53 protein-coding genes (1 of these 53 running past the window's edge) are annotated in these 57,671 nt (G+C 61.1%); 28 read left to right on the forward strand and 25 right to left on the reverse strand.

Annotation, left to right across the window (positions count from 1 at the left end):
* The first annotated feature begins 337 nt into the window (after positions 1-337).
* The 4 genes from A6U98_RS08755 to A6U98_RS08770 all read left to right on the forward strand — a co-directional run bounded on the left by A6U98_RS08755 (position 338) and on the right by A6U98_RS08770 (position 5,745).
* Complete coding sequence (locus A6U98_RS08755) at positions 338-1,285, forward strand: ornithine cyclodeaminase family protein (protein ID WP_064649281.1); 948 nt, start codon at positions 338-340, stop codon at positions 1,283-1,285.
* Positions 1,282-3,747: an ATP-dependent helicase HrpB gene (gene hrpB / locus A6U98_RS08760; protein ID WP_064649283.1), complete on the forward strand. Its 2,466-nt coding sequence runs from the start codon at positions 1,282-1,284 to the stop codon at positions 3,745-3,747. The genes A6U98_RS08755 and hrpB overlap by 4 nt, the downstream gene beginning before the upstream one ends.
* Before the next feature lie 22 nt (positions 3,748-3,769).
* Entirely contained in the window at positions 3,770-5,098 is a 1,329-nt protein-coding gene (locus A6U98_RS08765) for an ActS/PrrB/RegB family redox-sensitive histidine kinase (RefSeq protein WP_064649285.1), read from the forward strand.
* Between the two features lie 68 nt (positions 5,099-5,166).
* A complete protein-coding gene (locus A6U98_RS08770; protein ID WP_064649767.1) occupies positions 5,167-5,745 on the forward strand; it encodes an ActR/PrrA/RegA family redox response regulator transcription factor in 579 nt (192 codons plus the stop codon).
* Positions 5,746-5,763: 18 nt separating this feature from the next.
* Here A6U98_RS08770 and A6U98_RS08775 read toward each other — a convergent pair whose 3' ends face one another.
* Positions 5,764-6,258 carry an MmcB family DNA repair protein gene (locus A6U98_RS08775; protein WP_064649287.1) on the reverse strand — a complete coding sequence of 165 codons (495 nt, stop codon included), beginning with the start codon at positions 6,256-6,258 and terminating at the stop codon, positions 5,764-5,766.
* 179 nt (positions 6,259-6,437) lie between these two features.
* On the opposite strand from A6U98_RS08775, the gene A6U98_RS08780 reads away from it, so the two are divergent.
* On the forward strand, positions 6,438-7,121 hold the full coding sequence (locus tag A6U98_RS08780; RefSeq protein ID WP_011649879.1) for a L,D-transpeptidase: 684 nt from the start codon (positions 6,438-6,440) through the stop codon (positions 7,119-7,121).
* Positions 7,122-7,191: 70 nt separating this feature from the next.
* Here the strand turns inward: A6U98_RS08780 and A6U98_RS08785 are convergent, their stop codons facing one another.
* The 6 genes from A6U98_RS08785 to hslV form a co-directional block, all read right to left on the reverse strand.
* On the reverse strand, positions 7,192-9,363 hold the full coding sequence (locus A6U98_RS08785) for a malate synthase G (protein WP_064649288.1): 2,172 nt from the start codon (positions 9,361-9,363) through the stop codon (positions 7,192-7,194).
* Positions 9,364-9,449: 86 nt separating this feature from the next.
* A complete protein-coding gene (locus A6U98_RS08790) occupies positions 9,450-10,862 on the reverse strand; it encodes a cytochrome P450 (RefSeq protein WP_064649290.1) in 1,413 nt (470 codons plus the stop codon).
* Positions 10,863-10,910: 48 nt separating this feature from the next.
* The gene (locus A6U98_RS08795) at positions 10,911-11,858 is read right to left on the reverse strand and encodes a DUF1402 family protein (RefSeq protein ID WP_064649292.1); all 948 of its coding nucleotides are present in this window, start codon (positions 11,856-11,858) and stop codon (positions 10,911-10,913) included.
* 189 nt (positions 11,859-12,047) lie between these two features.
* Positions 12,048-13,355 carry an ATP-dependent protease ATPase subunit HslU gene (gene hslU, locus A6U98_RS08800; RefSeq protein WP_011649875.1) on the reverse strand — a complete coding sequence of 436 codons (1,308 nt, stop codon included), beginning with the start codon at positions 13,353-13,355 and terminating at the stop codon, positions 12,048-12,050.
* A complete protein-coding gene (locus A6U98_RS08805; protein WP_064649294.1) occupies positions 13,352-13,864 on the reverse strand; it encodes a GNAT family N-acetyltransferase in 513 nt (170 codons plus the stop codon). The genes hslU and A6U98_RS08805 overlap by 4 nt, the downstream gene beginning before the upstream one ends.
* Positions 13,851-14,378 carry an ATP-dependent protease subunit HslV gene (gene hslV / locus A6U98_RS08810; protein ID WP_012759582.1) on the reverse strand — a complete coding sequence of 176 codons (528 nt, stop codon included), beginning with the start codon at positions 14,376-14,378 and terminating at the stop codon, positions 13,851-13,853. The genes A6U98_RS08805 and hslV overlap by 14 nt, the downstream gene beginning before the upstream one ends.
* Before the next feature lie 156 nt (positions 14,379-14,534).
* On the opposite strand from hslV, the gene hisB reads away from it, so the two are divergent.
* From hisB to coaA, 9 genes are all read left to right on the forward strand, one after another.
* Positions 14,535-15,143 carry an imidazoleglycerol-phosphate dehydratase HisB gene (gene hisB / locus A6U98_RS08815; RefSeq protein WP_003544176.1) on the forward strand — a complete coding sequence of 203 codons (609 nt, stop codon included), beginning with the start codon at positions 14,535-14,537 and terminating at the stop codon, positions 15,141-15,143.
* A 22-nt stretch (positions 15,144-15,165) separates the two neighbouring features.
* On the forward strand, positions 15,166-15,651 hold the full coding sequence (locus A6U98_RS08820) for a DUF2628 domain-containing protein (protein ID WP_064649296.1): 486 nt from the start codon (positions 15,166-15,168) through the stop codon (positions 15,649-15,651).
* Between the two features lie 2 nt (positions 15,652-15,653).
* On the forward strand, positions 15,654-16,304 hold the full coding sequence (gene hisH, locus A6U98_RS08825) for an imidazole glycerol phosphate synthase subunit HisH (RefSeq protein WP_064649298.1): 651 nt from the start codon (positions 15,654-15,656) through the stop codon (positions 16,302-16,304).
* Between the two features lie 121 nt (positions 16,305-16,425).
* Positions 16,426-16,608, forward strand: coding sequence for a hypothetical protein (locus tag A6U98_RS08830; RefSeq protein WP_029768237.1), 183 nt, complete (start codon positions 16,426-16,428; stop codon positions 16,606-16,608).
* A complete protein-coding gene (locus tag A6U98_RS08835) occupies positions 16,605-17,162 on the forward strand; it encodes a hypothetical protein (protein WP_064649301.1) in 558 nt (185 codons plus the stop codon). Before A6U98_RS08830 ends, A6U98_RS08835 begins: the two co-directional genes overlap by 4 nt.
* A 6-nt stretch (positions 17,163-17,168) precedes the next feature.
* A complete protein-coding gene (gene hisA / locus A6U98_RS08840) occupies positions 17,169-17,915 on the forward strand; it encodes a 1-(5-phosphoribosyl)-5-[(5-phosphoribosylamino)methylideneamino]imidazole-4-carboxamide isomerase (protein ID WP_064649303.1) in 747 nt (248 codons plus the stop codon).
* Complete coding sequence (hisF, locus tag A6U98_RS08845; protein WP_011649867.1) at positions 17,916-18,704, forward strand: imidazole glycerol phosphate synthase subunit HisF; 789 nt, start codon at positions 17,916-17,918, stop codon at positions 18,702-18,704.
* Between the two features lie 17 nt (positions 18,705-18,721).
* A complete protein-coding gene (locus tag A6U98_RS08850) occupies positions 18,722-19,045 on the forward strand; it encodes a phosphoribosyl-ATP diphosphatase (protein ID WP_064649305.1) in 324 nt (107 codons plus the stop codon).
* Positions 19,042-20,037, forward strand: coding sequence for a type I pantothenate kinase (gene coaA, locus A6U98_RS08855; RefSeq protein WP_064649307.1), 996 nt, complete (start codon positions 19,042-19,044; stop codon positions 20,035-20,037). The genes A6U98_RS08850 and coaA overlap by 4 nt, the downstream gene beginning before the upstream one ends.
* A gap of 13 nt (positions 20,038-20,050) precedes the next feature.
* On the opposite strand, the gene A6U98_RS08860 is transcribed toward coaA, so the two are convergent.
* The 3 genes from A6U98_RS08860 to A6U98_RS08870 form a co-directional block, all read right to left on the reverse strand.
* Complete coding sequence (locus tag A6U98_RS08860) at positions 20,051-20,662, reverse strand: alpha-ketoglutarate-dependent dioxygenase AlkB (RefSeq protein ID WP_064649309.1); 612 nt, start codon at positions 20,660-20,662, stop codon at positions 20,051-20,053.
* A gap of 1 nt (position 20,663) precedes the next feature.
* Positions 20,664-21,104 carry an alternative ribosome rescue aminoacyl-tRNA hydrolase ArfB gene (gene arfB / locus A6U98_RS08865; RefSeq protein WP_064649311.1) on the reverse strand — a complete coding sequence of 147 codons (441 nt, stop codon included), beginning with the start codon at positions 21,102-21,104 and terminating at the stop codon, positions 20,664-20,666.
* Between the two features lie 204 nt (positions 21,105-21,308).
* On the reverse strand, positions 21,309-22,919 hold the full coding sequence (locus tag A6U98_RS08870; RefSeq protein WP_064649313.1) for a phosphoenolpyruvate carboxykinase: 1,611 nt from the start codon (positions 22,917-22,919) through the stop codon (positions 21,309-21,311).
* 337 nt (positions 22,920-23,256) lie between these two features.
* Between A6U98_RS08870 and A6U98_RS08875 the strand changes: the two genes are divergently transcribed.
* The 12 genes from A6U98_RS08875 to trxA all read left to right on the forward strand — a co-directional run bounded on the left by A6U98_RS08875 (position 23,257) and on the right by trxA (position 40,991).
* Complete coding sequence (locus A6U98_RS08875; RefSeq protein WP_011649862.1) at positions 23,257-23,991, forward strand: response regulator transcription factor; 735 nt, start codon at positions 23,257-23,259, stop codon at positions 23,989-23,991.
* Positions 23,992-24,176: 185 nt separating this feature from the next.
* Positions 24,177-25,967, forward strand: a complete 1,791-nt coding sequence (locus tag A6U98_RS08880; protein ID WP_064649315.1) for a sensor histidine kinase — start codon at positions 24,177-24,179, stop codon at positions 25,965-25,967.
* Positions 25,964-26,416: a serine/threonine protein kinase gene (locus tag A6U98_RS08885; RefSeq protein ID WP_064649317.1), complete on the forward strand. Its 453-nt coding sequence runs from the start codon at positions 25,964-25,966 to the stop codon at positions 26,414-26,416. The genes A6U98_RS08880 and A6U98_RS08885 overlap by 4 nt, the downstream gene beginning before the upstream one ends.
* Before the next feature lie 148 nt (positions 26,417-26,564).
* Complete coding sequence (locus A6U98_RS08890) at positions 26,565-26,966, forward strand: PTS sugar transporter subunit IIA (RefSeq protein WP_003544139.1); 402 nt, start codon at positions 26,565-26,567, stop codon at positions 26,964-26,966.
* A gap of 9 nt (positions 26,967-26,975) precedes the next feature.
* Positions 26,976-27,251 carry an HPr family phosphocarrier protein gene (locus A6U98_RS08895; RefSeq protein ID WP_064649319.1) on the forward strand — a complete coding sequence of 92 codons (276 nt, stop codon included), beginning with the start codon at positions 26,976-26,978 and terminating at the stop codon, positions 27,249-27,251.
* A gap of 157 nt (positions 27,252-27,408) precedes the next feature.
* Positions 27,409-28,809 (forward strand): adenosylhomocysteinase, encoded by a 1,401-nt coding sequence (gene ahcY / locus A6U98_RS08900; RefSeq protein ID WP_064649321.1) that lies wholly within the window; start codon positions 27,409-27,411, stop codon positions 28,807-28,809.
* Positions 28,810-29,012: 203 nt separating this feature from the next.
* A complete protein-coding gene (locus A6U98_RS08905) occupies positions 29,013-31,598 on the forward strand; it encodes a PAS domain-containing sensor histidine kinase (protein ID WP_064649324.1) in 2,586 nt (861 codons plus the stop codon).
* Positions 31,595-33,112 carry a tRNA (adenosine(37)-N6)-threonylcarbamoyltransferase complex ATPase subunit type 1 TsaE gene (gene tsaE / locus A6U98_RS08910; RefSeq protein WP_064649326.1) on the forward strand — a complete coding sequence of 506 codons (1,518 nt, stop codon included), beginning with the start codon at positions 31,595-31,597 and terminating at the stop codon, positions 33,110-33,112. Before A6U98_RS08905 ends, tsaE begins: the two co-directional genes overlap by 4 nt.
* Before the next feature lie 13 nt (positions 33,113-33,125).
* Entirely contained in the window at positions 33,126-33,857 is a 732-nt protein-coding gene (locus tag A6U98_RS08915) for a nucleotidyltransferase family protein (RefSeq protein ID WP_064649328.1), read from the forward strand.
* Positions 33,858-33,859: 2 nt separating this feature from the next.
* Positions 33,860-37,051, forward strand: coding sequence for a double-strand break repair protein AddB (gene addB, locus A6U98_RS08920; RefSeq protein ID WP_064649330.1), 3,192 nt, complete (start codon positions 33,860-33,862; stop codon positions 37,049-37,051).
* A complete protein-coding gene (gene addA, locus A6U98_RS08925; RefSeq protein WP_064649332.1) occupies positions 37,044-40,595 on the forward strand; it encodes a double-strand break repair helicase AddA in 3,552 nt (1,183 codons plus the stop codon). The genes addB and addA overlap by 8 nt, the downstream gene beginning before the upstream one ends.
* 75 nt (positions 40,596-40,670) lie before the next feature.
* Positions 40,671-40,991: a thioredoxin gene (gene trxA / locus A6U98_RS08930; protein WP_003544118.1), complete on the forward strand. Its 321-nt coding sequence runs from the start codon at positions 40,671-40,673 to the stop codon at positions 40,989-40,991.
* A 67-nt stretch (positions 40,992-41,058) separates the two neighbouring features.
* Here the strand turns inward: trxA and A6U98_RS08935 are convergent, their stop codons facing one another.
* The 10 genes from A6U98_RS08935 to A6U98_RS08980 form a co-directional block, all read right to left on the reverse strand.
* Positions 41,059-42,411, reverse strand: coding sequence for a folylpolyglutamate synthase/dihydrofolate synthase family protein (locus tag A6U98_RS08935; RefSeq protein ID WP_197496363.1), 1,353 nt, complete (start codon positions 42,409-42,411; stop codon positions 41,059-41,061).
* Positions 42,412-42,438: 27 nt separating this feature from the next.
* Positions 42,439-43,344: an acetyl-CoA carboxylase, carboxyltransferase subunit beta gene (gene accD / locus A6U98_RS08940; protein WP_064649336.1), complete on the reverse strand. Its 906-nt coding sequence runs from the start codon at positions 43,342-43,344 to the stop codon at positions 42,439-42,441.
* A gap of 39 nt (positions 43,345-43,383) precedes the next feature.
* Positions 43,384-44,223: a tryptophan synthase subunit alpha gene (gene trpA / locus A6U98_RS08945; RefSeq protein ID WP_012759560.1), complete on the reverse strand. Its 840-nt coding sequence runs from the start codon at positions 44,221-44,223 to the stop codon at positions 43,384-43,386.
* A 3-nt stretch (positions 44,224-44,226) separates the two neighbouring features.
* A complete protein-coding gene (gene trpB, locus A6U98_RS08950; RefSeq protein ID WP_003544114.1) occupies positions 44,227-45,447 on the reverse strand; it encodes a tryptophan synthase subunit beta in 1,221 nt (406 codons plus the stop codon).
* Positions 45,448-45,449: 2 nt separating this feature from the next.
* The gene (locus A6U98_RS08955) at positions 45,450-46,118 is read right to left on the reverse strand and encodes a phosphoribosylanthranilate isomerase (protein WP_064649338.1); all 669 of its coding nucleotides are present in this window, start codon (positions 46,116-46,118) and stop codon (positions 45,450-45,452) included.
* A 177-nt stretch (positions 46,119-46,295) separates the two neighbouring features.
* Positions 46,296-47,054 carry a SprT family zinc-dependent metalloprotease gene (locus A6U98_RS08960; protein ID WP_064649339.1) on the reverse strand — a complete coding sequence of 253 codons (759 nt, stop codon included), beginning with the start codon at positions 47,052-47,054 and terminating at the stop codon, positions 46,296-46,298.
* Between the two features lie 106 nt (positions 47,055-47,160).
* Complete coding sequence (locus A6U98_RS08965; protein ID WP_017962639.1) at positions 47,161-47,595, reverse strand: DUF2852 domain-containing protein; 435 nt, start codon at positions 47,593-47,595, stop codon at positions 47,161-47,163.
* Between the two features lie 145 nt (positions 47,596-47,740).
* Entirely contained in the window at positions 47,741-49,018 is a 1,278-nt protein-coding gene (phaZ, locus tag A6U98_RS08970) for a polyhydroxyalkanoate depolymerase (protein ID WP_064649342.1), read from the reverse strand.
* 204 nt (positions 49,019-49,222) lie between these two features.
* Positions 49,223-50,065 (reverse strand): fumarylacetoacetate hydrolase family protein, encoded by an 843-nt coding sequence (locus A6U98_RS08975; protein WP_064649344.1) that lies wholly within the window; start codon positions 50,063-50,065, stop codon positions 49,223-49,225.
* 150 nt (positions 50,066-50,215) lie between these two features.
* On the reverse strand, positions 50,216-51,169 hold the full coding sequence (locus A6U98_RS08980; protein WP_082933856.1) for a glutathione S-transferase family protein: 954 nt from the start codon (positions 51,167-51,169) through the stop codon (positions 50,216-50,218).
* Between the two features lie 172 nt (positions 51,170-51,341).
* On the opposite strand from A6U98_RS08980, the gene A6U98_RS08985 reads away from it, so the two are divergent.
* Entirely contained in the window at positions 51,342-51,626 is a 285-nt protein-coding gene (locus tag A6U98_RS08985) for a DUF2218 domain-containing protein (protein ID WP_064649768.1), read from the forward strand.
* Between the two features lie 46 nt (positions 51,627-51,672).
* A complete protein-coding gene (locus A6U98_RS08990; protein ID WP_064649348.1) occupies positions 51,673-52,272 on the forward strand; it encodes a nitroreductase family protein in 600 nt (199 codons plus the stop codon).
* An 86-nt stretch (positions 52,273-52,358) separates the two neighbouring features.
* Here A6U98_RS08990 and gyrB read toward each other — a convergent pair whose 3' ends face one another.
* The 5 genes from gyrB to A6U98_RS09015 form a co-directional block, all read right to left on the reverse strand.
* Positions 52,359-54,794 carry a DNA topoisomerase (ATP-hydrolyzing) subunit B gene (gene gyrB, locus A6U98_RS08995; RefSeq protein ID WP_064649769.1) on the reverse strand — a complete coding sequence of 812 codons (2,436 nt, stop codon included), beginning with the start codon at positions 54,792-54,794 and terminating at the stop codon, positions 52,359-52,361.
* Positions 54,795-54,929: 135 nt separating this feature from the next.
* Positions 54,930-55,307, reverse strand: a complete 378-nt coding sequence (locus A6U98_RS09000) for a helix-turn-helix transcriptional regulator (RefSeq protein ID WP_003544097.1) — start codon at positions 55,305-55,307, stop codon at positions 54,930-54,932.
* Positions 55,304-55,870, reverse strand: coding sequence for a Smr/MutS family protein (locus A6U98_RS09005; RefSeq protein WP_064649351.1), 567 nt, complete (start codon positions 55,868-55,870; stop codon positions 55,304-55,306). Before A6U98_RS09005 ends, A6U98_RS09000 begins: the two co-directional genes overlap by 4 nt.
* Positions 55,870-56,988 carry a murein transglycosylase A gene (locus tag A6U98_RS09010; RefSeq protein WP_064649353.1) on the reverse strand — a complete coding sequence of 373 codons (1,119 nt, stop codon included), beginning with the start codon at positions 56,986-56,988 and terminating at the stop codon, positions 55,870-55,872. Before A6U98_RS09010 ends, A6U98_RS09005 begins: the two co-directional genes overlap by 1 nt.
* Positions 56,981-57,671, reverse strand: partial view of a Tim44/TimA family putative adaptor protein gene (locus A6U98_RS09015; protein ID WP_003544090.1) — the 3' portion only. 14 nt of this gene lie beyond the right edge of the window; only the last 691 of its 705 coding nucleotides appear in the window; its start codon lies beyond the right edge, outside the window — the gene reads right to left on this strand; it ends in the stop codon at positions 56,981-56,983. The genes A6U98_RS09010 and A6U98_RS09015 overlap by 8 nt, the downstream gene beginning before the upstream one ends.

Here is a 57,671-nt window from a genome sequence, read left to right on the forward strand (position 1 = left end):
CGAAAGACTTCGTCGCCAGCAGCGCCGCCGCCCTCGTTCAGTGAGTGGGCTTATAGAACTAACCCATTAGAACAGTCAACACACCCAACCAAAGTTTTTTGACATTTTTGTAACAGGTTGAAAATGAAGGGCTTTTATCGCCTGCCTCCAAAAACGAGCAAATCCACCACCCGATCGGATGGTTTTTGAGATTCGTTTTTGCCGAATCCTCAAGGATAGGCTTCGGCGAGGGAGATGAGGCTTATATGGGGTGCCTGACGCGGAATTCCAGGGTGCTTGCCTATGCCACGCCTCACTCGCTAGTTTGGCGAGGAAGAAAGATCCGACGGAGTGAAGAATGCTTGTCCTCGATGAAGAACAGACGCGCGCGGCCTTGCCCTGGCCGGAACTGATCGAGGCGATCGCCCGCATGTTCCAGAGCGAATGCGTAATGCCAGTGCGTCATCACCATGAGATGGAGGTGCCGGATGAGGAGAGCGCCACGTTGCTCTTGATGCCGGCCTGGGTTCCCGGACGCTATGCCGGGGTAAAGACGGTCTCGGTCTTTCCAGGCAATGTGCTGCGGGGCCTGCCGGCGATCTTCGGAACCTATCTTCTTTCTTCCGGCGCTACCGGGGAAATGCTTGCCGCGATCGACGGCGGCGAGTTGACGGCGCGGCGGACGGCGGCAGCATCGGCGCTGGCGGCCCGACATCTCGCCCGCCCCGACGCGGAAGAGTTGCTCGTCTGCGGAACCGGGCGGCTGTCGCTCAACCTGATGTTTGCCCACGGCACGACCCGGCCGATCAGGAGGTACCGGGTCTGGGGCCGCAACGGCCAAGCGGCGGAAAAGATCGCAGCCGAAGCCCGGGCGCTCGGACTGAATGCCGAGGCGGTCGCGGATGCTGAAGCCGCAGCGCGGACAGCCGATATCATTTCCTGCGCCACGCTTTCCAGCGCACCGCTGATATCAGGCGAATGGCTGAAGCCCGGCGCCCATCTCGATCTCGTCGGCGCTTTCAAGCCGAGCATGCGCGAAAGCGACGACGAGGCCATCCGCCGTGCCTCCGTTTATGTCGACACCCGCGCCGGCGCCATCGCCGAGGCAGGCGACATCGTCCAGCCGCTGAAAAGCGGCGTGCTGAAGGAAGGCGACATCAGGGCTGAGCTTAAGGAACTCGTCAGCGGCGCCCATGGCGGACGAAGCCATGACGCAGAAATCACGCTGTTCAAGTCGGTCGGTGCGGCGTTGGAGGATCTCGCCGGCGCCATCCTTGCCTATGAGACAGTGACGGGCCAAAAGTGACAATCAGTGCATCCTTGCCGGAGCTTCCGGTTTCACATGTTCTGCCGGCCGTCGCTGCCGCGCTGGAAAAGCAAAAACGCGCCGTTCTTTCCGCCCCGCCCGGCGCCGGCAAGACGACGCTGGTACCGCTTTACCTGCTCGACAAGACCTGGCGCGGAGACGGCAAGATCATCCTGCTGGAGCCACGGCGGCTGGCGGCGCGGGCAGCGGCAAGCCGGATGGCATCGCTCATCGGCGAACAGGTCGGCGGGACGGTCGGCTACCGCATGCGCCTCGACAACAGGATTTCGGCAGCGACACGGATCGAGGTGGTGACCGAAGGGGTTTTCGCCCGGATGATCCTCGACGATCCGGAACTGAACGGTGTCTCGGTCGTGATCTTCGACGAGTTCCACGAGCGTTCGCTGGATGCAGACTTCGGACTCGCTCTGGCGCTCGACGTCCAGTCGGCGCTGCGCGAGGATCTGCGCATCCTGGTGATGTCGGCGACCCTCGATGTCGAACGCGTGGCCGGCTTGCTCGACCATCCACCTGTGATCGAAAGCCTGGGGCGCAGCTTTCCGATCGATATCCGTTACCAGGATCGGCCGGGCGGCGAGCGTATCGAGGATGCGGTGACGCGGGCGATACTCGATGCCCATGCCAACGAGGCCGGCTCGATCCTCGCCTTCCTACCCGGCCAGGCGGAAATCACCCGGACCGTCGAACGCCTGCAGGGACGATTCGGAGCCGAAACGCTGATTGCGCCCCTTTACGGCAATCTCAGCCAGAAGGAGCAGGATGCGGCGATCCGACCGGCATCCCAGGGGACACGCAAGATCGTGCTTGCGACATCGATCGCCGAAACATCGATCACCATCGACGGCGTCAGGATCGTGATCGACAGCGGGCTGCAGCGCCTACCGGTGTTCGAGGCGTCGACCGGGATCACGCGGCTGGAGACGGTGCGCGTGTCGCGGGCTTCCGCCGATCAGCGTGCCGGTCGTGCCGGACGAACGGAGCCGGGCATCGCCGTCAGGCTGTGGCACCAGGGACAAACGGCGGCACTGCCGGCCTTCACCCCGCCGCAGATCCTTTCCAGCGATCTCTCAGGGCTGGTGCTCGACCTCGCACATTGGGGCGTTCAAGATCCGGCATCGCTTGCCTTCGTCGATCAGCCACCGGAAACGACGCTGAGGGAAGCGCGTGTGCTGCTTGGCCAGCTTGGCGCACTCGACAAGGACGGAGCGCTGACAGCGCGCGGCAAGGTGATGCGCGATCTCGCTTTGCCGCCGCGGCTTGCCGCCATGGTCGTCTCGGCGGGAGAAGCGGGACACGCCCGGGATGCGGCGATGATCGCCGTGCTTCTCACCGAACAGGGGCTTGGCGGAACGAGTGTCGATATCGAGGAGCGGCTGCGACGCTTCAAGGCCGAGCGGGGCGAGAGAGCGGAGGCTTCAAGGCGGCTGGCGGGACGCCTGGCGAGCGGCCTCGACAGGGTTTCCTCAGCGGCGCCGGCGCTTGCAGGTCAGCTGCTTTTGCATGCGTTCCCGGATCGAATCGCGCTTCAGCGCGGCGGGCGCGGCCGGTTCGTGATGGCGAACGGGCGCGGAGCAGAGCTGCCGGAAACCGAGAGGCTGGCCGGCAGCCAGATGCTGGTGATTGCCGACCTGACCGGACGGGCGGCGCGGGCGCGGGTTCTGGCGGCAGCCGAGGTGACACGGGGCGACATCGAAGCCGAGTTGCCTGGTGAGATCAAAACCGGCGACCAGATATTCTTCGACCGCCAGAGCCGGCAAATCCGGGCGCGGCGGGCAACCCGGCTCGGCGCGATCGTCTTCGAAGAGACGCCCTTGCCGCGCCCTTCCGGGGCAGCAGTCACCCAGGCGCTGGTGGAAGGGGTGCGCGAGCTGGGCCTCGATCAGCTTGCCTTCTCCAAGGAGGCCGTGCAACTGCGCGAGCGGATCGGATTCTTGCATAGGACGATCGGCGAGCCTTGGCCCGATGTCAGCGATGATGCCCTGCTTTCCCGGCTGGAAGACTGGTTCGCACCCTTTCAGACGGAGGCCCGCGGCCTTTCGGAGATTTCCGCAACCGGGCTTTCGAACGGACTGATGTCGCTGGTACCGCACGACTTGCAGCGCGACCTTAGCAGGCTTGCGCCGACCCATTTCGAAGCGCCGACCGGCCAAAGGCATCCGATCCAATATGAGGGCGAGGAACCGGTTCTGACGATCCGCGTGCAGGAGCTGTTTGGACTGAAGCAGCATCCGGCCATTGCCGGCGGCCGCCTGCCGCTGCTGCTCGAGCTGACCTCGCCGGCGCACCGGCCGATTCAGACGACACGCGACCTGCCGGGCTTCTGGGCCGGCTCTTGGAAGGATGTACGTGCCGACATGCGCGGGCGCTATCCCCGGCATCCCTGGCCGGAGCGGCCGGAGGATGCGTTGCCGACGACACGAGCAAAACCGCGTGGTACATGAGGGCCATCAAGGAGCCCCCGGCATGATCGAGAAGCCTAGCATAATCGACAAGACGGAAGGCTATACGCTGGAGGACCGGCACAACAGCCGCAGGCTGCGCCTGCAGACACTGGTGCGGCTGCGCTGGCTTGCCGTCGGCGGACAGGCGCTGACGGTTTTCATCGTTGCCTTCTGGCTGAAATTTCCCTTACCGCTGGTTGCCAGTTCTTCGCTGATCGCCGCCCTTGCCTGGGTGAATTTCTACCTGACGATCCGTTATCCGCCGACGCATCGGCTGGAACCGCCTGCTGCCTTTGCGCTGCTCGGCTTCGACCTTTTGCAGCTCTGCGCGCTGCTCTTCATCACCGGCGGCCTTGCCAATCCCTTCGCAGCGCTCGTCTGTGTGCCGGTCATCATCTCCTTTGCCTCGCAGCCGATTCGCTACAGCACCGCGCTGATCGGCGTTGCGATGGTCTGCATCACGGTGCTTGCCTTTTCGCCCTTTCCGCTGCCCTGGTTCGACGGGGTCGAGATCAACGTGCACAACGTCATGCAGTTCGGTGTCTGGTGCTCGATCGCCTCGACCATGGCATTCGCTGCTTTCTATGCCTATCGGGTCTCGATGGAAGCGAGCCAGCTTGCCGATGCGCTGGCTGCAACCGAACTGGTGCTGCAGCGGGAAAAGCATCTGTCGCAGCTCGACGGGCTGGCGGCGGCGGCCGCCCATGAGCTCGGCACGCCGCTTGCGACGATCAGCGTCGTCGCCAAGGAAATGGAGCGGGAGCTTAAGAATGACGATCGTTTCCGCGAGGACGTCATGCTGCTGCGCAGCCAGAGCGAACGCTGCCGCGACATCCTGCGGCGGCTGACGACGCTTTCCTCCGAAGGCGAGGCGCACATGCGCCGGCTGCCGCTTTCGTCGATGATCGAGGAGATCGTCGCGCCGCACCGGGAATTCGGCATTGGATTAGAGCTCATCGAAAAGAGCCCGCGCAAGGGCGAGCCGGTCACCGACCGCAATGCCGGCATCATGTACGGGCTCGGCAATCTGATCGAAAATGCCGTCGATTATGCGCGAGAGAAAGTGACCGTTACCGTCGAGCACGATCACGACAAAGTGCTTATCGTTATCGAGGACGACGGGAACGGTTATGCGCCCGATATTCTGACGCGGATCGGCGAGCCCTATGTAACGAAGCGGCAGAAAGAGGATACGGCGGGTGGCCTTGGGCTCGGGCTTTTCATCGCCAAGACGCTGCTGGAGCGCTCCGGCGCATCGCTGATTTTCGAGAACCGCGATCCGGAAAGTGCGGGCGCGCGTATCCGGATCGAATGGCCGCGCATGCTGATCGACGCAAATTCGACAAAATGACTTTGTCGGCATAAACAGGATATAAGCGGTTGACGCAGATCGGGCGTTCAACCGTCGGGACCGAGACGATGACAGAACAGAATCATGACAATTTCGCCGCGTCGGATGAGGACCATATCGGTCCCGACGCCAGCCTGCTGATCGTCGACGACGACGGGCCGTTTCTGCGCCGCCTGGCACGGGCGATGGAGACACGCGGCTTCCAGGTGGAGACGGCCGAATCAGTGGCGGAGGGCGTTGCGAAATCGAAAGGCCGGCCGCCGAAATATGCGGTGGTCGACCTTCGGCTCGGCGACGGCAATGGGCTCGATGTCATCGAGGCGATCCGCCAGCGGCGTGACGACACGCGGATCATCGTTTTGACCGGTTATGGCAATATCGCAACGGCAGTGACTGCCGTGAAGCTTGGCGCCGTCGACTATCTGGCAAAGCCTGCGGATGCCGACGACGTTTTCGCGGCGCTGACGCAGCGGCCGGGCGAAAAGGCGGAGCTTCCCGAAAATCCGATGTCGGCCGATCGGGTGCGCTGGGAGCACATCCAGCGGGTCTATGAAATGTGCGAGCGCAATGTTTCCGAAACGGCGCGCCGGCTCAACATGCACCGCCGCACGCTGCAGCGTATCCTTGCCAAACGCGCGCCGAAATAGACGCGCACGTCGCGTCCATTAAACATCATCCACAGTGAACGGTTTTCCGTTCGCCCATTCTGCCATCATCAGCCTTTGCGCGGCGGCACGCGAGAAGTTGAGCGTGACGGATTTGCGCGTGGCCGGCGCCATGCGGTGTTCCGGCGCCTCGCGAATCATATGGGCGCCATAACCATCCGACAGGAACAGTCCGCATTCCTCGGGAAAGATCTCCAACGGCACATCCTGGTGAGTCGCGAAGAACAGGCGGTCGCAATGCAACCTGTATTCCGGCCATTTGCGATCCACCCTGAAATCTTCGATCGACGTCTTGATTTCGATGATCCAGACCTCGCCCTTTTCCGAAAGAGTGACCAGATCGGCGCGGCGGCCGCTGGCCAGCGGCAGTTCGGGCAGCACGGCGTGGCGCATTTCATGCAGCAAAATCTGCGTTCCGCGCCGCACCATCATGGCCCTGTCCGATTGCCGGCCATCGATTAACGGATTGTTATTGTAAACGCTCAAAATCGTCATGGATAACCATCAGAGGGGCTGGCGTGTTGTTGCAAAAAAACCATGCGCTTCTAATTTGCGCGGCAGACGAATTTGTCGCGCTGCAGTAGCCTTGCAAAGCGCAAGTTAATCGAAAATAAACCATAATCAACGATGGTCGAAAGACCGTTCTCCTTGCCCCAAAACTTCAAGAGTCATCCATGCGCATCCGCAATGCATTCCCTGTATTTGGCCTGCTGGCGACGCTCGCCCTGGCCGGTTGCTCGACGACCTCAGACAGCGCATCCGTCGACGACAAGGGCGCAGGCCCGACGGTCCAGACGGCACAGATCTTCAATGACGCCTACGGCCTGACGAAGGATGCCGGATACTCCCTGCCGGCGATCCCGATCGACAGGGTCAAGCCGCAATTCCGCCGTCAGGTGGTCAGCTACCAGACCACAGAGCGTCCCGGAACGATCATCGTCAACACGCGTGAGCGCTTCCTCTACTACATCCTGGCCAACGGCAAGGCGATGCGCTACGGCATCGGCGTCGGCAAGCAGGGCTTCGCATGGGCCGGCACCGCCTACGTCGCCTGGAAGCAGGAATGGCCGAACTGGCACCCGCCGAAGGAAATGGCCGTCCGCCGGCCTGATCTCGCCAAGTACGTCGAGGACGGCATGGGTCCAGGTCTCAGCAATCCGCTCGGCGCGCGCGCCATGTATCTCTTCAACGAGGACGGCAAGGACACGCTCTTCCGCCTGCACGGCACGCCGGAATGGGCTTCGATCGGCACCGCCGCATCCTCGGGCTGCATTCGCCTGATGAACCAGGACGTCATCGATCTCTACAGCCGCGTCCGCCCCGGCAAGGGCACGTCCAAGGTCGTCGTCATTCAGTAAGCTAATTATCGAATTCGGTATAAAAAAGGCCGCCGGAACTGTCGTTCCGGCGGCCTTTTCGTATTCTCCGTCAGGCAGTCTGCCTCGTCTTGAGCTCGAGGCGGCGGCGGTGAAGCACCGGCTCGGTGTAACCGTTCGGCTGTTCCCTACCCTTGAGAACGAGATCGAGGGCAGCCCGGAAGGCGATCGAATCGCCAAAATTGCCGGCCATCGGCCGGTAGGCGGGGTCCGACGCATTCTGCTGGTCGACGACGGCGGCCATGCGCTTCATCGTCTCGACGATCTGAGCTTCGGTGACAACCTTGTGATGCAGCCAGTTCGCCATGTGCTGGGCCGAAATGCGCAGCGTCGCGCGATCTTCCATCAAGCCGACATTGTTGATGTCGGGCACCTTCGAGCAGCCGACGCCCTGATCGACCCAGCGCACGACATAGCCGAGGATGCCTTGGGCGTTGTTGTCGAGCTCGCGCTGGATTTCCTCCGGTGTCCAATTCGGCCGCACCGCGACCGGCACGGAGAGAATATCGGAGAGTTTGGCGCGGGCGCGATCTTTCAGCCCCTGCTGAACACGGGCGACATTGACCCGGTGATAATGGGTTGCATGCAGGGTTGCGGCCGTCGGCGACGGTACCCAGGCGGTGTTGGCGCCGGCCTTCGGGTGGGCGATCTTCTGTTCGAGCATTGCCGCCATCAGATCCGGCATCGCCCACATGCCCTTGCCGATCTGGGCGTGGCCGGAAAGGCCGCATTCGAGGCCGACGTCGACGTTCCAGTTCTCATAGGCGGAAATCCAGGCCGCCTGGCGCATGTCGCCCTTGCGAATCATCGGGCCGGCTTCCATCGAGGTGTGGATCTCGTCGCCGGTGCGATCAAGGAAGCCGGTATTGATGAAGACGACGCGGTCGCGGGCGGCACGGATGCATTCCTTGAGGTTGACGGTCGTGCGGCGCTCCTCATCCATGATGCCCATCTTAATGGTGTTCCGCGGTAGGCCAAGCGCATCTTCGACCCGCGAGAAGATCTCGACGGCGAAGGCCACCTCTTCCGGCCCATGCATCTTCGGCTTGACCACATACATGGAGCCGGTGCGGGAATTCTTCCGCCGGCCGGAGGGGCCGATATCGTAAAGCGCGATCAGGCCGGTGATCGCAGCATCCATGATGCCTTCAGGCACCTCGTTGCCGTCGCGGTCGAGGATCGCCGGGTTGGTCATGAGGTGGCCGACATTGCGCACCAGCATCAGCGAGCGGCGATGCACCTCGAAGGCGGTACCGTCCGGGCCAGCATATTGCAGATCCGGGTTGAGCCTGCGGGTGAAGCTCGTTCCGCCTTTTGCCACCTCTTCCTGCAGGTCGCCCTTCATAAGGCCGAGCCAGTTGCGATAAACGACGACCTTGTCCTCGGCATCGACGGCGGCAATCGAATCCTCGCAGTCCATGATTGTCGTAATTGCCGATTCCAACCAGACATCGGAAATATGAGCCGGATCGGCTTTCCCGATCGTCGTCGCCGCATCGATAACGATTTCGATGTGAATGCCGTTGTTCTTCAGGAGAATATGCGTGGGAGCGGCGGCATCGCCGCGATAGCCGGCAAAATGCTTGCCGTCCGTCAGCATGGCCTGCTCGCCATCGATCGATCTGACGACCAGCGCTCCATCCTTGACGGCGAAGCGTCCGACGTCCTTCCAGCGGCAGTCCTGCAGCGGCACTGATGTCTCGAGGAAATCGCGCACCCAGGCGATGACCTTCTCGCCGCGCTTCGGATTGTAGCTCTTGCCTTTTTCGGCGCCGTCGCTCTCGGGAATGGCGTCCGTACCGTAGAGCGCATCATAGAGCGAACCCCAGCGGGCATTGGCGGCGTTCAAAGCGTAACGGGCATTCATGACGGGAACGACGAGCTGCGGACCAGCGATCGAGGCGATCTCCGGATCGACATTGTCGGTCGAAACCTGGAAGTCGGACCCCTCAGGCAGGAGATAACCAATTTCGCGGAGGAAGGACTGGTATTCGTCCATATCCGCCGGCGCGCCATGCCGACGATACCAGTCGTCGATCTTTACCTGCAGCTCGTCGCGTTTTGCCAGCAGCGCACGATTTTTCGGAGCGAGATCGTGGACGACCGCCGAAAAATCGGCAAAGAACTTGTCCGCATCGACCGCCAGACCCGGCAGCACCTCCTCGACGAGGAAATCATGAAGGACGGTTTCGATGGCAAGACCGTTCTTATCAACGCGGCTCATGCGACATTCTCCCTGGCAACGACTTTTGAATGCTGCCACTTTGCTCGGCTTTCATTCACAGTCAATTCTGCAATAATTCGAAAGATTTATGCCTTCGTGGAAATTATGCGCGGCGTCACGCGCATCGGCAGCCCGTTCTGCGGCTGCGTCGTCAGCTTCTGCACCGGCCAGGGATTGGTCTGATCGGTGGAATCGAAACGATAACGATGCATCAGGACAGCAAGGGCGATCACCGCCTCCTGAAGCGCAAAGGTTGCGCCGATGCAGACACGCGGGCCGGCGCCGAAAGGCAGGAACTGGAAGCGGCCGATAGAGCCGCGATTTTCCGGCAGGAAGCGTTCGGGCATATAGGCACGCGGCCTGTCCCAGTGAAGTTCGTGGCGATGCAACGTCCAGGGCATGATCAGCACCGTGACGCCGGCTTCGATCGCGACCCGCTCGCCCTTCGGGCTTGTCCAAGAATCATCTGATATGGCAGCGCGATTGATCGATGGCGCCGGCGGATAGAGGCGCAAAGCCTCCTCGAAGGCGGCGCGCGTCTGCGGCATCATATCCAGCCATTCCACAGGTTTGGCCCCAGTGGCGAGCACCGCGTCGATTTCTTCTTCCATCGCTTCGCGGATATGCGGGCTGTTCGATACGCAATACAGCGTCCAGGCCAATGCCCGGGCTGTGGTTTCATGCCCCGCGCCGATGAATGTCAGGATATTGTCTTCGATTTCCTCCTTGGTCAGCCCCTCGGGGCCAGCCTGCTCCAAGAGCAGGGTCAGGAAATCTTCAGGCGCGCTGCTGCGATTCGCCTTCATCTTTGCGAGCCGCATATCCATGGTGTTGCGCACGATGGCGCGGAATTTCTCCAGCACTTTCTGACCGCCGATGCGTGTCACACGTGGAACCCAGGAGGGAGCGCGCATCAGATCCATCGGATCGACGCGGCCCATGCGATGCAGAAGTTCATTGACGTCGTCGGCGAAATGGCCGCTCGAGGTGACGATTTCGCCGGAGAATAATGTGTCGGCGAGAATCGCGAAGGTCAGCTCGGTCATGTCGGTGCTGATATCGAAAATTGCGCCTGCCTCGCCTGCGCTCTCATATTTGCAGACATAGTCTTCGGACTGGCGCAGCATCTGCCCGGCGAAGCCTTGGGCATGGCGCGGCGTGAAAACAGGCGCCACCGCCTTGCGCGATCTCTTCCAGACAGGACCTTCGGCGGTTAGAAGGCCGTCGCGGAGGATTGGACGCAGCACGAGCTGGCGCACATCCGACATGCGGTAATTATTGGCATTGTCGACCAGCACGTGCTTGATCAGGCCGGGATCATTGACGATCAGCGTCCTCTGGCCGAAGAAATTGGTGCGGATCCAGGGCAGCGTGTAGGACGGCTCGCCCCAAAGTTCGAGCGGATTGCGCAGGATGATGCGAATGATTTCCAGCCGGCTCGGCGGCACGGTACGCGGCAGCGGTGCTGGCGGGACGAAGGGGTCCGGACGCATGTCCATCGTAAAAGCCTTTCGGGGAAGATCTACGCCTTCCCGGCAAGCTTGAAGCTAGAGCAGGCCCTTGAGTTCGTCCAGCTTGTCGTTGATCAGCCAGCCGTAATAATTCTCTTCCGGCCAGACCGTCGCCCCGGCACCGCGGTTCTTCGCAGCAAGTGCCGCGGCGCGCTGGCGCGAATTGCCGACATTATAAAGCGTCGCCGTCAGGCCGGGATTGCCCGAGATATCCATGCCGGCAATCTCCTTGTAATCGTCGATCGACCTGCGGATCGAGGCCGCGACGAAGGCGAGCGAGATATCGGGATCCATGATGGCCCTGTAGACGGCGCCGGCATTCTTCTCGTTCAGCTTCGGATAGCCGGACACGCGGGTCACGAGATCGGAGAGCATCAGCGCCGTCAGCGGATTGACCTGGCCGAGGCCGAAGGTCTGGCCGGCATAGAAGGGCTGGAAGAAGACCGCGCTGAAACGGTTGTTGGGGAAGCTCGTACCACCCACCGTCTTGCCGCGGAAGTCGGTTTCCCAGACATCTTCGCGGCAGGACCAGAGCGTATAGGAATCGCTCTTGCCCTTGCATTCGGAAAATTGCGGCCGCGCCACAAATTCGTCGACGCTTTCGCCATCATAGGAGAAGCGGAAGCTTTCTCCGGCATAGGAGGCTGCCTTGACATAGTAGGCCTGCAGCCGGTCGTAGGCATCGACATTATAGGTGTGTTCGCCGACGATCGCGCCGACGACATGGATGGGATTGATGCCGTAAGCGCTGGAAATCTTGCGGATCTTGCTCATCAGCTCGCGATCGGTCGCCAGAAGCTCATGAACCTTTTCGTATTTCAGATCGAAACTGCTCTTGGTGCCCTTGGTGCGCCTGATGGAAGCGCCCGGAATATCCGGCTGCTCAGCGTGACGATTGCCGGCCGGCACCGTCTGCATGGCAAAGGCAGGCGCCGAATTCACCAGGGCAACGGCAATCAAAAGGCTTGTCAAAAGGCGTCGCACGATCCGCTATCCCGTCCGTTCCATCGTCCTGTTTGCGATGCGGCTGACTGGACCAGAATCTTGGCCGAATAAAGCCGGAGCGGAAAACAACACGGGCCTTCACTAAAAAGTAAAAGGCCCGCTGTCGAGAGTCGAGTTCGTCACAACCCGGTATCCACATCGGTAAAGACATGGACCGGTGCGCCGATATCACAGAATGAAGCGCGAGAGATCGGTATTCTGTGCGAGATCGCCGACATGTTCGCGCACATAAGCGGCATCGATCGTCACGGCCGTCCCGCCCCGATCCGGCGCGTTGTAGGAAATATCGTCCAGCACCCGCTCCATCACCGTCTGCAGACGGCGTGCGCCGATATTCTCGACGGAGGAGTTCAGATGCACGGCGACATCGGCAAGCGCGTCGATTGCGTCGTCGGTGAATTCGAGGCTCAGGCTTTCCGTCTCCATCAGCGCGCGGTACTGGCGGATGAGGCTTGCTTCCGTCTCGGTAAGGATCCGGCGGAAATCATCCTTGTTCAGCGGACGCAATTCGACACGGATCGGCAGGCGACCCTGCAATTCCGGCAGAAGATCCGAAGGCTTGGAGACATGGAAGGCGCCGGAGGCGATGAACAGAATATGGTCGGTCTTGACCGGCCCGTATTTGGTCGAAACCGTCGTGCCTTCGACGAGCGGCAAGAGGTCGCGCTGCACGCCTTCGCGCGAAACGCCAGCGCCCATGCCGCCGTCGCGGGCTGCAATCTTGTCGATTTCGTCAAGGAAGACGATGCCGTCATTCTCGGTGGAGCGAACGGCTTCACGCTGGATCACTTCGTTGTCGATCAGCTTGTCGGATTCGTCGCGGATCAGGTCACTATAAGAGGCCTTGACTGTGGTGCGAACCTTCTTGGTGCGGCCGCCCATCGCCTTGCCGAACATTTCCGACAGGTTCAGCACACCGATATTGGCACCCGGCATGCCGGGAATTTCGAAGCCACCCATGCCGGAACCAGCATCGGCAACCTCGATATCGATTTCCTTGTCGTCGAGTTCGCCGTCCCGGAGCTTCTTGCGGAAGTTTTCGCGCGTGGCAGGCGATGCCGTTGTGCCGACCAGCGCATCGAGAACACGCTCCTCGGCGCTCACATGCGCCTTGGCCTGCACTTCGGCCCGCTTCTTCTCGCGCACCAGGCCGATGCCGACCTCGACCAGATCGCGGATGATCTGCTCGACATCGCGGCCGACATAGCCGACTTCGGTGAACTTTGTGGCTTCCACCTTGATGAAAGGTGCGCCGGCGAGCTTTGCCAGGCGGCGGGAGATTTCCGTCTTGCCGACGCCGGTCGGGCCGATCATCAGGATGTTCTTCGGCATGACTTCGTCGCGCAGGCTCGGATCGAGCTGCTGGCGGCGCCAGCGGTTGCGCAGCGCAATCGCAACCGCGCGCTTGGCGTCATGCTGGCCGATGATATAGCGATCGAGCTCGGAAACGATCTCGCGGGGGGAAAAAGTGGTCATTGAGTATCATTCTCCTGGCGGTCCAGGGCCATCAACAGTGCCCGGCCGTAATTAGTCGTTGTTTCGCCAAGTCGTTGAAAGCCCGCCTTGGTATAGGCTCTGATTGCGAATGCATTGTCAGGATGCGGATCGACCAGGATCCGCTGCGCGCCCTTTGCGAAGAGCATATTGCAGAACCCTATCATAAAGGCCGGTCCGTGACCCTTGCCTGCCAGTTCCTCGATGCCGATGAACTGGTCGATGCCGTAGGTGCCCTTCGGCTGACCGGCGAGCGCTTCATCGTCCACGCCGTCGAGATCGGCCGCCTGGATAAAGGCGAAGTCCTTTCCATTCAGCGTGACGATGAAGCACGAGACGGAGGCCGCATCGATATGCTTTTCCATCGAAGCCAGCGCCTTGGCCGGATCGCTCCACCAGCGCCTGACATGCCGGCTTTCCAGCCATATGGCGAGGAGCGGCAGGTCAACCGCGGCAAGCGGCCGGAAGGCATAGGGTTCAGCCTTCGGCATCCAGCGATTCCACCACGACATTGTGGTTCGTGTAGACGCAGATGTCGGCGGCGATATCGAGAGCACGGCGAGCGATCTCCTCGGCCGATTTGTCGGTATCCATGAGTGCGAGGGCGGCGGCCAGGGCAAAATTGCCGCCGGAACCGATCGCCGTCGTGCCATGCTCCGGTTCCAGAACGTCGCCATTGCCGGTGATCGCCAGCGTGATCGATTTGTCGGCGACGAGCATCATGGCTTCGAGATTGCGCAGGTACTTGTCGGTGCGCCAGTCCTTGGCGAGCTCGACGGCGGCGCGCATCAGCTGACCGGGATATTGCTCCAGCTTCTTTTCAAGCCTTTCGAGCAGGGTAAAGGCATCGGCGGTGGCGCCAGCAAAACCGGCGATGACTTCGCCCTTGCCGATGCGGCGCACCTTGCGAGCATTGCCCTTCATGACGGTCTGGCCAAGGCTCACCTGGCCATCGCCCGCCATCACTACCTTGCCGCCTTTTCGAACTGTAATGATTGTTGTCATAAAACACCTGTCTGCCGGGCCGCATGCCGGCCCTGTTGAGCCCTATGTAAGTGGACTGGCGCCGATTGCAAATGGGCCGGCTTTTCTCTTGCCCGGCTTCTGGATATTTCCAGATGCGCCTGATAAGGAACGGCCTTATTCCCGATGGAGGGCCATATGGCCGAGACCGCAGCAAGCCGCACGGGCAGCGTTTCCCGCAAGACCAACGAAACCTCGATTTCCGTTTCCGTCAATCTCGACGGCACCGGCAAATCGACGATCTCGACGGGCGTCGGCTTCTTCGACCATATGCTCGACCAGCTTTCGCGACATTCCCTCATCGACATGGAGATCGATGCCAAGGGCGACCTGCATATCGACGACCATCATACGGTCGAAGATACCGGCATCGCCATCGGCCAGGCGATCTCCAAGGCGCTCGGCGACCGGCGCGGGATCACCCGCTACGCGTCGATCGATCTTGCCATGGACGAGACGATGACCAAGGCTGCGGTCGATCTTTCCGGCCGGCCGTTCCTCGTCTGGAATGTCGCCTTCAGCGCGCCGAAGATCGGCACTTTCGACACCGAGCTCGTTCGCGAATTCTTCCATGCACTCGCCCAGAATGCCGGCATCACCTTGCATATTCTCAACCATTATGGCGCCAACAACCACCATATTGCCGAGACATGCTTCAAGGCCGTTGCCCGTGCATTGCGCACGGCAACAGAGATCGATCCGAGACAGGCAGGCCGTGTTCCCTCGACCAAGGGCACGCTCGTCTGAGCCCTTCAAGGGAGCAGCGGCAATGACATCCAGCTATATCTTCCTGACACCGCCCGGCGGCACGAGCGCCACAGCCGATGAGACGCGAACCATCCGTGACGGCTTCACGCTGCTCGGCTTCCTGTTTCCATGGGTTTGGCTGCTGGCGCATCGGCTTTGGCTGCATGCGGCCGCGGCCTTTCTGCTACAGGGGATCGGTGGTGCGCTGATGGACGAACCCGGCCTCGGGCCGGCGGGAGCGGCAATCCTATTGGGCGTGAATATGCTGGTCGGTCTCGAGGGCCAGAATTTCCGTGTCCGCAACCTTGCTGCGAAGGGCTGGAACGAAGACGCACTCATTGCAGCCGATACGATCGGCACTGCTGAGCAGGTCTATTTTTCGGACAGGGCGGCTATTGCAACCAGTGACGACGCCGCGGCACCGGACTGGCAGAACAAGGCCCGTCCGAATGTCCCGCACGGCGATGCAACATCGCTTGGTCTCTTTGGTTTTGATGGAGGACGCTGACGATGCGCGTCGCGATTATCGACTATGGCTCCGGTAACCTGCGCTCGGCGACCAAGGCTTTCGAGCGTGCCGCCCACGAAGCTGGCATCGATGCCCATATCGATCTCACCGACCGAGCGGAGGATGTTGCCGCGGCCGATCGCATCGTGCTTCCCGGTGTCGGCGCCTATGCCGATTGCCGGCGCGGCCTCGATGCCGTGCCTGACATGGCCGAGGTGCTGATCGAGGCTGTCGAGAAGAAGGCGCGGCCGTTCCTCGGCATCTGCGTCGGCATGCAGCTCATGTCCTCGCGCGGCCTCGAGAAGACCGTGACGCACGGTTTCGGCTGGATTCCCGGTAACGTCGTCGAGATGACGCCGGATGATCCGGCACTCAAGATCCCGCAGATCGGCTGGAACACGCTCGACCTGAAGCGCGAACATCCGCTCTTCGAAGGAATTCCGACAGGGTCGGAGGGACTGCACGCCTATTTCGTGCATTCCTACCATCTTGCCGCCGAAAACGCCGAGGATGTTATTGCAACGGCCGACTATGGCGGTCCGATGACCGCTTTCGTCGGGCGCGACAATATGGTCGGAGCACAGTTTCACCCGGAAAAGAGCCAGAAGCTCGGCCTGGCCCTGATCGCCAATTTTCTGCGCTGGAACCCGTAGAGCATTGTTCACGCAATAGGCAAAACCGCATACGCTTTTGCTGGAATTGCTCCAAGGGCTGGCTTTTAATACAGCCGCCTTATTTCCCTTGTATGGAAACGGCGGAACAGGAGTGCGCTCGATGCCGGCTTCACGGAAATCAGGCAAGGTATTCTACACGTTGCGGCCCTCCAGGGAAGGCTTGCCCCCCTTTTCTGATATCAAGCTTCCCGGCGGCACGATCATCCGCCGTGTCGACGAAGCCATCCATAGGAAGGCGCTTTCCAACGCAGCCAAGGCGCTGAAAGAAAGGCTGGACCGATGATCCATGAATCTTTCCCCGCAAACGACGGTTCGAGCCGGCGGCAAAACGGCGTCAGCGCCGGCGATATCGCCGAGGCGGTGCTGGAATTCTATATCGAAGGTGAGGACGATCTGATCGGCCTTCTCGCCTACGCACTCTACGAGCGGCAAAAGCGCGATTTCGTTCTCAGCCATCGCAAGCGAAATGCCGGCCGTTCGCCCGATGAGGCCGAGCTTGCCGCCGTCAACAGCAATTATCTCTCGACCGACCTGCGCAACACGCTGCGCGACCGCGCCTCACAAATCCTTTCGAGTTATGCCGAAAGCTATGTCGAGGCGATGGAGCCGCAGATCCGGCTGACCGCCGTCAACAGCGATGCGTTGCGCCAGGTACGAAACATCGAGAAATCGATCAAGAGGCGCCTGGGCTTCTGGCGTCAGGTCCGGGCCAGCTTTACCGTCACCCTGCTCCTCCTTCTGCTTTTCGGCGCGGCGGCCATTGCCGCTGTCTTTTTCCAATCGGATATCGTAGATGCGTGGAATGCGCTGATGGTACCGACCACTCTACGGACGTAAGACGACATGATCCTTTTTCCCGCGATCGACCTGAAAGGCGGCCAATGCGTCCGCCTGAAGCTCGGCGACATGCAGCAGGCGACAGTCTACAACACCGATCCGGCCGCCCAGGCGAGATCCTTCGAAGATCAGGGTTTCGAATGGCTGCATGTGGTCGATCTCGACGGCGCCTTTGCGGGACATTCGGCCAATGGCGATGCCGTCGAAGCGATCTTGAAGGCAACGGACAATCCCGTGCAGCTCGGCGGCGGCATTCGCACGCTCGATCATATCGAGGCCTGGCTGTCGCGCGGGCTGCGGCGCGTCATTCTCGGCACCGTCGCGGTTAGAAATCCTGATCTGGTCATCGAGGCCTGCCGGAAATTTCCTGATCATGTCGCCGTCGGCATCGATGCCAAGGGCGGCAAGGTGGCCGTCGAGGGTTGGGCGGAAGCCTCCGAACTCGGTATCATCGAGCTCGCCAGGAAATTCGAAGGCGCCGGCGTCGCCGCGATCATCTACACCGATATCGACCGTGACGGCATTCTGGCCGGCATCAACTGGAGTTCGACGTTGGAACTTGCCGACGCCGTTTCCATTCCCGTCATCGCCTCGGGCGGTCTTGCCTCTCTCGACGATATCCGCCGCATGCTGGAGCCCGATGCGCAGAAGCTGGAAGGGGCGATTTCAGGCCGTGCGCTTTATGACGGCCGTATCGATCCCAAGGAAGCGCTGGCGCTGATCAAGGCGGCCCGGGCCAAGGAGACCGCATAAATGACCCTCAAGGCCCGCGTCATTCCCTGCCTCGACGTCAAGGACGGCCGTGTCGTCAAGGGCGTCAACTTCCTCAATCTCGTCGATGCCGGCGATCCCGTCGAAGCCGCGAAGGCCTATGATGCGGCCGGCGCCGACGAACTCTGCTTCCTGGACATCACCGCCTCCTCGGACAATCGCGAGACGATCTTCGATGTCGTGTCGCGTACGGCCGACCAATGTTTCATGCCGCTGACGGTCGGCGGCGGGGTGCGCACCATCGCCGATATCCGCAAGCTGTTGCTGTGCGGTGCCGACAAGGTCTCGATCAATTCGGCAGCCGTCAGCAATCCCGACTTCGTCACCGAGGCAGCCGACAAGTTCGGCGACCAGTGCATCGTCGTCTCGATCGACGCCAAGCGCCGGCGCACGCAGGCAGTCGGCGGCGACAATCTCAGCGCCTGGGAAATCTATACCCATGGCGGCCGCAACGCGACCGGCATCGATGCCGTCGAATTCGCCCAGAAAATGGTGGCGCGCGGCGCCGGTGAGCTGCTGGTCACCTCGATGGACCGCGACGGCACCAAGGTCGGCTACGATCTGGAATTGACGCGGGCCATCGCCGATGCGGTGCGTGTGCCCGTCATCGCGTCCGGCGGCGTCGGCGATCTCGACGATCTCGTCGCCGGGGTGAAGGAAGGCCATGCCAATGCCGTGCTTGCCGCATCGATCTTCCACTTCGGCACCTATTCCGTCAGCGAAGCGAAGCACTATATGTCGAAGTGCGGCATCGACATGCGTCTCGACTGAACCTTGAAAGCAGACCTATGAGCGGATTTTCCCTTTCCGATCTCGAAAGCATCGTCGCAGAACGATCGAAAGCCTCGCCGGAGCAATCCTGGACAGCCAAGCTCGTGGCCGCCGGCCAGCCGAAAGCGGCAAAGAAGCTCGGCGAAGAAGCGATCGAAGCCGTGATGGCGGCGGTGACCGGCGACCGCGACAATCTGACCTATGAGGCCGCCGATGTGCTCTATCACCTATTGGTCGTATTGAAGATTGCTGAAATACCGTTAGAGAATGTCATGGCCGAACTCGAGCGCAGAACCGCGCAGTCCGGCGTCAAGGAAAAGGCCAGCCGGCAGAGTTCATGAGTATCGCGACTGAGATTATCGGGGTGCCGGAAACGTTGGATCATTTCCAGTCGGAATCCTATTCGCCCTACCACTTCTTCTCTTCCGAGCAATGGGCGAAATTCCGCGCCGATACGCCGTTGACGCTGACGAGCGACGAGGTCAAACGGCTGCGTTCGATGGGCGATCCGATCGATCTCGACGAGGTCCGGCGCATCTATCTGTCGCTGTCGCGGCTGCTCTCGGCACATGTCGAATCCTCGCAGATGCTTTTCGAACAGCGCAACCGCTTCCTCAGCCTGTCTGATGTGACGAAGACGCCCTTCGTCATCGGCATTGCCGGCTCGGTCGCTGTGGGAAAATCGACCACCGCCCGTATCCTCAAGGAGCTCCTGGGGCGCTGGCCTTCCAGCCCGAAGGTCGATCTCGTCACCACCGACGGCTTCCTTCATCCGAACGCCGTGCTGCAGCGGGAAAAGCTGATGCAGCGCAAAGGCTTTCCGGAAAGCTACGACACGGCTTCGATCCTGCGTTTCCTCTCGGCGATCAAGGCCGGGCGGCCGGATGTGAAGGCACCCAGCTATTCGCACCTCGTCTACGACGTGCTGCCGGACGAATACAAGCTCGTCGACCGGCCCGATATCCTGATCTTCGAAGGCATCAACGTGCTGCAGTCGCGCGACCTGCCTGCCGGCGGCAGGATCGTGCCGATGGTCTCCGACTTCTTCGACTTCTCGATCTATATCGATGCCGCCGAAGACGAGATCCACAACTGGTATGTCACGCGCTTCATGCGGCTGCGCGAGACCGCCTTCCGCGATCCGAATTCCTATTTCCATCGCTATGCCTCGATCAACGACGCGGAAGCGCTTGATATCGCCGAGGATCTTTGGGCAAACATCAACCTGAAAAACCTGCGGCAGAACATTCTGCCGACGCGCCCACGCGCCGATCTCATCCTGAAAAAGGGTAAGGATCACCTGATCGAACAGGTCGCGCTGCGAAAACTATAGCGACGCCTATATTTTAGGGATTGACGCGGCGAAGCGTCAGATTGATGCGGCCGCCATTCTTCAGCAGCGTCGAAGTCGCCGGATGGATACGATCGACACCGTGGAAACAAAGCCTCCCCTCGCCGCCCAGTACGACCAGATCACCGCTCGAAAGCTTGAAAGATAGCGTAGGATCATTGCGGCTGAGGCCGCCGACGCGAAAGAGGCAGCTGTTGCCGAGCGAGATCGAGACGACCGGGGCTTTGAGATCCTGTTCGTCCTTGTCCTGATGCAAGCCCATGCGCGCTTCGTCGGCGTAGAAATTGACGAGGCAGGCTTCCGGCGGCTTGTCGTAACCCGAAACGTCATTCCAAATATCGAGCAATTGCTGCGGCATTTCGGGCCAGGGTCTGCCGGTTGCAGGGTGTGTCGGCTGGTAGCGATAGCCGCGCTCTTTGTCCGTCACCCAGCCGAGCGGCCCGCAATTGGTCATGCGCACGGACATCGGCTTGCCGGTGCCGGGCATGGCGGGCACATAAAGCGGCGCTTCGGCGACGACGGTGCGGATCACCTCGACCAATGCTTCCTGACGCGACCGGTCGAGATAGCCAGGGAGATGGCGGATGCCGTTCAAGAGCTCCGGCATGTCACTCACCACTGCCGCCGGGGCGGCCGCGCATTTTCTTGACTTCCGAGCGACCGGATTTTTCCTTCAGGCGGCGTTCGACCGAACCCTTGGTTGGCCTGGTCTTCTTGCGCGGCGGCGGCGGCGGCTTGGCGGCCTCGAGGATCAGTTCCTTGAGCCGGTCACGCGCATCCTCCCGGTTGCGGTCCTGGCTGCGAAACCGGCTCGCCTCGATCATCAGCACGCCATCCTTCGACAACCGCCGGCCGGCGAGCTTGATCGCATTGGTTTTGACACGATCGTTCAGGGACGGCGAATTCGGGATGTTGAAGAACAGCTGGACCGCGGTCGAGACCTTGTTGACATTCTGCCCGCCGGGGCCGCCCGCCAGAACGAACTGTTCCGTCAGCTCCCATCCCGCGATGGTGATCCTGTCATCGATATAGAGCGCGTCGCTGGCCATGCGGCGTTCTATCTCACATCAACGGCGAATTGAAAATATAGGCCATGATCAAGAAACCCGGCAATCCTGCGATGCCGGGTTTCACGTGAGTCAGAAACGGGAGCATTCCGTTCTTCTTGGAAGTACGGAATGCTCTAACTTTTGTTTTCACGCAATTCCGGACGCAAAACCGCTGCGCACTTTTGCTGGAATTGCTTGTTCGCCTTATTCGGCGGCGACCTTCACGCCGGGGGCCGCATCACGGACACCGCCGTCGACATGATTTTCGAACTTGGCGAAGTTCGCGATGAACATCGAGACCAGTTTTTCGGCCTGCGCGTCATAGGCTGCCTTGTCGGCCCAGGTCGAGCGCGGATCGAGAATGCTGCCATCGACACCGTCGACGGAGACGGGCACGGCGAAGCCGAAGTTCGTGTCAGCACGGAATTCGGCTTGTCCAAGTTCGCCGCTCAGAGCGGCAGCGAGGAGCGCACGCGTCGCCTTGATCGGCATGCGCTTGCCGGTGCCGTAGGCGCCGCCGGTCCAGCCGGTATTGACAAGCCAGCATTGGACGCCATGACGGCCGATCAGTTCCTTGAGCAGATTGCCATATTCGGCCGGATGCCGCGGCATGAAGGGCGCGCCGAAGCAAGTGGAGAAGGTCGCTTCCGGTTCGACGACACCCTTTTCGGTACCGGCCACCTTGGCGGTGTAGCCGGAGAGGAAGTGATACATCGCCTGATCAGGCGTCAATCGGGCGATCGGCGGCATGACGCCAAAGGCATCGGCGGTCAGCATGATGATCGTCTTCGGATGCCCGGCACGGCCCGTTTCCGACGCGTTCGGAATGAAGTCCATCGGATAGGCGCAACGGGTGTTCTCGGTCAGCGACCCGTCGTCGAAATCCGGCTCGCGGCTTTCATTCAGCACGACGTTTTCCAGCACGGTGCCGAAGCGCTGCGTTGTCGCATAGATTTCCGGCTCGGCTTCGGCCGAGAGGCGGATGGTCTTGGCGTAGCAGCCGCCTTCGAAGTTGAAGATGCCGTTTTCGCTCCAGCCGTGTTCGTCATCGCCGATCAGCGTCCGGGCCGGATCGGCCGAAAGCGTCGTCTTGCCGGTGCCGGAAAGGCCGAAGAAGACTGCCGCGTCACCGTCCGGGCCGACATTGGCTGAGCAGTGCATCGGCATCACGCCCTTGGCCGGCAGCAGGTAGTTGAGCACGGTGAAGACCGATTTCTTCATTTCGCCGGCATAGGAGGTGCCGCCGATGAGGACGAGACCGTTGGTGAGATCGCAGGCGATCACCGTTTCCGAACGGCAGCCGTGGCGGACCGGATCGGCCTTGAAGCTCGGCAGATCGATGATCGTCAGTTTCGGCACGAAGCCGGACAGCGCTGCAGTGTCAGGGCGGATCAGCAGATTGCGGATGAACAGCGAATGCCAGGCGAATTCGGTCACGACGCGGGTTGGTAGAGCATGGCCTTCCTCGGCGCCGCCGACGAGATCCTGGACGAAAAGCTCCTTGCCCGCGGCATGCGACAGCATATCGTCGCGCAGCACGGCGAAATGCTCCGGCGAGATCGGCTTGTTGTTGTCCCACCAGATTTCGCCATCGGTATTGATATCGCGAACGACGAATTTGTCGCGCGGCGAACGGCCCGTGTGCTGGCCGGTAATAGCCCGCAATGCGCCTTGAGCGGTCAGTTCGGCTTCGCCCCGGCGGATCGCTTCTTCATAGAGCGCGGCGGCGGAAAAGTTGTAGCGAACGCTGGCTGCGCCGCCCAATCCAACCGTTGCCAGCTCTATTGCCGGGTTATGAACTCCGAACATTTCCATGGCTAGTTCCCTTCACTCAGGCGCGTTGCCGTTAAAACTAACCGCGAAAATACGGGCAGAAATTTTAAAACACAAGATGGAAAACTTGAGAAAATGCAGTGATATCAAACAATTAATCGATTTAAATTTATCGCCATAATTTTAAATCGTTTGAATAGCTCACGTTTAAACATTTGGAAGAACCACCTAAGATTGCGTTCTAATTTTACGGCAATCTTCCCCTTTATCTTTGCCACAATTTGTTCCACCTTTATCCTCCATAAGCGCATCCGGTCACTGAGACCGCCTGGGGAGAGCAAATCCGGGAGATTGCGCACTGATGACGGAGACCAACACCATGCCGACAATCGCGCTCGTTGATGACGACCGCAACATCCTCACCTCGGTGTCGATCGCACTGGAGGCCGAAGGATATAAGGTCGAGACGTATACGGATGGTGCTTCGGCGCTCGACGGCCTGCTGGCGCGACCGCCGCAGCTGGCGATCTTCGACATCAAGATGCCGCGCATGGACGGCATGGAACTGCTGCGCCGCCTGCGGCAGAAGTCGGATATTCCAGTCATCTTCCTCACCTCCAAGGATGAGGAGATCGATGAACTCTTCGGCCTGAAGATGGGCGCCGACGATTTCATCACCAAACCGTTTTCGCAGCGTCTGCTGGTGGAGCGCGTGCGCGCCGTCCTGCGCCGCGCGTCAAGCCGCGAAGCCGCCGCCGCCGGCACCAGCCCCACCGGCGCGCCGAAGAACGGCGCGGTGCAGCAGGCCCGCTCGCTGGAGCGCGGGCAGCTGGTCATGGACCAGGAACGCCATACCTGCACCTGGAAAGGCGAGGCCGTGACCCTGACGGTGACCGAATTCCTGATCCTGCATTCGCTGGCGCAGCGCCCCGGCGTCGTCAAAAGCCGCGACGCGCTGATGGACGCAGCCTATGACGAACAGGTCTATGTCGACGACCGGACTATCGACAGCCACATCAAGCGGCTGCGCAAGAAATTCAAGATGGTCGACACCGACTTTGATATGATTGAAACACTCTACGGAGTGGGATACCGCTTCCGCGAAGCAGCCTGAGCCCCGAGCGGCGCAGCGCGCTCCTGCATAATTTCCTAAATCGGCATCGATTTAAGGATTAGATTATGCAGCAGTTCAAAATGTCACAGCGTCCTTTGCGCGTCTGAAAAGACGCGCGGCGCTGTCGGAAATATTGAGGGCTGCGGGCCGGTCCATCCGGCCCCGCCCTTCGAAAGGGCCTGTCATTGGCACAGTTGGTGCAGGAAAGGGATCTGGACGATGCGGAGGGCGTGAGCACCCGTCGCGTCCGAGGCCGCCGTTGGTCGCATCCCTTTACCCTGATCCGCCGCATCTTCGGCAATGCCGTCTTTTCGAGCCTGACACGGCGCATCCTGTTCTTCAATCTCGTCGCGCTGGTGGTGCTCGTCGGCGGCATCCTCTACCTTAACCAGTTCCGCGAGGGATTGATCGATGCTCGCGCCGAAAGCCTGTTGACGCAGGGCGAAATCATCGCCGGCGCCGTTTCGGCCTCCGCGTCGGTCGATACCAACTCGATTACCATCGATCCGCAGAAGCTGCTCGAGTTGCAGGCCGGCCAGAGCATCACCCCGGTGCCGAATGACGAGGACCTTGAATTCCCGATCGATCCCGAAAAGGTCGCGCCGGTCTTGCGCCGGCTGATTTCTCCGACGCGCACGCGAGCCCGCATCTTCGATGCCGATGCCAACCTGCTGCTCGATTCGCGCCATCTCTATTCGCGCGGCCAGGTGCTGCGCTTCGACCTGCCGCCGGTGGAGGAAGAGAAACAGACCTGGAGCGAGTGGTTCGCCACCCTGTTCAACAAGGCGTTACAGCCCGGCAATCTGCCGCTCTATAAGGAAGCGCCGGGTGGTGACGGCTCGATCTATCCCGAAGTGATGAACGCGCTCACCGGCGTGCGCGGTGCAGTCGTGCGCACCACCGAAAAAGGTGAACTCATCGTGTCCGTCGCCGTGCCGATCCAGCGCTTCCGCGCCGTGCTCGGCGTGCTGTTGTTGTCGACGCAGGCGGGCGACATCGACAATATCGTCCATGCCGAGCGGCTTGCCATCATGCGTGTCTTCGGCGTGGCGACACTCGTCAACGTGCTGCTTTCGCTGGTGCTGTCGTCGACCATCGCCAATCCGCTTCGCCGTCTTTCGGCAGCGGCCATCCGCGTTCGCCGCGGCGCCAAGACGCGTGAGGAAATTCCCGACTTCTCTGCTCGCCAGGATGAAATCGGCAACCTTTCGATCGCATTGCGCGAGATGACGACGGCGCTCTACGACCGCATCGATGCGATCGAAAGTTTCGCGGCCGATGTCAGCCACGAGCTCAAGAACCCGCTGACCTCTCTGCGCAGCGCCGTCGAAACGCTGCCGCTTGCCCGATCCGACGATTCCAAGAAGCGGCTGATGGACGTCATCCAGCACGATGTCCGCCGCCTCGACCGGCTGATCAGCGATATCTCCGACGCCTCCCGTCTCGACGCCGAACTCGCACGCGTCGATGCCGGCTCCGTCGACATGGAGGTGCTGCTGCGCGACCTCATCGAGGTTTCGCGCCAGGTCAGGAGCACCAAGAAGCAGGTGGAAATCGAATATGCGATCGAACGCAAGCCGAACGTCAAGACGCGCTTCGTCGTCAACGGCCACGATCTACGCATCGGCCAGATCATCGCCAACCTGATCGAGAACGCCCGCTCTTTCGTGCCGGAAAAGGGCGGCAAGATTATTGTGCGGCTGGTGCGGACACGCTCGCGCTGCGTCACCACTATCGAAGACAACGGCCCCGGCATCCAGGCGGAAAATATCGACCGCATCTTCGAGCGCTTCTATACGGACCGGCCGGAGGCGGAAGGCTTCGGCCAGAATTCGGGGCTCGGCCTTTCGATCAGCCGGCAGATCGCCGAAGCGCATGGCGGTTCGCTGAGAGCCGAAAACATCACCGATGCCGAGAGCGGGCATATACTCGGGGCGCGCTTCATCCTCTCTTTGCCAATCGGCGCCGCAGCATGACCGAGGCAGATTTCAACGTCCATGCGACGGCGATCGTCGTCGGCAAGACGGGGCTGCTGTTCAGCGGCCCCTCCGGCTGGGGAAAATCGATGCTGGCCTTCACCTGCATGACCGAGGCGCGCCGGCTCGGACTTTTCACGGCGCTGGTCGCCGACGATCAGGTTCTTCTCTCAGCAGAGGCCGGCGCGGTGATCGCCACGTGCCCAACGTCGATCAGCGGGCTGATCGAACTTCGCGGCACCGGCATCGTTCGTCAGGACCATATTCCCAGGGCGGCCATGCATTATGCCGTGCTTCCGGGCAGCGCTACCGGTGAAAACCGGGTGCCTCCCGAGGGCGAAATGGTGAGCCTTGCCGCCGGTTTTTCGCTTCCCGCATTGCGGTTGCTCACAGGCGTTTCCTCACCCCTTGCGATCCTGATGGCAAAAGTGCCGGATATCGGGCGCTGAGGCCTTCCGGATTGGTCAATGTGCCTTATATATTCGCATTTTTATCTTGCACTTCGGCTTTTCATAGCCAAGATGTGCCCCCACCGGTGGACGTAATTGCTGCGTTGCGATATTGGGGCCACCGTTTGTATATGGGAGCAGTAATATCATGATCGGACTTGTGCTTGTCACTCATGGCAAGCTGGCTGAAGAGTTTCGTCATGCTGTCGAGCACGTCGTCGGTCCTCAGAAATTCATCGAGACGGTCTGTATTGGCCCCGAAGACGACATGGACCAGAGGCGGCAGGACATTCTGGAAGCCGTTTCCGGTGCCGATGATGGCCATGGCGTCGTCATCCTGACCGACATGTTCGGCGGCACGCCGTCCAATCTCGCCATATCAGTCATGAGCAGCGGCCATACCGAGGTCATTGCCGGCGTCAACCTGCCGATGTTGATCAAACTTGCCGGGGTGCGCGGCGAGAACAACATGGAGAAGGCGCTGGTGGAGGCTTCCGAAGCCGGGCGGAAATATATCAATGTCGCGAGCCGTGTGCTTAGCGGAAAATAACGGGCCTTCATGACATCGCTCTCCCGGGAACTCCTCATCATCAACAAGCGCGGTCTTCACGCGCGCGCTTCCGCCAAATTCGTGCAGATGGTCGAGACCTTCGATGCCGCCATCACCGTTTCCAAGGATGGAATGACGGTCGGCGGAACCTCCATCATGGGCCTGATGATGCTTGCGGCAAGCCCCGGCTCGAGCGTCGTCGTCTCGGCGAGCGGCAGCCAGGCCAAGGAAGCGCTGGAGGCTCTGGACCAGCTGATCCAGAACAGGTTCGGCGAGGAAATGTGAGCGCCGGCGAGCTCATATAAACATATAAAGACTTCTTTATATCCTTATTGCCATCACCGACGAAGCCTGCTAAACGGCGGACATGCCGTGCGCTTGCACGTGGGTCATCCTTCGCGCCTGCGCCAATTTTGAGATGTTTTTCAGCCTGGAGGCCTCTATGAGCACTGAAAAAGATTATGTCGTCGCCGATATCGGGCTTGCGGATTTCGGCCGCAAGGAAATTACCATCGCCGAAACCGAAATGCCGGGGCTGATGTCCTGCCGCACCGAATTCGGCCAGGCAAAGCCGCTGAAGGGCGCGCGCATCACCGGCTCGCTGCATATGACTATCCAGACGGCCGTGCTCATCGAGACGCTGGTCGCGCTCGGCGCCGAAGTCCGCTGGGCCTCGTGCAACATCTTCTCGACGCAGGATCATGCCGCTGCCGCGATCGCCGCTTCCGGCGTGCCTGTCTTCGCCATCAAGGGCGAATCGCTCGAGGATTACTGGGTCTACACCGACAAGATCTTCCAGTGGGCCGATGGCGGCCTTTCCAACATGATCCTCGATGACGGCGGGGACGCCACCATGTACATCCTGCTTGGCGCCCGCGCAGAAGCCGGCGAGGACGTGCTGTCTCACCCGCATTCCGAAGAAGAGGAAATCCTCTTCGCACAGATCAAGAAGCGTCTTGCCGCTTCGCCTGGCTGGTTCACCAAGCAGCGCGATGCGATCAAGGGCGTCACCGAGGAAACGACGACCGGCGTCAACCGCCTTTACCAGCTCAGCCAGAAGGGCCTGCTGCCTTTCCCGGCGATCAACGTCAACGACTCGGTCACCAAGTCGAAGTTCGACAACAAGTATGGCTGCAAGGAATCGCTGGTCGACGGCATCCGCCGCGGCACCGACGTCATGATGGCCGGCAAGGTTGCCGTCGTCTGCGGCTACGGCGACGTCGGCAAGGGTTCTGCCGCTTCGCTCTCCGGCGCCGGCGCCCGCGTCAAGGTGACCGAAGCCGATCCGATCTGCGCATTGCAGGCTGCGATGGACGGCTATGAAGTCGTTCTGCTCGAGGACGTCGTTTCCTCGGCCGATATCTTCATCACCACCACCGGCAACAAGGACGTCATCCGCATCGACCATATGCGGGCGATGAAGGATATGGCGATCGTCGGCAATATCGGTCACTTCGACAACGAAATCGAAGTCGCTGCACTGCGCAATCTCAAGTGGACCAACGTCAAGCCGCAGGTCGACCTGATCGAATTCCCCAAGGGCAATCGCATCATCCTTCTTTCCGAAGGCCGTCTGCTCAACCTCGGCAATGCCACCGGCCATCCGTCCTTCGTGATGTCGGCTTCGTTCACCAACCAGACGCTGGCGCAGATCGAGCTCTTCACCAAGCCCGACCAGTATTCCAACCAGGTCTATATCCTGCCGAAGCATCTCGACGAGAAGGTCGCACGCCTGCATCTCGACAAGCTCGGCGTGAAGCTGACTGAGCTTTCTGAGGAACAGGCTGCCTATATCGGCGTCTCGCCGAAGGGCCCGTTCAAGTCCGACCACTACAGATATTGATCTGATCGTTAATATCCACAAGATGTAGAAGCCGCGGCATTGACAAATGCCGCGGCTTATTTTTTGAGCGCTCCCTTCCCGCCGATTCCCTTCCGAAGTATTGTTTTAAGACTTGATTCGTGGCGCCGGACCCTGTCCGACCGCCGCGAAAATGGGATGTCTTGTCGTAATGCGGCACATTGAAGGACGGAGACATACCGCGGATGTCGGAAATGAAAAGCAGCCTGCCCGGTCAGGCGGATGATCGCGCTCGCGCCGATCGCCGCCTGCTTATGGCAGGCCAAGGATATAGATCTGCAACGGCACACGAGGCCGCAAAGCAAGAGCACGGACCATTGGCGCGCTTCCTGAAAAGCTGCGCGACCGGCACGGCGCTTGCCACCCTGGCGTGGCCGGCTCTGGCACAGGCGGAGCAGCAGGCGGCGGCCACGGCTCATCTCTTCACATCCTCGCAGGTGATCGGTGTTTCCGTCGTCATCGGCGTCATATCGGCAGCACTGCTGTCGACGCTGTGGCTCGTGCGCCAGCGCGGCAACCTGGAAAACGAGAGCCGGGAAATCCGTTCGGCGCTCTCCGATGCCCAGCAGCGTATTTCGCAATACCAGGCTCTGATCGCCGACAAGAACCGGCGGATCGTCATCTGGGACGGCAATGCGCGCCCTGAACTGCTCGGCCAGCTTCCGCCTGAGACCGGCGCGCCGCAGGACGGCGAATTCCTGGCCTTCGGCCTGTGGCTGAAGTCACGTTCGGCTTCCGAGCTGGAAAAGGCGATCGACCGGCTGCGCGACGAGGCGCAGAGCTTCGACATGGTGGTCGAAACCATCCGCGACGAAATCCTGGAGGCGCAGGGCCGGGTTTCCGGCGGGCGGGCCTTCGTCCGTTTCGTGGCGCTCAACAATCTGCGCGCCGAGCTCGCAGAGCTCAGGATTGAACGCGACCGGCTGATGACCTCGATCTCCGCCTTCCAGACCATGCTCGACGCGATCGACATGCCGGCTTGGCAGCGCGATCCGGTGGGCCGCCTCACCTGGGTCAACCAGGCTTATGGCGAGGCGGTCGAAGCGCGATCGCCGCAGCAGGCGATCAATGAAGGCCGCGAGATGCTGACGACCGTGGCGCGCGAACGCATTCGCGCCACGACGACGCCGGAATCGCCCTTCCACGACAAGATCTCGACGGTCGTGCACGGCAACCGCACATTCTTCGACGTCGTCGACGTCAGAGTTCCCGGCGGCTCGGCCGGCATCGCGATCGATGTGTCCGACATAGAGGCAGTACGCGCCGAGCTGGAACGGACGCTGAAGAGCCATGCCGAAACGCTCGACCATCTCGCCACGCCGGTTGCCATCTTCGACGGCGACCGCCGGCTGCAATTCTACAACCAGGCCTTCGTCGCGCTCTGGGAGCTGGATATCGCCTTCCTCGAAGGCCGACCGGACAATAGCGAGCTGCTCGAGCGGCTGCGGGCGGCCAAGAAGCTGCCGGACCAGCTCAACTGGAAAAGCTGGAAGGAAGCCGCGCTTTCCGTCTATCGCGCCCTCGACACGCAATCCGATCTCTGGCACCTGCCGAACGGGCAGACGTTGCGGGTCTTTGCGACCGCCCATCCCCAGGGTGGCGCCACCTGGGTGTTCGAAAACCTGACCGAGCAGGTCGATCTCGAAACGCGCTACAACACGCTGGTCAAGGTGCAGGGCGAAACGATCGACCATCTTTCCGAAGGTGTGGCGGTGTTCGGCCCTGATGGACGCATCCGCCTTTCCAACCCGGCCTTCCGTGCGCTCTGGGGGATCACCGAAACCGAAGCCAAGCCCGGCACCCATATCCGTGCGCTGGGCGAGGCCTGCGCGCCGTCCTATGACCGGCCGGACGGCTGGAAGACCTTCGCGGAACTGATCACCAGCTTCGACGACGAACGCCGCTCGGGCCAAGGAACGCTGGAACTCTTCTCCGGCCTCGTGCTCGACTACGCCGTCATCCCGTTGCCGAACGCGCAGACCATGCTGACCTTCGTCAACATGACGGACAGCGTGCGTGCCGAGCGCGCGCTGACCGAGAAGAACGAAGCGTTGCGCAAGGCCGACGAGCTGAAGAACGACTTCGTCCAGCACGTTTCCTATGAGCTGCGTTCGCCACTGACCAACATTATCGGCTTCACCGATCTCCTGCGCACGCCGGGTGTCGGGCCGCTTACCGAACGGCAGGCCGAATATATCGACCACATCTCGACCTCGTCCTCGGTTCTGTTGACGCTCGTCAACGATATTCTCGACCTAGCGACCGTCGACGCCGGTATCATGCGTCTCAATTATGCGGATATCGATCTCAACGACCTGCTCGACGACGTGTCGATGCAGATCGCCGATCGCCTCCACGAAAGTGGCGTGGCGCTAGAAATCACCGCACCCGCCTATCTCGGCTCGATCGTTGCCGATCCGCAGCGGCTGAAGCAGATCCTTCTGAAGCTTCTGTCCAATGCGGCGAATTTCTCGCCCGAAGGTACCTCGATCTCGCTGGAATGCCATCGCGAAGGCACGGATTTCGTCTTCGCCGTCAGCGATCGCGGCCCCGGCATCTCACCTGACATGATCGCGACCGTCTTCGACCGTTTTGCCACGGGGGCGAAAAGCGGCAAACGCGGCGGCGCCGGCCTCGGCCTCTCGATCGTCGACAGCTTCGTCAGCCTGCATCATGGCGATGTGACGATCGACAGCGAGCCGGGCAAGGGCACGACTGTCGTCTGCCGTATCCCCTCGGTCGATGTACCGCATTCCGCCGCCGCCGAATGACCACCAGCGATGCGATCTCGCTTTTCCTGAAAGACGAGGCGGCCACCATCCGCCTCGGCGAAGACTTGGCGCTGGCCCTGAAAGCCGGCGATTGCCTTGCCCTTTCCGGCGATCTCGGCGCGGGGAAATCCTCGCTCGCCCGGGCGATTCTTCGCGCCATCGCCGATGACGAAGAGCTCGAGGTCCCGAGCCCGACCTTCACGCTGGTGCAGTCCTACGATCTGCGCATCCTCATTTCGCATTTCGATCTCTACCGGCTCGGCGATCCCGCCGAACTGACCGAACTCGGCTTCGACGAGGCTCTGCAGAACGGCATCTGTCTCGTCGAATGGCCGGAGATGGCTGAGAGCGAGCTGCCCACTCAGCGCATCGCACTGACGCTGGAACATGAGGGCAACGGCCGGCGGGCGACAATCAGAGCCGCGGGCGCACAAGATTCACGCATCCGCCGTGTCCTGGCGATCCGCGATTTCCTTGACGGTGTAGGTTACCCCGAAGCGAAACGCCGCTTCCTGACCGGCGATGCCTCGCTGCGCGCCTATGAGGCGATCTATCCGAAGGCCGAGAACCAGCGCATCATCCTGATGGACTGGCCGCCTCTTGCCGAAGGCCCGCCGGTTCTCGACGGTAAACCCTATCCCAAAGTCGCGCATCTTGCCGAAAACGCCTATCCGTTCGTGGCGATCGCCGATGCGCTGCGCAAGGACGGCTTTGCCGCGCCCGAAGTCTACAAGGTGGATTATAACAGGGGTATCCTGCTGATCGAAGATCTCGGCAGTGACGGCGTGCTGGACGCCCGCGGACAGCCTATTATCGAACGCTATCGCGAAAGCGTTGCCTGCCTGGCCAGACTGCACGCCCTGAAATTTCCGCACGAGATCCCAGTTGGAAAGGGGCATGTCCATCATATTCCTGCTTTCGACCGTACGGCAATGAAGATGGAGGTGCGGCTGGTGCTCGACTGGCACCTGCCCTGGAAGCGCCAGGGCGCACCTGCAACCGAAGCCGAACGCGCGGATTATCTGGCGATCTGGGATACACTCATCGACGAACTCGCAACGGCCGAGAAGAACCTGCTGCTGCGCGACTTCCACTCGCCGAATATCATCTGGAGACCGCATGCGAAAGGCGTCGAACGGATCGGCCTCATCGATTTCCAAGACGCGATGATTGGCCCCACGGCTTATGACCTTGCCTCGATCGTCCAGGATGCGCGCGTAACGATCGAGCCGGACCTCTTCCGGCAGCTGATGGATGATTATCTGACGCTTCGGCGCGCGGAGGGCGGTTTCGACGAAGTCGGATTTATGAAAGCCTGGGCGATCATGTCGGCGCAGCGCAATTGCAAGCTTGCCGGCCTCTGGGTGCGCCTGTTGCAGCGCGACGGCAAGCCGGGCTATCTGAAACATATGCCGCGCACGCTTTCCTATCTGAACGTCGCGCTTGAGCATGAAACGCTTGCCCCCTTGCGCGATTGGTGCGCAAGGGCTGGAATAGGCCAGAGCGAATCATAAGTTCCGGATCAGAATGACCATCAGACAAGCCATGGTACTGGCCGCGGGTCTCGGAACCCGCATGCGCCCGATCACCGATACGATCCCGAAGCCGCTGGTGAAAATCGACGGCAAGCCCATGATCGACTACACGCTGGATTCGCTGGTGGCGGCCGGCATCGAACGCGCCGTCGTCAACGTTCACCATCACGCCGACCAGATGTTCGAGCATCTCGGGAATTATCACGGCCTCGACATCGTCATATCAGACGAGCGGGACGCACTGATGAATTCCGGCGGCGGCTTGGCGAAGGGGCTGAGGCTGCTTACTCGCGACAATATCTTCGTCATGAACGCCGATCTCTTCTGGATCGGCGAACAGCAGGGGCGGCCGACGAACCTGGAACGCTTAGCCGGATTCTTCGATGCCGAACGCATGGATATGGCGCTGCTTTGCGTTGGGATCGAGGATACGACGGGTCACAATGGCAAGAACGACTTCAGTCTTGCGGCCGATGGCCGGCTGACGCGTTATCGCGACGATCCGTCCAATCCCGTCGTCTATGCCGGGGCGATCGCCATGAACCCGTCGCTGTTCGACGATGCGCCGAAGGATGCCTTCAACCTCAATATCTATTTCGACAAGGCGATCGCACGCGGACGGCTTTTCGGCATGGTGCTCGAAGGCCATTGGCTGACGGTCGGCACGCCGGAGGCGATCGGCGAGGCGGAGGAAACGATCCGCAGGTTGCGGGCGTTTGCCTGACGATGGCAGAGCGGCACCAGCCACGCATCCTGACGATTCCGGCGGGCCTCTCCTTCCTGAAAACGCTGGCGACGACACTTTGCGACGGCCGATTGACGCCGATTTTCCGGCACGACGCCAATGATCCGCTATCGCTTGCCAAAGTGACGATCTACCTGCCGACCCGGCGCGCCGTGCGTGTGCTGCGTTCCGAATTCGTCGACCTGCTCGGCGGCTGCTCGGCGATCCTGCCGGTCATCCGTCCGCTCGGCGAAACCGATGACGATAGCGGCTATTTCGACGAGGCGCTGCCGGCGACAATCGATCTCGCTCAGCCGCTGTCGAATACCGCCCGTCTGCTGGAGCTGGCGCGTCTGATCCTTGCCTGGCGAAACAAGCTGCCGGAGATCGTCCGCCACATCCATTCGGACTCGCCGCTCGTTGCGCCGGCAAGTCCCGCGGATGCGATCTGGCTCGCCCGCAATCTTGCGGAGCTGATCGATTCGATCGAAACCGAGGATCTCGACTGGTCGGAGCTGTCGAAGCTCGACACCGGCGACTATGCCGCCTGGTGGCAGCTGACGGCAGAATTTCTGCAGATCGCCAGCGCCTTCTGGCCCGAGCGGCTTTCCGAACTCGGCAAATCCTCGCCGGCGCGGCACAGAAACGCCATTCTCCGGGCCGAAGCAAGCCGGCTTTCGGCGACGAAACCCACCGGACCGATCATCATCGCCGGTTCGACGGGTTCCGTTCCCGCCACCGCCGATCTCATCGCCGCCGTCGCCCATCTGCCTGAAGGTGTGATCGTGCTTCCCGGTCTCGATCTCTCCATGCCCGAAAAGCACTGGCAGATGGTCGCGCCGGAACCGGCGCCCGGCCAATATGCCAATCCCGCAAGCCGGAGCCACCCGCAATATGGCCTGTCGTCGCTGCTCAAGCGGCTGAAGCTGACACGGGCCGACGTCACGCTCCTCGACCGACCGGAGACCGATCTTGACCGGCGCGCCGAAATCCTCTCGCGCGCACTTGCGCCGGCGGAGGCGACCAGCGACTGGGGGGCGTGGAAAAACGAACTGCCGGCAGGCGCGCTGTCTTCGGCTTTCTCTGATATCTCGTTGATCGAAGCCGCTAATGAGCGCGAGGAAGCAACCGCGATTGCCATCGCACTCAGGCTGGCACTGGAGAGACCAGGACTGGACAGCGAGAGCCGGGCAGCACTCATCACTCCGGACCGCAATCTCGCGCGGCGGGTGATGGCCGAGCTTTCCCGCTTCGGCATCCTCGCCGACGATTCGGCGGGCACACCGCTTTCGGCCATGCCGCAGGGCACCTTGCTGCAATTGCTGCTGGAGGCGGCGCTGCGGCCGGGCGATCCGGTGGCGATCGTCTCGCTGCTCAAACATCCGCTTGCCCGGTTTGGTCTGGAACGCGGCGCCTTGATTTCCGCTACCGAGGCGCTCGAGCTGCTGGCACTGCGCGGTGGCGTGGCAGAGGTGGATATCAGCACGCTGGAACCGCTGCTCGCTCACCAACTCGCCGAACAGGCCCTGGACAGGCATGCGCCGCAATGGCGAAAAGCGCTTTCGCCCGAGGCAGCCGACGCCGCATACGACCTTGCCCGGCGGGTTACACAAGCGACCGAGCCTCTGGCTTCGGCCCTGATGCGGCACCGGCCGGAAGATCGCGGAAGAACCGCGCGCTTCACATTGTCCGGATGGGCAGAACGCACCGGCCGTTCGCTTGAAGCGGTCTCGGTCGATCCGCAAGGCAATCTCGCCGATCTCTGGTCGAACGAAGCGGGAGACGCCCTCGCCGCCCTGCTCAGTGAAGTGATCGACACGGACGGCCAGATGGAGGCCGACGGACCGCAATGGATCGACATCATGGCAGCGCTCGCCGCCGGTCATGCGGTGAAGCCACGAGCGCTCAGCCATCCGAGGCTCTTCATCTTCGGCACGCTGGAAGCCCGCCTGCAGAGCGTTGATACGTTGATCCTCGGCGGCCTGAACGAAGGCACCTGGCCGGGGCAGACCGCCAACAATCCCTTCATTCCGCGAATGATGAAGACGGAGATCGGCCTCGAGCCGCCGGAGCGGCGCATCGGCCAGCTGGCGCATGATTTCGAGATGGCGAACGGCACGCGCCATCTGATCTATTCGCGCGCGCTGCGCCAGGGCTCGACGCCGACCGTCGCCTCGCGTTGGCTGCAGCGGCTGCTGGCGCTCGGCGGAGAGGCGTTCGAGGCGGAATTGAGGGGACGCGGCAATCGTTTCCTGCAGTGGGCCGCTCTCATCGATCGAGGAGATGCTCAGGCGCCGGCGCAGCGCCCTACGCCGAAACCGCCGCTGATGCTGCAGCCGAAATCCTATTCCTTCAGCGAAGTCGGCCGGCTGCGCCGAGATCCCTATGCCATCTATGCCCGTCGCATCCTACGGCTCGACCCCGTCGACCCGTTCAATCGCGATCCAGGGGCGGCCGAACGCGGGACGCTCTACCACAAGATCATCGACCGTTTCATTCGCGAAGCTCATATCGCCGGCACGCCGGATGCGGAAGCGGCGATGGAGCGCATCCTTTCCGAGCTTTTCGACATGGAGAAGTTGCCGCCGCATATCGATGCCGTGTGGCGGCCGCGCTTTCGCGCAGTGGCCCGCGCCTTCCTCGAATGGGAGGCTGGACGCCGGCATGGCATCCTTAGAACGCTGACGGAGGTACGGGGCGGCATGGAGCTGGAGTCGATCAATATCCGGCTCACTGGCGTCGCAGACCGGATCGACGTCACCGGGCCAAACGCCGCCGATATCATCGACTACAAGACCGGCTACAATCCCTCGCCGGCGCAGGCGCGCGTGCTTCTCGATCCGCAGCTTGCGCTCGAAGCGGCCGCCTTGAGCGCCGGCGCCTTCCGCGATGCCGGCAGCCTCGTGCCGCAGGACCTTCTCTATGTGCGTCTGCGTCCCGGAAGCCGCTTCCAGGTCGATACCGTCAACAACGAGAGCTCTGCCCGCAGCGACAAGGCGAAATCGGCGATGGATCTCGCAGCCGAATCGATCGATCAGCTCGTCAAATTCGTGGGGCTGCTGCAATCCAACGAAAGAGGCTTTACCTCGCGGCTGATCCCGGCCCAGCAATTCGATTTCGGCGGCGACTATGATCATCTCGCCCGCGTCTCCGAATGGTCGACGGCCGAAACCGAAGAGGGCGGCGATGAGTGATGTGACCGCCCTTCCCAACGACGACGATCCGGGCGCGTGGATCGGCTGGACGACGATCCAGCAGGCGATTGCCTCCGATCCGCTGCGTTCAGCATGGGTCTCGGCCAATGCCGGTTCCGGCAAGACGCATGTGCTGACACAGCGCGTCATCCGGCTGCTGCTATCAGGTGCGCGGCCTTCCGCCATTTTATGCCTCACCTACACCAAGGCCGCGGCGTCGGAAATGTCGAACCGGGTCTTCGAACGGCTGGCGGAATGGGTGGTGCTTGACGATGAAGACCTCGGCCGTCGCATCACACAGATCGAAGGCATGGCGCCCGACGGGCTGAAGCTTGCCGAGGCACGCCGGCTGTTTGCCAAGGCGTTGGAGACTCCCGGCGGACTGAAGATCCAGACGATCCATGCCTTTTGCGAGGCACTGCTGCATCAGTTCCCGTTGGAGGCCAACGTTGCCGGGCATTTCTCGGTTCTCGACGATCGCGCGGCGGTGGCGCTGCTTTCCGATGCGCGCCGGGCGCTGCTGACGGCAACGGCGCCTGACGAAGACAGCGCGCTTGCCGAGGCATTCGCCTATGTGCTCAATCTCGGCGACGAATCCGGACTGGAGAACCTGCTCGGCGACATCGTCGCCAACCGCAATGCCATTCGTCGTTTCACCGCGACGGCCGAACAGCAAGGCGGCGTGGAAATGGTTCTGCGCAAGAGGCTGGGTCTCGCCGCTGGCGACACGGAAAGCGGGATCGCGGCGCAATATTGGCCATTGCCCGAGCTTTCGGGCGGCACGCTGGAGCTTTATCTTTCGCTCGCCGACCAGAAAGGCGGCGCGAAGGCACAGGAGGTTGCCTATGGCCTCAGGCTCGCTGGGCGGGAGCGCGATGACGCAAGGCGCGCTGAGATCCTCGAGAAAATCTTTTTGACAGTGAAGGGCGAGCCCAAGGCGGACTCGCAATTCTTCGTCAAGGCCATGCTTGCCGAGGCACCGCAGCTCGCGGAGGCCATCGCCATTGCTCGCGCGCATGTCGCAGCAAGCCGCGACCGGCTGAAACTGATGCGGATGTATGGCGCCACGCATGCAGCACTCGTGCTCGCCGACCGGCTGAATCACGATTATGAAGAACTGAAGAAGCAACGCAGCCAGCTCGACTTCGAGGACCTGATCACCCGCACTGCCGACCTCCTGACGAAAAGTGGCGTCGGTCCGTGGATCCACTACAAGCTCGATCGGGGTATCGATCATATCCTCGTCGACGAGGCGCAGGATACCAGCCCGATCCAGTGGAGTGTCATCCAGTCGCTCGCCGAAGATTTTTTCTCCGGCGAAAGCGCCCGGCCGATCGTACGCACGCTGTTTGCCGTCGGCGACGAAAAGCAGTCGATCTATTCCTTCCAGGGGGCGCGGCCCGAGCGTTTTTCCGAGGAGAGCGACCGGACGCGACGGCGCGTTTCCGATAGCGGGCAGAGTTTTTCCTCCGTGCGGCTGCCGCTGTCGTTCCGCTCAACCGCCGACGTGCTCGAGGCCGTCGACCACATTTTCAAGGCACCCGAGAACGCGCGCGGCCTCAGCGCGCTCGGCGAACCGGTCGTGCATCGCTCCAGCCGCATCGGGCATCCCGGCGCCGTCGACCTCTGGGAGATGGTTGCGCCGGAAGCGGTGGTGAAGGAGGAGGACTGGACGGCGCCCTTCGATGCGACGCCGGAAAGCGCGCCGGCCGCGATCCTCGCGCGGCGGATCGCCCATTCGATCGGCACGCTCGTCGGTCGCGAAGCGATCGTCGACAAAGGCAAGGAGCGCCTGATCGAGGCCGGCGACATTCTGGTGCTGGTGCGCAAGCGCGACGCCTTCGTCAATGCGTTGACGCGGGCGCTGAAACGCCGCGGCGACATTCCGGTCGCCGGCGCGGACAGGCTGGTGCTGACCAGCCATATCGCCGTGCAGGATCTGCTGGCGCTCGGCCGCTTCCTGCTTCTGCCGGAAGACGATCTTTCGCTTGCCGCTGTGCTGAAGAGCCCGCTTTTCGATCTCTCTGAGGACGACATCTTTGCGATCACCGCATTGCGCGGCGACAATCAGAGCGTCTGGAGCCATCTCAAAAGCTTCGCCGCGGACGGCACCGAACGTTTCCGTGCTACCGTCGAGAGGCTGGAGCTGTTTCTCCGGCAGTCCAGGAGCCTGTCGGTCCATGATTTCTATGCGCGCGTGCTGGGTAGCTATGGGGGACGGCGGCAATTCCTTGCCCGTCTCGGCACCGAGGTCAGCGATATTCTCGACGAATTCCTGACCTTCACGCTCGACCATGAGAGCTCCGGCCTTCCCGGCCTGCAATCCTTCATTTCGACGCTGGAACTCGAAGCACCGGTAATGAAGCGCGAGCAGGACAAGGGGCGCAATGAGGTGCGGATCATGACGGTGCATGCCTCCAAGGGTCTTGAAGCACCGATCGTTTTCCTTGTCGACGGCGGTTCGAAGGCCTTCACCCATACCCATCTGCCAAAGCTTCGCCTGATCGAGACCGGCCCAGACGAGCCGCCGATGCCCGTCTGGGTTCCTGTCTCCGATCTCGCCAATTCGATGACCCAGGATGATGCCGCGCGTATCCAGATGCTGGCGGAAGAAGAATATCGTCGGTTGCTCTATGTCGCCATGACGCGCGCCGCCGACCGGCTGGTCGTCTGCGGCTATCGTGGCGTGCGCGTGAACAACGACACCTGGCATATGATGATTTCGACAGCACTGCGCGACGACCATCCGCATGTAGAAGCGGCCACATTCTCCGGTCCCGATGGGGAATGGCCAGGCATCAGATGGCGCGTGCCACGGGTGGAACGAAGCTTCGAGCGTATCGATCGCAGGCAAGAGCGCGACGGCGAGGAGACTTTGCCGGACGGCCTGTTGCGGCCATTGCCGCCGCAGGCTGAGCTGCCTCGGCCGCTCAGCCCTTCCGGCGCCGGGACGATCATCGACGAAGACGAGGGTGGCCTACTGGTGGTCTCGCCGCTATTCGGCGAGAAGGAGCGCAGCGATCACTCACTGGAGAAGGGCAGGCTGATCCATCGCATGCTGCAGGCGCTTCCCGAAATTCCGCTTGCCGAACGGCCGGATGCGGCAAGCCGCTATGCCGAACGAGCGGCGCGATTCTGGCCGGAAGCCGAACGGCGCAAGCTTGTCGATTCGGTTCTGAAACTATTGGACGAGGAAGGTCTGCAGGCCGTCCTCGGCGTTCAGGCCCAGCCCGAGGTCTCGATCATGGGAACATTGACGCTCGAAGGCCGGCGCTATGCCGTCTCCGGCCGCATCGACCGGCTTGCCGTTCTTACCGATCGCGTCGTCATTCTCGACTACAAGACCAATCGGGTGCCGCCGACAACGGAAGAAGCTGTTCCCTTCGCGCACCGGGCGCAGCTGGCGATCTATCGCGAGATCCTGGCGCCGCTCTATCCTGATAGGCGTATCGATTGCATGCTTGTCTATACCGAGAACGCCTCGCTCTTCACGCTGAGCGAAAAGGCGCTCGGTTTGGCGCTTGCAGCGGTCAAGACAAAGTGAAATACCGGACATTGAAAATTCGGCACCGCACCATCACATGTGGTTCAACACCCAATTCCGTTAAAGGAGCAGCCCATGGCTACCGTGAAAGTCGATATCAATAACTTCCAGTCGGAAGTTCTGGAATCCGCAGAACCCGTCGTCGTCGATTTCTGGGCCGAATGGTGCGGTCCGTGCAAGATGATCGCTCCGAGCCTCGAAGAAATCGCCGTCGAGATGGAAGGCAAGGTCAAGGTCGCCAAGCTGAATATCGATGAAAACCCGGAACTCGCTGCACAGTTCGGTGTGCGCTCCATTCCGACCCTTGCAATCTTCAAGGGCGGCGAAGTTGCCGATATCTCTGTCGGCGCAAAGCCGAAGACTGCACTTTCGAACTGGATTTCGAGCGCTGCCTGATTGATATCGACTTACATCACATTGACGAAAAAGCCCGGTTCAACCGGGCTTTTTCATTTCGCGGCCTTCATTTCGGAGGCGTGCCATTGTCGGAAAGCACGTCGCCGACGAGATAGAGAGAGCCGCCGACCAGGATGCGCGGAGGCAATGCCTCTGGATCGAGAACGGCTTTGATCGCTTCCAACGCATCGCCGACCGTCAACATCGGTTCGGCAACCAAACCGGCATCATAAGCGGCGTTCGACAATATCACGGGATCGATCATCGCCTCGCTGCCGCGGATCGGCACGCAGAAAACCTTCTCGACCAGGCCGGTAAAGGCCTTGAAATAGCCGACCGGATCCTTGGTGTTAATCATCCCGGTAATCAGGAAAAGCGGCCGAGACTGGCGCTCCTCGAAATTGGCCATGGCTTCGGCGATCACTTCGCCGGCACCCGGATTATGTCCGCCATCGATCCAGATCTCGGCACCGGCGGGCGCATGCGACAGCAGCCGGCCCTCGCTCAGACGCTGCAGCCGGCCCGGCCATTCGACCGAACTCATCGCCTTTTCCATCATCGTCTCGGTGACCGTGAAACCCGCCGCCTTGACGGCACGAATGGCGGCGGCGGCATTGGCATATTGATGCCGTCCGGGGAGGCGCGGCAGCGGCAGGTCGGCAAGACCGAATTCATCCTGGTAGACGAGCCGGCCATATTCCTCATGCGCCATGAAATCCTGCCCGAAGACCGTGCTCGGGCAATGCAGCCGCTCGGCCGTCGACATCAGCACGTCGAGTGCTGCGTCATATTCCTGATGACCGATGACAACGGGAAATCCCGGCTTCATGATGCCGGCCTTTTCGGCCGCGATCAACTCGACCCTGTCGCCGAGATAGGGCTGGTGATCCAGCGAAATCGGCATGATGACCGAGACGGCCGGGTCGGAAATGACATTCGTGGCGTCGAACCGGCCGCCGAGACCGACTTCGATGATCGCAGCATCGGCCGGATGTTCGGAAAACAGAATGAAGGTGACCGCCGTCAGGATTTCGAAGACGGTGATGTGCTGTCCTGCATTGGCATCGGCCACGCGACGCACAGCCTCAGCAAAGACGGCGTCGTCGACAAGCTGTCCGCGTCCGCCCTTGACTCCGATCCGATAACGCTCGTGCCAATTGACGAGGTGCGGTGAGGTGTGGACGTGAGCGCTGTAGCCGCCGGCTTCGAGCAGGGCGCGGCAGAAGGCAGTGACAGATCCCTTGCCATTGGTGCCGGCGACATGGATCACCGGCGGCAGTTTCCTGTGCGGATTGCCGAGCACATCGAGAAGACGGGTGATGCGATCGAGAGACAGATCGAAGCCCTTGGGATGCAATCCCATGAGCTTGTCGATCTCCTGTGCTGCCTCACTCACCGCGGTTTGGCCTCTGGGTATCAATTCGGCACCCCGCCTGCTTGTCGGTTATCAGGCGCTCGCCGCCAGAGCAATCGCGCCACTATTCATGTCGTTCGCCGCAGAAACCGGCTTCTTCGTCAGGATCTTCAAGAGGCGCGCCAGCGTTTCCGGAATATCGTGACGTTTGACGACCATATCGACCATACCATGCTCCAGCAGATATTCGGCGGTCTGGAAGCCTTCGGGCAGTTTTTCACGCAGCGTCTGCTCGATCACGCGCTTGCCGGCAAAGCCGATTTCCGCGCCGGGTTCTGCCAGATGAATATCGCCAAGCATGGCATAGGAGGCCGTGACGCCCCCGGTCGTCGGGTTGGTCAGCACGACGATATAGGGCTGGCCGGATTCCTTGAGCATGTCGACGGCAACCGTCGTGCGCGGCAACTGCATCAGCGACAGGATGCCTTCCTGCATGCGCGCCCCGCCCGAAGCGGGGAACATCACCAACGGGCACTTCTCAGACGTCGCACGCTCGAAAGCCTTGACGATCGCCTCGCCGGCGGCCATGCCGAGCGAACCACCGATAAAGTTGAATTCGTGCACGACGGCCACGAGTTTCAGTCCCTGCACCTTTCCGACACCGGCGAGGATCGTATCTTCCTGTTCGGTCTTCAGGCGGCTGTCGCGCAGGCGATCGCTATATTTCTTCGAATCGCGGAACTTCAGCGGATCCTGGGCGACCTTCGGCTGCGGCAGCGATTCGAATTCGCCATTGTCGAAAAGATCGGCCAGCCGCGCCTTGGCCGGCATCTTCATGTGATAACCAGACGCCGGAATGACCCATTTGTTGCCTTCCAGGTCCTTGTGGAAGACCATCTCGCCCGTTTCCGGGCACTTGATCCAGAGGTTCTCCGGCACTTCGCGACGGCCCAGCATGGAATTGATCCGCGGGCGAACGTAGTTGGTGATCCAGTTCAACTCGAATACTCCTGATAGACTTTTTCCAATGTGCGCAAACTATTCGGCAGCAACAAGGCGCGCCGAACGTGTTCCCGTGGAAAGGCCGCGCACCAGCGTGGCAACGGCCTGAACCGTGTCCGCCGTTGCCTTTCCGTCATGCGTCAAGCTGGTCGCGACCTGATTGACGATCGCGGTGCCGACGACGACGCCGTCGGCCGAACCGCCGATGACCTTTGCATGTTCCGCCGTCTTGACGCCAAAGCCGACACAGACGGGCAGGCTGGTGTGCTGCTTGATGCGCTCGACCGCGCCCGAAACCAGCGACGGATCGGGCAGCGCCGAACCGGTGATGCCGTTCATGGAGACGTAGTAGACGAAGCCGGAGGTGTTCTTCAGTACCTTCGGCAGGCGCTTCTCATCCGTCGTCGGCGTCGCCAGGCGGATGAAATTGATGCCTTTGCGGATGGCCGGAATGCAGAGTTCGTCATCCATCTCGGGCGGCAGATCGACGACGATCAGGCCGTCGATGCCGGCGGCGAGCGCGTCATCGAGGAATTTCTCGACGCCATAAATATAGATCGGGTTGTAGTAACCCATCATCACGATCGGCGTCGCATCGTTCGTCTTGCGGAAATCGGCCGCCAGCTGCAGCGTCTTCTTCAGCGTCTGGCCGCCTTTCAGGGCGCGCTGGCCGGCCAGCTGGATCGCCGGGCCGTCGGCCATCGGATCGGAAAAGGGCATGCCGAGCTCGATGATGTCGGAGCCCGCCTCCGGCAGCGCCTTCATGATGCCGAGCGAGGTGTCATAATCAGGATCGCCGCCCATGAAATAGGTCACAAGCGCCGGACGGCCCTCGGCCTTCAGCTCGGCAAAGCGTTTGTCCATGCGTGCGGTCATGTCTTACAGTCCCATTCCCAGAATCTTGCCGACGGTGAAGATATCCTTGTCGCCGCGGCCGGAGAGGTTCATCAGGATGATCTCGTCCTTGCCCATCGTCGGTGCGCGTTTGATCACCTCGGCAATGGCATGCGAGGGCTCGAGCGCCGGGATGATGCCTTCGAGGCGGGTCAGGGTCTGGAAAGCCTCGAGCGCTTCGTGGTCCATGATCGGCACATAGTCGACGCGACCGGTATCGTTCAGCCAGGAATGTTCGGGGCCGATGCCGGGATAATCGAGACCGGCCGAAATCGAATGGCCTTCCTTGATCTGACCGTCACCATCCTGCAGCAGGTAGGTGCGGTTGCCGTGCAGCACGCCCGGCGAACCGGCGGTGATCGAGGCGCAATGTTCGTCGCCCTGCAGACCCTTGCCGCCGGCTTCGACGCCGACGATCTTGACCGAGGGATCATCCAGGAAAGGATGGAAAATGCCGATGGCGTTCGAGCCGCCACCGACGGCAGCGATGACCAGATCAGGCAAGCGGCCTTCGGCCGCCAGCATCTGCTCTTTCGCTTCGATACCGATCACCGACTGGAAATCGCGGACCATCTCCGGATAGGGATGCGGACCGGCTGCCGTTCCGATCAGGTAGTAGGTATCCTCGACATTGGTAACCCAGTCGCGAAGCGCCTCGTTCATGGCGTCCTTCAGCGTGCCGCTGCCTGCCGTGACCGGCTTGACTTCCGCGCCGAGCAGCTTCATGCGGAAAACGTTCGGCGCCTGACGCTCGACGTCGGTGGCGCCCATATAGACGACGCAGGGAAGGCCAAAGCGGGCGGCAACGGTCGCGGAGGCTACGCCGTGCTGGCCCGCACCGGTTTCGGCGATGATGCGGGTCTTGCCCATGCGCTTGGCGAGCAGGATCTGGCCGATGCAGTTGTTGATCTTGTGCGAGCCGGTATGGTTCAGCTCCTCGCGCTTGAAGTAGATCTTCGCGCCACCGAGTTCAGCCGTCAGCCGCTCGGCGAAATAGAGCGGGCTCGGGCGGCCGATATAATGCGCGCCGAGATGCTTCAATTCGGCCTGGAATGCCGGATCGTTCTTTGCCCTGTTCCACTCGTCCTGCAGATCAAGGATCAGCGGCATCAATGTTTCGGCGACGAAACGACCGCCATAAATGCCGAAACGGCCATCTTCATCGGGGCCGGAACGGAAGGAATTCGGTTTAGGCGTCTCGTTCACTCTCAACTCCCTGAGGCCATCATCGGCGCATTCGCCTTTTCGACCGCGTCAAAAAATTCATCAATCTTCGCGGCGCTCTTCACGCCAGGCGCAGTTTCGACTCCCGAGGAGACGTCGATACCCGGTGCCTTGGTGATGAAAAGCGCTTCTGCGACATTGTCCTTGTTCAGCCCGCCGGAAAGCATGTAGTCGACGCTGCCGTCAAGCCAGCTAAGAAGGCTCCAATCGAAGGAAATACCGTTGCCGCCAGGCAGTTCCGAGCCCTTCGGCGCTTTGGCGTCGAAGAGGAAACGGTCGGCGATGCCGATATAGGCCTCGACGCGCTTCAGGTCGTCTGCCGTGCGGACCGAAAAGACCTTCATCACAGGCAGACCATAGAGCGCCTTTATGGTCAGCACATGTTCGGGGCTCTCGTTTCCGTGGAGCTGCAACATATCCGGCTTCAACAATGACACGATCTCGTCGAGTTCATCATTGGTCGGATCGACGACGACGGCGACGATTTTCGCCTTGCCACGCGCAGGTTCGGCAAGTTTTGCCGCCAAGTCCGGCTCGATATAGCGCGGGCTCTTTTCGAAGAAGATAAAACCGATATGGGTCGCGCCGCGTTTCAGCGCGCGATCAACAGCGTCAGGCGTCTTCAAGCCACAGATCTTGATATCCGGTCTCATGGCAGCGAAGTGACACGAAATGCGGAAAGAGTCGAGCCAATTTGCGACGGACGCTGAATTTAGCGCGGCTCTCGGCTAGAGCGCCGCGCGTCCAAAGGACGCGCTCGGGACGTTCTATCACTTTAAATCTGCGCATAATGCTTCCCGAAAAATCGACGCCGATTTCGGGGTTATGCGCTAGTCGAAATCGATGGCATGCAACTGGCTGCCGTGCCGCTTGAGCCAGGACTTCGCCTCCTCCATACCGGGGCAAAGTTTACGGCAGAGGGCCCAGAAGTGCGGGCCGTGGTTCATTTCCTTGAGATGGGCGACCTCATGGGCGGCGAGATAGTCGATCACCGAAGGCGGCGCCATGACGATACGCCAGGAAAAGCTCAGATTTCCCTCCGACGAGCACGAGCCCCACCGGCTGCGGGTATCCTTCATCGAGATCGAGCGGATCGGCGCCCGGATCGTTGCGGCATGTATCGTCGCCAGTCGTGCAAGATCGGCGCGCGCCTCCTTCTTGAGAAAGGCCGCGATGCGCCGTCCAACATGTTCCGGCATGCCGCTGACGCGCAACACCGGCATGCCATCCATCGAAACCACCTCCGTCAGCCCGCGCAAGCTGCCGCTATGCTGGATGCGATGGGAAACGCCGCGAAGGAGGATTTCGCCGCCGTCACGCAGGCCGGCATCGGTCGAAAACTTGGCGAGCTTGGTGAGCAGCCAGCCCTGGTGACGATCGAGGAAGGCATTGACCTCACGCGCCGCAAGGCCTTTCGGCACCGTCATCTTCAAGGCGCGGCCACCTGGTTCGATGCGCAGCGTGATGCGTGTCGCCCGGTCATGCTGCTTGATCGTCAGCGGCATGAGCCGGCCAGCGACGTCGAGCGTCCGCTTTTCAGGCGGAGCCGGCTTTCGCGCCTTCGACCTTGTTTTCAGAAGCGAGAACATGCGTGTTTTCTATACGATTCGCCGGCAGATCTAAATGACGCCGGAAGGGCGGACATGGAAAAACCGGCATCGCGAGATGCCGGTCATCAATTCATCGTTCAGGCGTTTACGGCGTCTGGTATTCAGCGACCGGGCCATTGTCATCGCGCTTGGCATTCCTGCGGTCGCGCATGAAACGGTCGAACTCTTCCTGATCCTTGGCGCGGCGGAGCTCGCGCAAATAAGAGTCGAATTCCTCGCGCATTTCGTCAAGCTTGCGGCGCTCTTCCTCCATCCGGTCGAGTTCGGCCTTGCGCCAGTCGTCGAAGGCGACGTTGCCGGTCGAAAAATGCGGGCGGTGACGGCCATGCGGACGGCGGCAGGAGGCAAAGAAGCCATCGGTCGCCTGGTTGACGTCACGCTTGAAGCCGCGCAGACGGTCGCCGAAGATGATGTAGGCAAGCATGGCAAGACCCAGAGGCCAGAAAACCATGAAGCCGAGAATCATCAGGGCAATGGTAGCCGGAGTCCAATCCGGTCGAAGCAATGCTGACTGGTTCATCGTGCGGGTATCCCTCGCTTTCCGCGCCCGGCAGAATACCGAACGCTGAAATCGATGTGGTTACCGCAATAACCGCCTTCAAGACGATTGCCCGCGAAATCGGACAAGGTCTTGAATCCGTTTTGCTAATTCAGATATCCCTGATTCAGCCCGTCCGGCCGCCCTTGATGACACGCGGGACCGGAGGCTTAAGCGCGGAACGCGAATGCTGGCGGACGAAATCGATGATGCGCGGCGCGATCTCGCGGCGGAAACGCGAGCCGTTGAAAACACCATAATGGCCGACATCCGGCTGAAGATAATGCATGCGCATATCTTGGGGAATGTTCACGCAGATAGTCTGCGCCGCCTTAGTCTGGCCGACCCCTGAGATATCGTCATTCTCACCTTCGACGGTCAGCAGCGCCACATTGCGAATTGCCGCCGGATCGACGCGTTTGCCGCGATGCATCAGTTCGCCCTTCGGCAGCGAATGCTTGATGAAGACCTCCTCCACCGTCTGCAGATAAAATTCGGCGGTCAGATCCATGACGGCGAGATATTCGTCGTAGAAATCGCGATGTCTTTCCGGCTCGCCGTCGTTCTTCACGAGATGCATGAAGAACTCCTTGTGGGCGACGAGATGGCGATCAAGATTCATCGACATGAAGCCCGAAAGCTGCAGGAATCCCGGATAGACCGGGCGCATGAAGCCCGGCTGCGGCCAGGGCACGTTCATGATGACGTTGTCGGAGAACCACTGCAGCGACCGCTCCTGGGCGAGCTTATTGACCGCCGTCGGGTTGATGCGCGTGTCGATCGGGCCGCCCATCAGCGTCATCGACGCCGGCGAAAGCGGATCCCTGGCTTCCTCCATCACGGCAGCGGCTGCCAGCACCGGAACGGAAGGCTGACAGACGGCGATGACATGCGTGTCGTGACCGAGGAAATGCAGCATCTCGATGACGTAATCGACGTAATCATCGAAATCGAATGTGCCTTCCGTCATCGGCACCATGCGGGCGTCGATCCAGTCGGTGATATAGACATCGGCACTCGGCAGCAGTGCCTCGACCGTGCCGCGCAGGAGCGTGGCATAGTGACCTGACATCGGCGCGACGATCAGGATGCGCGGGTCATTGCGGCTGGCGGCTGGGACGTTGCGCGCGAAATGCAAGAGATTGCAGAAGGGTCGCGACCAGATGACCTCTTCACGGACGGAAACCGACTTGTCACCGATCGTCGTCTGCTTCAGTCCGAATTCCGGTTTCCCGTAGCGTCGCGTCGTGCGTTCGAACATTTCGAGACTTGCCGCCATCGTCCGGCCAAACGGCGTATGGGAGAACGGGTTCAGCGGATTGGCATAGGCAAATCGCATGATATCGGCCGCGGCGCGAAACGGCGCCATGGCGGCATGGTTCAATTCATAAAGCTGATAAAACATGGAAGGCGCCACCTTTCTCTATCGAAAAGATGACGCTGATTGAAATGCATCGAGTCTTTCCGTAATGCGGGCACGTACCGCAGACTAACAGGTTTCTGTTGCACAGCAACATGGATGAACCAAACCCACACAAGAAATGCCGCAGAATTGACTTCCGGCATCATGATCGAGCTGAAAACTTAAGTTTCTCAGCAAGAAGCATCGTTAACGATCCGCTACGAAGGTCTGCTTCTGCGTGCCGAGACCCTCGATGCCGAGTTCGACCACGTCTCCGGCCTTGAGATAACGCGGCGGCTTGAGGCCCATTCCGACGCCCGGAGGCGTGCCGGTCGAGATCACGTCACCGGCATGCAGCGACATGAACTGGCTAAGATAGGAGACGAGGAACGCAACCCCGTAAACCATCGTCTTCGATGAGCCGTTCTGCATCTTCTGGCCGTTGACAGTCAGCCACATGCCGAGGTTCTGCGGTTGCGGAATTTCATCCTTGGTCACGAGCCAGGGACCGATCGGGCCAAAGGTGTCGCAGGATTTGCCCTTGGTCCATTGACCGGACCGCTCGGTCTGGAAAGCGCGCTCGGAAACGTCATTGGAGACGCAATAACCGGCGACATAATCCAGCGCTTCGGCTTCCGTCACATATTTTGCGGTTTTGCCGATGACGACGCCGAGCTCGACTTCCCAATCGGTCTTTTCCGAACCGCGGGGAATGATGACATTGTCGTTCGGCCCGACGATTGCGGATGTAGCTTTCATGAAGATGATCGGCTCGGGCGGCACGGTCGCACCGGTTTCGGCAGCGTGATCCGAGTAATTCAAGCCGATGCAGATGAACTTGCCAGTGCCCGCGACACAGGCGCCGATGCGGCCGGGTGCGATTTCCGGAAGGCTCTTCGGATCGATGGCCGCTATCTTTGCAAGGCCTGCCGGTCCGATGGCTTCACCGCCGATATCGACGACATGACCGGAGAGATCGCGGATCTTGCCATCGGCATCGAGAAGTGCTGGTTTTTCACTGCCTGCTTCGCCAACACGCATCAGCTTCATGGAATTCCTCCTCATCGAAAACGGATTTGCAGCCACCTATGAACGAATTATTCATCGGTGTCATTACGGCTTTGCCGGGAAGCGGTACGGATTTGCCGCGATTCGGATGATTTTCTGCCGAAAACCGCCCGTACCTGCCGGCATCATGCTCTAAAAAATTTCCGCCAGATCCGGGCCGGAGGGAATGATCTTCGTCGGATTGAGGCTTTCGATCGAATAGTAGCCGCGCTTGATATGATCGAGATTCACCGTTTCACCGATGCCCGGCCAATCCAGCATTCGGCGGCAGAAGGCGCGCAGATTGGCATAGTCGGAAAGCCGGCGCAGATTGCATTTGAAGATGCCGTGATAGGCGACGTCAAAGCGCACCAGCGTCACGAAGAGCCGGATATCGCTCTCGATGGGATGATCGGCGAAGAGAAAAGACCGGCCCTCGAACTGCTGCTCGACCCAGTCGAGGCAGGCAAAGACATCGGCAAAGGCTTCTTCGTAGGCGATCTGCGTGGTGGCGAAACCGGCGCGGTAGACGCCGTTGTTGAGGGCAGGATAGATGCGATCGTTGAAAGCATCGATCTCGGTGCGCCTCTCCGCCGGGTAAAGATCGATCGGATTTTTTGCCAGACCGCCGAAGCCGCTGTTCAGCATACGCAGAATATCGGCGGATTCATTGTTGACGATGGTCTTTTTCTGCTTGTCCCAGAGAACCGGCACGGTGGCCCGGCCGGTGAAATCGGGTGCTGCCCTGGTATAGATTTCATGCATATAGGTTACGCCGTTGACGTGATCCTCCGTCGCGCCGGGATAATCACCGAACCGCCAGCCCTGCTTGCCCAGCAGCGGCTCCACGACCGAAATCGAGATGACGTCTTCCAGGCCCTTGAGCTTGCGGCCGATTAGGGTGCGCGAGGCCCAGGGGCAGATATAGGCGACATAGAGATGGTAACGGCCGGCGCCGGCTTCAAAGCCGGCTTCGCCCGTCGGCCCGGCGCTGCCATCCGGGGTCACCCAATTGCGGAAACTCGAGGTCTGACGGACGAAGCCGCCCTTTTCGTCCTTTGCCTGAACGGGCTGCCAGTCTTCCGTCCATTTTCCGTTCACCAGCATGCGCAACTCCCGCAATCGATTGACTAAATGGGTTGATTATCCTGCTTCGACGCCGGCGTCAGGCCGCTCTGACGGAGACAGTCTGTACACCCAAACTGCGACGATGCTGCGCTTGCCAAGCCGGTGAAGCAGGAAATATGTGTCTGCTATACAAACTGACGTGGAGTTCGAAATGCAGCTCTCGAAGGCCGTCGTACGGACCGAACATGCAAGCCGCTATCTGCAGCAGCTCTGCAAACACTGGAGCCACAAGTTCAGCGTCGATTTTGATCCTCTGAAGGGGCGGGTGCCATTCAGCGATACGGCCGAGGTAACGTTTGCGGCCGACGATGCGGCGCTGACCATGATACTTTCCGTCGGCGATCCCTCGCAACAGGAGAGGATGCAGCAGGTCATAGACGATCATCTCAAACGCTTCGCCTTTCGCGAAGAACTCGACATCGTCTGGTCGGACTAAGCCCAGCCCCCGATCCAAATTTTCTGCCCCAAACCCTGGAACAAGCATGACGAAGAGCAATCACCGCGAATCCGACCATCCGATCGATCCGATGTTTCTCGACCGCTGGTCGCCGCGCGCCTTCACCGGCGAAATCATCGAGGAGACGCAGCTGCTCGGTCTGCTCGACGCCGCCCATTGGGCGCCGTCCTCGGCCAACCACCAGCCCTGGCGCTTCATCTATGGCCTCAAGGGTTCGGAACATTGGGAGAAATTCGTCGCTTTGCTCAACGATTCCAACCAGGAATGGGCCAGGAATGCATCGGCGCTGATCTTCGTCGTGTCGCGCGCCTTCACCGGGGCTGCCGGCTCGGCTGAGGAAAAGCCGAGCTACACCCATTCCTTCGATGCCGGTGCGGCATGGGGGCATCTGGCAATCCAGGCGCGCCTCTCGGGCCTTTACGCCCATGGCATGGGCGGCATCAAGCATGAAGAGATCAGGCAGGCTTTTGCCATTCCCGAGGGGTACCGGGTCGAAGCAGGCGTCGCCATCGGCCGGCTGGCCGACAAGAGCGTTCTTTCCGAACGCAATCAGGCGCGCGAATTCCCCAGCCAGCGCAAGCCGCTCTCCGAGGTCGCCTTCAACGGGCGGTTCGTCGCGAATTGAGCGAAGCCAAAGGCCAAGCAGATATCGCGCAAACGAAAGCCCCGCCATCTTAGGGATAGCGGGGCCATTTATTTCTGAAATAACAATTAGATATCGAGGTTTGCAACGCTCAGCGCATTCTCCTGGATGAACTCGCGCCGAGGCTCGACTTCATCGCCCATCAGGCGGGCGAAGAGACCATCGGCGTCAGTGGCGTCGTTGACCCTGACCTGCAGCAGCGAGCGCACATTCGGATCGAGCGTCGTTTCCCAGAGCTGCTCGGCATTCATCTCGCCAAGGCCCTTGTAGCGCTGCATGGTAAGGCCCTTGCGGCCACTCGCAAAGATCGCGTCGAGCAGGGCGCGCGGGCCAGAGATTTCGACGTCGCCTTCGCGACGGTGCAGCGACGGCGGCGTCTGATAGATTTCCTTGAGGCGCGCCGTCAGCTGGTCGATGTGACGGGCATCCGATGAACCGATCAGCGCCATGTCGAGCACGACAATTTCCCTGACGCCGCGAACCATGCGCTCGAGGCGCAGCCCGCCATCGGTTGTCACATCGCCCTGCCAGCCGCGCTCGGTTTCCTCGGCGATGATGTCGAGGCGCCCTGCCACTTCGTTTGCCAGCGCCACCGCTCTAACCGGGTCGCTGGCGAGCTCGGCATTGAGTGCTCCGGCAATCGCCGCTTGTTCGACGGCGGAACGATTGTAGCGCGAATGGAGATTGTCGAGCAGCGCACGCATGCGCAGGGCATCGAGGATGACCTCGCGCAGATCCTGGCCGGCGCGAACCTCTCCGCTACCGAGCCTCAGCGAAGCATCTTCCAGGCCCTGGCTGATGAGATATTCTTCGAGCGCCTTCTCATCCTTCAGATACTGCACCGACTTGCCGCGCGAGACCTTATAGAGCGGCGGCTGGGCGATATAGAGATGACCGCGTTCGATCAGTTGCGGCATCTGGCGGAAGAAGAAGGTGAGCAGCAGGGTACGGATATGGGCGCCGTCGACATCGGCGTCCGTCATGATGATGATCTTGTGGTAGCGCAGCTTTTCGACATTGAACTCGTCCTTGCCGATGCCGGTGCCGAGCGCGGTGATCAATGTGCCGATTTCCTGGCTCGACAGCATCTTGTCGAAACGGGCGCGTTCGACGTTCAGGATCTTGCCGCGTAGCGGCAGGATCGCCTGGTTCTCGCGCGAGCGGCCCTGCTTGGCCGAACCGCCGGCAGAATCGCCCTCGACGAGGAAGACTTCGGATTTTGTCGGATCACGCTCGGAGCAGTCGGCGAGCTTGCCCGGCAGCGAAGCGATATCGAGTGCGCCCTTGCGGCGGGTCAACTCGCGGGCCTTGCGGGCCGCTTCGCGTGCGGCGGCTGCCTCGACGACCTTGCCCACGAGAATCTTGGCTTCGCTCGGATGTTCTTCGAACCAGGTGTTCAGCGCCTCGTTGACGAGACTTTCGACAACAGGACGGACTTCCGAGGAAACGAGCTTATCCTTTGTCTGCGAGGAGAATTTTGGATCCGGCACCTTGACCGACAGAACCGCCGTCAGGCCTTCGCGGCAATCTTCGCCCTGCAGCGTCACCTTTTCCCTTTTGGTGATGCCGGAACTGTCGGCATAGGAAACGACCTGGCGCGTCAGCGCCGCGCGGAAGCCGGCCATATGCGTGCCGCCGTCGCGCTGGGGAATGTTGTTGGTGAAGCACAGCACATTCTCATGATAGCTGTCGTTCCACCACATCGCGACTTCGACGGTGATGCCGTCCTTTTCGCCGCGGATGGCAACCGGCTTGTCGACGAGCGACTTCTTGGCGCGGTCTAGATAGGCGACGAAAGCCTCGAGGCCGCCGTCATAACGCAGCTCTTCCTGCCTGATATCGGAATGGCGCTTGTCGGTCAGCAGGATGCGGACGCCTGAATTCAGGAAGGCGAGTTCGCGAAGGCGATGTTCCAGCGTGCCGTAGTCGAACTCCGTCATGGTGAAGGTGCCGGTGCTCGGCATGAAGCTCACTTCCGTGCCGGTTTCGTTCGGCGCGTCGCCCGTAACCTTCAGCGGAGCATCGGCCACGCCATGGGTGAAGCTCATTTCATGGATCTTGTCGTGACGGCGGATCTTCAGCTTCAGCCAGACGGACAGCGCGTTGACGACGGAGACGCCGACGCCGTGCAGGCCGCCGGAGACCTTGTAGGAATTCTGGTCGAACTTACCGCCGGCATGAAGCTGCGTCATGATGACTTCGGCAGCCGACACGCCTTCGCCGGTGTGAATGTCCGTCGGGATGCCGCGACCATTGTCGGTGACGGTCACCGAGCCATCCGGATTGAGGGTGACGGTGACGATGTCGGCATGGCCGGCAAGCGCTTCGTCGATCGCGTTGTCGACGACTTCATAGACCATGTGATGAAGGCCTGAGCCGTCGTCGGTATCGCCGATATACATGCCGGGGCGTTTGCGCACGGCATCGAGGCCCTTCAGAACCTTGATGGAATCTGCGCCATATTCGGTGCTTACGCCGTTTTCCGTCGCGGATGTATCGCTCATTCTGTTGAGATTTTCCCTGTTGTCGTAAAGCTGCGGCGCGCCTTGCGAATCACCGGCTTTCTTCACTCTCGTATATAGGTTTTTTGAACTCACTTCCCAATGGCAAGCCCCTAAAACAAGGCATAAAACAGGGGATTATGACGCTTTTCCGTCGCCTTTACCGCCATTTTCGAGAAGAGCCGATAGCCGGCCTATCTCCGCACTGTCAAGGTTGCGAATCCGCCGGGCCAGCCGGTTGGCAAATTCGGTATATTCGGGGGGCAGGCCGGAGGTGTCGATCACGACGCGCGGGTCCGAAGAACGGGCGAGCAGGAACAGTTCCTCGGCCTCGTCCCAGATGATGTTGAAGTAACCGGCGATGCGCTGCAGCAGATCGAATGTCGGCAAACCACGCTTTCCATGTTCGAGCGCCGAGAGATAGGCGGGAGAGACATTCAGCGCTTCCGCCATCTCCTTTTGCGAGACGCCCTTGCGCGCTCTCAGCCTGCGAACCGCCTCTCCGAAGGGTGTCATGACCTTTCCCCGTGCCGCCGCGACAGGCGAATGTAGAGCGCGCCCTCGCCGCCATGATGCTGTGCGGCCGACTCATAGGAGGAGATCAGGTAGCGGAATTCCGGCTTCGAGAACCAGAGAGGCACGGCCCGCTTCAGCGCGCCCTCGCTGCCCATCGAGCTGCCCTTGCCCGTGATCACCAGCACATGGCGCATGCCGCGCTCGTGGGCGCGAATCAAGAAATCGAGAAGGATGGCATGGGCCTGGCTCTGCACCAGCCCGTGCAGGTCGATCCGCGCTTCGAGCGCCAGCCGGCCCTTGGCGATCTTCCGCTTGACCGGCTTTTCCAGCGGATGATGCACCCCGGCCGATGGCTTCGACGGTGACGGTGCTGTCGGCTGCAGCGGCATGGGTGTGGCGGGCGTCTGCTTTTCCTGTTCCCGTTCGGCCGCCGCTTCGGCTTCGGCAAGAAAGGCATCGAGTTCGGTCAACACCCCCGCCTTAGCGGGCATCGGCCGCGTGCTGCGGGCGACCTTGCCCCAGAGGATCCTCTCATCCGCGCTCAGCTTGCGATCCCCGGCCATCAGTCGAATCTTCCGGCGGCGGCATTGGGAATGAGGATGGCGAAATCGGCGGCGTTGCGGACGGTGCCAGCACTTTCTCCGGCCATATTCCCCGAGCCGGTGAAGATATCACCGCGCGCCGGCCCGACGATCGCCGAACCGGTATCGAGCGCCAGCATCAGCCTGCGGAACGGCCGGCCCTGGTCGAGGTGGGTGAGGCTTTCGGCGCGAATGAAAAAGGGAAAGCCGAAGGTATGGATCATCCGGTCGACCGCAAGCGCGCGCCCGGCGAGAAGCGGAACCTTGGCGGCCGCGATCGGACCGGCCTGCGGATCGGCAACCGGTGCATCACGGAAGAAAATATAAGAGCGGTTATGCCATAACACTTCATCGACGCGCTCGGGATTGCGCGCCAGCCAGGCACGGATCGCCTGCATCGAAATCTCCGCCCGATCGATCTCGCCGCGCTCGATGAGCAGTTTGCCGATCGCCGAGAAAGCGTGGCCGGCCTTCGCGGCATAGGTGATGCGGCCGATACGACCATCCTGATAACGCAGGCGGGCAGCACCTTGCACATGCACGAAGAAGACATCGACCTTCGACCTCGCCCAGGCGATTTCGAGGCCGCGGCCCTCGAGAAATCCCTGATCGATGGTGCGGCGGTCCGGATAGGCAGTGACGTGGCCCCCATGCAGACGGCCGAAAGCATAGGCCTTGTCGAGCCCGGTGGGGCGATTGGCGTCGTCGAGATCGATTAGATCGTCCGGACGCCGGTAGAAAGGAAAACGGAAAATTTCGTCCGGCCGCTCCGACACGTCGATATCAGGTTCGTAGAAGGCGGTGACGAAGCCGGAATTGCCGTCCTTGCGGCGAATCAGAAAGGGCCGACAGTGCGTCTCGAAAAAGGCGCGCGCCGACGCCGGAGATGACGGAGTGAAATCTGCGGCGGCGGCGAGAAGCGGAAGCAGGTCTTCCGAGTTCAGGCCAAGCGATCCGGTGCGGTACGGTTTGACATCGGTGATCTGCCGCCGGCAGCTTCGCATGACTTCAAAAAGGCCGGAGGGATCATCATCCTTCCAGCCTTCCAGAGTGTCGAAGCTTATGGCCTGCAGGACGAAGTCCGATGCGTGGTCACTCATGTTCCGATTCGGTCGCCACGAGTTTCCAGTTCGGATCGCGCGAGCGGGTGTCGCGGGCGAAGGTCCAGACGTCGTTGACCTCGGCGACGTTTTCGGCGTCGCCTTCGATCAGCACATCCGCCTTGTCGTATGTCGCTGATATCAGCTGGCTGGCAATGCGCACGGTGATCTGTGCTTCGCTGCCCTTCGTTTCCGCATGGGTGATCTCAGCCTTGTCGATGCCGACGAAAGTGGATTTCACCTTCTCGCCCCGGGCTTCGCGCTCGCCGATCGCCGCATCGAAGCCGTCATAGACTTCGCGCGACAGCAAGTTCTTCAGCGTTTTCCGGTCGCCATCGGCATAGGCCATGACAATCATCTCGTAAGCCATGCGGGCGCCGTTCAGAAACTCCTTCGGGCTGAAGGCGGGATCGGCCTTGTTCAGCGCACGCAGCGATTCGTTGAGCGGCGTTCCGGGCGCCGCGAAAGCATCGATGGCGGCGAAGCGATCCTCGTCCTCCGTCGTCGCATCGCGTCGCGGCAGCGTCACGACCTTGCCGGCATCGGCGGCTTCGGCCGGAGCCGCATCCCGCGGCGTATAGAGATCGCGCGGCGGCTTCTCATTTCCTGTACGGCGCCCGAGCACGGAGCGGAGCTGAAAGAAAATCAGCACAGCCGCCACCAGGAAAAATAATGTGATGAAG

Source organism: Rhizobium sp. WYCCWR10014 (assembly GCF_001657485.1).
Lineage (GTDB): Bacteria > Pseudomonadota > Alphaproteobacteria > Rhizobiales > Rhizobiaceae > Rhizobium.

Excerpts from the sequence above, each read along its gene's own strand:
- A6U98_RS08775 (WP_064649287.1), bottom strand. The coding sequence starts at position 6,258 with ATGACGATTTTGAGCGTTTACAATAACAATCCGTTAATCGATGGCCGG.
- ahcY (WP_064649321.1), top strand. The coding sequence starts at position 27,409 with ATGAGCACTGAAAAAGATTATGTCGTCGCCGATATCGGGCTTGCGGAT.
- A6U98_RS08830 (WP_029768237.1), top strand. The coding sequence starts at position 16,426 with ATGCCGGCTTCACGGAAATCAGGCAAGGTATTCTACACGTTGCGGCCC.
- A6U98_RS08990 (WP_064649348.1), top strand. The coding sequence starts at position 51,673 with ATGACGAAGAGCAATCACCGCGAATCCGACCATCCGATCGATCCGATG.
- coaA (WP_064649307.1), top strand. The coding sequence starts at position 19,042 with ATGAGTATCGCGACTGAGATTATCGGGGTGCCGGAAACGTTGGATCAT.
- A6U98_RS08860 (WP_064649309.1), bottom strand. The coding sequence starts at position 20,662 with ATGCCGGAGCTCTTGAACGGCATCCGCCATCTCCCTGGCTATCTCGAC.
- hisH (WP_064649298.1), top strand. The coding sequence starts at position 15,654 with ATGCGCGTCGCGATTATCGACTATGGCTCCGGTAACCTGCGCTCGGCG.
- A6U98_RS08905 (WP_064649324.1), top strand. The coding sequence starts at position 29,013 with ATGTCGGAAATGAAAAGCAGCCTGCCCGGTCAGGCGGATGATCGCGCT.
- hslU (WP_011649875.1), bottom strand. The coding sequence starts at position 13,355 with ATGACCACTTTTTCCCCCCGCGAGATCGTTTCCGAGCTCGATCGCTAT.
- hisA (WP_064649303.1), top strand. The coding sequence starts at position 17,169 with ATGATCCTTTTTCCCGCGATCGACCTGAAAGGCGGCCAATGCGTCCGC.
- hisF (WP_011649867.1), top strand. The coding sequence starts at position 17,916 with ATGACCCTCAAGGCCCGCGTCATTCCCTGCCTCGACGTCAAGGACGGC.
- arfB (WP_064649311.1), bottom strand. The coding sequence starts at position 21,104 with ATGGCCAGCGACGCGCTCTATATCGATGACAGGATCACCATCGCGGGA.
- A6U98_RS08790 (WP_064649290.1), bottom strand. The coding sequence starts at position 10,862 with ATGGACATGCGTCCGGACCCCTTCGTCCCGCCAGCACCGCTGCCGCGT.
- A6U98_RS09010 (WP_064649353.1), bottom strand. The coding sequence starts at position 56,988 with ATGAGTGACCACGCATCGGACTTCGTCCTGCAGGCCATAAGCTTCGAC.
- A6U98_RS08885 (WP_064649317.1), top strand. The coding sequence starts at position 25,964 with ATGACCGAGGCAGATTTCAACGTCCATGCGACGGCGATCGTCGTCGGC.
- A6U98_RS08820 (WP_064649296.1), top strand. The coding sequence starts at position 15,166 with ATGACATCCAGCTATATCTTCCTGACACCGCCCGGCGGCACGAGCGCC.
- A6U98_RS08785 (WP_064649288.1), bottom strand. The coding sequence starts at position 9,363 with ATGAGCCGCGTTGATAAGAACGGTCTTGCCATCGAAACCGTCCTTCAT.
- A6U98_RS09000 (WP_003544097.1), bottom strand. The coding sequence starts at position 55,307 with ATGACACCCTTCGGAGAGGCGGTTCGCAGGCTGAGAGCGCGCAAGGGC.
- A6U98_RS08955 (WP_064649338.1), bottom strand. The coding sequence starts at position 46,118 with ATGAGACCGGATATCAAGATCTGTGGCTTGAAGACGCCTGACGCTGTT.
- A6U98_RS08960 (WP_064649339.1), bottom strand. The coding sequence starts at position 47,054 with ATGTTCTCGCTTCTGAAAACAAGGTCGAAGGCGCGAAAGCCGGCTCCG.
- A6U98_RS08875 (WP_011649862.1), top strand. The coding sequence starts at position 23,257 with ATGCCGACAATCGCGCTCGTTGATGACGACCGCAACATCCTCACCTCG.
- A6U98_RS08915 (WP_064649328.1), top strand. The coding sequence starts at position 33,126 with ATGACCATCAGACAAGCCATGGTACTGGCCGCGGGTCTCGGAACCCGC.
- A6U98_RS08975 (WP_064649344.1), bottom strand. The coding sequence starts at position 50,065 with ATGAAGCTGATGCGTGTTGGCGAAGCAGGCAGTGAAAAACCAGCACTT.
- A6U98_RS08850 (WP_064649305.1), top strand. The coding sequence starts at position 18,722 with ATGAGCGGATTTTCCCTTTCCGATCTCGAAAGCATCGTCGCAGAACGA.
- phaZ (WP_064649342.1), bottom strand. The coding sequence starts at position 49,018 with ATGTTTTATCAGCTTTATGAATTGAACCATGCCGCCATGGCGCCGTTT.
- A6U98_RS08895 (WP_064649319.1), top strand. The coding sequence starts at position 26,976 with ATGACATCGCTCTCCCGGGAACTCCTCATCATCAACAAGCGCGGTCTT.
- addB (WP_064649330.1), top strand. The coding sequence starts at position 33,860 with ATGGCAGAGCGGCACCAGCCACGCATCCTGACGATTCCGGCGGGCCTC.
- A6U98_RS08965 (WP_017962639.1), bottom strand. The coding sequence starts at position 47,595 with ATGAACCAGTCAGCATTGCTTCGACCGGATTGGACTCCGGCTACCATT.
- hslV (WP_012759582.1), bottom strand. The coding sequence starts at position 14,378 with ATGACAACAATCATTACAGTTCGAAAAGGCGGCAAGGTAGTGATGGCG.
- A6U98_RS08835 (WP_064649301.1), top strand. The coding sequence starts at position 16,605 with ATGATCCATGAATCTTTCCCCGCAAACGACGGTTCGAGCCGGCGGCAA.
- A6U98_RS08805 (WP_064649294.1), bottom strand. The coding sequence starts at position 13,864 with ATGCCGAAGGCTGAACCCTATGCCTTCCGGCCGCTTGCCGCGGTTGAC.
- gyrB (WP_064649769.1), bottom strand. The coding sequence starts at position 54,794 with ATGAGCGATACATCCGCGACGGAAAACGGCGTAAGCACCGAATATGGC.
- A6U98_RS08770 (WP_064649767.1), top strand. The coding sequence starts at position 5,167 with ATGACAGAACAGAATCATGACAATTTCGCCGCGTCGGATGAGGACCAT.
- hisB (WP_003544176.1), top strand. The coding sequence starts at position 14,535 with ATGGCCGAGACCGCAGCAAGCCGCACGGGCAGCGTTTCCCGCAAGACC.
- A6U98_RS08780 (WP_011649879.1), top strand. The coding sequence starts at position 6,438 with ATGCGCATCCGCAATGCATTCCCTGTATTTGGCCTGCTGGCGACGCTC.
- A6U98_RS08755 (WP_064649281.1), top strand. The coding sequence starts at position 338 with ATGCTTGTCCTCGATGAAGAACAGACGCGCGCGGCCTTGCCCTGGCCG.
- addA (WP_064649332.1), top strand. The coding sequence starts at position 37,044 with ATGAGTGATGTGACCGCCCTTCCCAACGACGACGATCCGGGCGCGTGG.
- A6U98_RS08890 (WP_003544139.1), top strand. The coding sequence starts at position 26,565 with ATGATCGGACTTGTGCTTGTCACTCATGGCAAGCTGGCTGAAGAGTTT.
- A6U98_RS08980 (WP_082933856.1), bottom strand. The coding sequence starts at position 51,169 with ATGCTGGTGAACGGAAAATGGACGGAAGACTGGCAGCCCGTTCAGGCA.
- trpA (WP_012759560.1), bottom strand. The coding sequence starts at position 44,223 with ATGACCGCACGCATGGACAAACGCTTTGCCGAGCTGAAGGCCGAGGGC.
- tsaE (WP_064649326.1), top strand. The coding sequence starts at position 31,595 with ATGACCACCAGCGATGCGATCTCGCTTTTCCTGAAAGACGAGGCGGCC.
- trxA (WP_003544118.1), top strand. The coding sequence starts at position 40,671 with ATGGCTACCGTGAAAGTCGATATCAATAACTTCCAGTCGGAAGTTCTG.
- A6U98_RS08870 (WP_064649313.1), bottom strand. The coding sequence starts at position 22,919 with ATGGAAATGTTCGGAGTTCATAACCCGGCAATAGAGCTGGCAACGGTT.
- A6U98_RS08765 (WP_064649285.1), top strand. The coding sequence starts at position 3,770 with ATGATCGAGAAGCCTAGCATAATCGACAAGACGGAAGGCTATACGCTG.
- A6U98_RS08985 (WP_064649768.1), top strand. The coding sequence starts at position 51,342 with ATGCAGCTCTCGAAGGCCGTCGTACGGACCGAACATGCAAGCCGCTAT.
- A6U98_RS09005 (WP_064649351.1), bottom strand. The coding sequence starts at position 55,870 with ATGGCCGGGGATCGCAAGCTGAGCGCGGATGAGAGGATCCTCTGGGGC.